The sequence below is a fragment of the Streptomyces sp. NPDC001732 genome (assembly GCF_053596315.1).
The window spans coordinates 1-56,247 of sequence record NZ_JBSFFY010000027.1; the positions used below are offsets into that span (position 1 = coordinate 1).

Sequence of the window (56,247 nt, forward strand, 5' to 3'; positions counted from 1 at the left end):
TCGCGCATGATGTTGCGGTGCAGGCCCTCGTAGGTGCCGGGGATGCCCTTGGCCTTCATGACGGCCAGCGCCTCCTTGATCCAGCCGTCGAGGTTACCGGCGTGGGTGGTGGCGGTCCGGGCGGTGTTCTGGGTGTCGGCGGCCGGGGCGGCGGCGTGCGCGGAGGTGGAGGTGAGGGTGAGGGCCGCGGCCGCCGCGGCGGTGGTGGCGACGGTGGTGGTCAGGGCGCGCAGACGAGTACGGGTGAACATGCTGGTGGGTTCTCCTGAGGTTTGATGCGGTGCCCCGGTCCGGGCACGGGGGTGCCAGGGGCGGGGCGGTGCGAAGGCGGGTCCTGCGGCGCGGTGGTGCGAACGGCCTCGGACGTGTCCGGCCGGTCCGGCGGGTTCCGCGATGACAGCCATGGTTAGCGGCGGTCCGGGTGAGGGTCAACGATGTGACGTACTACCTGAACAAGGAGCAATGTCCGAAATGAGAGCTTTAGTGGCTATTTAGAGCCGTTAATGGGGTTTCGTTTCTACTATCCGTCGCAGTATGTGATCCAGGTCCTATGGGTGGCATCACACCCGCGGGCCCGACGGAGCCCTTCGGGAGGGAGTGGGCGACGGGTGTGCAGGGCATCGGGAACCGCTGTTGCCGGTGCTAGCACAAGCGCGCTAGCGTGGTGCTGTGCCCAAGACTCAGCTGAACGTGAGAGTGGACGAGACCACCGCCGAGGCCGCGCGGCAACGCGCGCTGCAAAGGGGGATGAGCGTGAACCGCTACATAGAGGAGCTCGTGAGGCAGGACGCGGGCGAGGTCGGACACACCTTCGTCGAGGCAGCGGCCGACTTCATGAAGCAGTACGAGTCGGTGTTCGCCGAGGAGTTCGGCCCGGAGCGCAAAGGCACGCGTTGAACCTCCAGATCGACCTGTCCTGGCTGCTCATGGTGGCCGAGCACAAGACCCCCGGCGATCCGCAGGTCGTCGACTGGGGTGCGCTCGTGGCCGCGGTGGCCCGGCACGAGGCCGAGATCTTCGGCAGCCCCATCTACAGCGACCCGCACTCCAGGGCCGCCGCCCTCCTGCAACTGCTGCTCCACGTCCCCGCGCTCGAACACTCCAACGCGATGTTCTCCTCCGCCGTCGCGTACGGCTATCTCGTGGCCTCCGGGCTCAAGGTCGTCACCTCGCCCGAGCAGGTACGCGATCTGGCCAGGCTGGTCAAGGAGGGCAAGGCGGACGTCCGGGCCATCGCCGACGAACTGCGCCAGTGGAGCCTGTGAGCGCCCGCACCCCACCGCGCCGCCCGCACCGCACCGCCCGGTGGACCGGCGTGCCGCACCCGTGAGCGGCACGGTGGGCGACGCATCCGCCCCGCACCCACCGCGCCGGGCCGGGCGGCGCGGGCCGGGACCGGGGCGTCAGACCGGTACGCCCGGCCGCCGCGCCACGCCCAGCACGCATGACGACGTGGGCAGCTGGATCCCCCGCTCCGGCATCCTGACCCTGCGGTAGGACTCCAGCACGAACCCGGCCCGCTCGATGGCGGCCAGGGTGTCGCGCGCCGTGTGGCACCCGCCCGCCACCAGCGGCCAGACCGTACGGTCCAGCGCCCGCTGCGTCAGCGCCATGGCCCGGCCGTCGGCCCGCACGTGCTCGAAGAAGCGCAGCTCACCGCCGGGCCGCAGCACCCTCATGATCTCCGCGAGCGAGCGCTCCACATCCCGTACGGTGCACAGCACCAGCGACGCGACAGCTCCGTCGAACGCCTCGCTCTTGACCGGAAGCGCCTCCGCCGTGCCCGGCACCACGTCCACCGGAATGCCGGCCCGCAGCGCCGCCCGCACCGCCAACTGCCGCAGGCCGCGCTCGGGTTCGATGGCCACCACCTCCGCCACCCCGGGCGGGTAGTGCGCGAAGTTCAGACCGTTGCCGGCGCCCACCTCGACGACCCGGCCGGACAGCCCGGCCAGCAGCTCCGCACGCACCGCGCCCAGCCCCGCCCTGGTCTCCGCGACCACGCTCAGCCGGGCGTAGAACCGGGCGAAGACGGGGTGGTGCACCACGTCCTGGGGGATTCTCGTGCTGCGCAGACGCATGACGGACCTCCTCGGCCGGGCGCACGGGCAAAGAGTGCGGCTCTCCTTGGATTCTTCCCGCTCCGCACCGCAAAATCTCCCCGCCCGCTCCGTTCCGTACGGCAGGTGTCCCCTTCCCCGAGCCGTGCGTCGCGCACGGTGGGTTCCCCTTTCCCGAGCCGCCCGTTTCCCACCGGGGTTCCCGCCCGAGAACTGCACGGTCCGGCCGCTCAGCCAGACGGCCGGTCCCCGCCCAGTTCCGCGGTGAGCCAACTCCCGGCCCGTGCGCGGAAGTCGGCGGGCGCCAGCGCACCCGCTCCGGCCGGCACCGCGCCCAGGAGCGGCGCGCCCGTCACCGCCGGCAGATCCCCCAGATTGCAGCGCGCCGCCAGGTCCGGCTCGGCGGGCATGCTGCCCACCACCAGACCGCGGCACGCGAGCCCCCGGGCCCGCAGCGCCTCCGAGGTCAGCGCCGCGGTGTTGAGCGTGCCCAGTCCGGCGGGCGTCACGACCAGCACCGGGGCGGCCAGCAACCGGGCCGCGTCGGCGAGGGTCGCGCCCTCGTCGTCGAACCGCACCAGCAGACCGCCCGCGCCCTCGATCAGCACGAGATCGTGTTCGGTCGCCAGCTTGTTTGCCGCGTCGGCGATCTCGTACGGCCGCACCGGCGACAGCCCCGCCCTGCGGGCGGCCGTGGCGGGCGCCAACGGTTCGGGGAAACGCGCCAGTTCGACCGCGGTGACATGGTCACCGGCCAGCCGCACCACCTCGGCGGCGTCCCCCGGCTCACCCGGAGCGAGTCCCGTCTGTGCGGGCTTGAGCACCGCGACGGCGCACTCCGGGCGCACCGCCGCCACGGCCGCCGTCACGATCGTCTTGCCGATCTCCGTGCCCGTGCCCGTCACCACCAGAACCGTCATCTCAGCCCTCCCGCGCAGCCGCGCACACGGCGCGGCAGATCCGCGCCACGTCCTCGTCGTCGGTCACGTACGGCGGCATCGTGTAGACGAGGTCGCGGAACGGCCGCAGCCACACGCCCTCCCGCACCGCCGCCCGGGTCGCGGCCGCCATGTCCACCTCGTGGTCCAGCTGTACGACACCGATCGCGCCCAGTACCCGTACGTCCCGTACTCCCGGCAGTTCCGAGGCCGGGGCGAGACCGTCCCGGAGCCCCGTGCCGATCCGCTCCACCTCCCCTCGCCAGTCCCGGCCGAGCAGCAGGTCGACGGAGGCACAGGCCACGGCGGCGGCGAGCGGATTGCCCATGAACGTCGGGCCGTGGGCGAGCACCGGCACCTCGCCGCGCGAGATGCCCTCCGCCACCCGGGAGGTGCACAGCGTCGCCGCCATCGTCAGATAGCCACCGGTCAGGGCCTTGCCCACGCACATGACATCGGGCGAGACCCCCGCGTGCCCGGCGGCGAACAGCTCTCCCGTACGGCCGAAGCCCGTGGCGATCTCGTCGAACACCAGCAGGACGTCATGGGCGTCGCACGCCTCGCGGAGCACCCGCAGATACGCGGGGGAGTGGAATCGCATCCCGCCCGCGCCCTGCACCACCGGTTCCACGATCACCGCGGCCAGCCGGTCGGCGTGCTCGGCGATCAGCTCCCGCAGGTGCCGTGCGTACGCGGCGTCCGGCTCCGCGTCGAAACCGGCCGGCGGCGCGTCGGCGAAGACCTGCCGGGGCAGCACGCCCGACCACAGCTCGTGCATCCCGCCCTCCGGGTCGCACACCGACATCGGCTGCCAGGTGTCCCCGTGGTAGCCGCCCCGCCAGGTCAGCAGCCGCTGCTTGGTCGGCCGCCCGGCCGAGCGCCAGTACTGCAGGCACATCTTCACCGCGACCTCGACGGAGACCGACCCGGAGTCGGCGAGGAACACGTGCCGCAGCGGCTCCGGGGTGACCTCGACCAGCCGGGTGGCCAGCCGCACGGCGGGCTCGTGGGTCAGCCCGCCGAACATCACATGGCTCATCCGGTCCAGCTGGCCCCGGGCCGCCTCGTTGAGCACCGGGTGGTTGTAGCCGTGCACCGCCGACCACCAGGACGACATGCCGTCCACCAACTCGCGCTGCCCGTGGACCGGTTCGGCCAGCCGCAGCCGCACCCCGGACGCGGACTCCACGACCAGCGGCTCCTGCCGCCCCGGCATCGGACCGTAGGGATGCCAGACGTGGGCCCGGTCCAGGGCGCGCAGCTCGGCCGGGGAGATGGCCTCACGCATTGGGGGCGAGATCCGTCCCCGCGCCGCGCCGGCGGACCGCCACCAGATCCGTGCGCGCGGCCGGCGTCCCCGGAGAAGCGGCCGTGCCCGTCGCGGCCGTGTTCTCGTCCTTCGCGGGCACGTCACCGCACGGCGCGCAGCCGCCCCCGTGCGAACCGCAGCCGCCGGACTCCGCACGGTGCGCGGGCAGCGTCGTCGTGTCCGTCCCCTCCACCTCGAAACCGGCGTCCGCGATCATGTCCAGATCCGCCTGGCCCGCCTGCCCCTCGCTGGTGAGGTAGTCGCCCAGGAAGATCGAGTTGACCAGGTGCAGGGCGAGCGGCTGCATCGAGCGCAGATGCACCTCGCGCCCGCCCGCGAGCCGCACCTCCACGTCCGGGCAGACGAACCGGACCATCGACAGAATGCGCAGACAGCGCTGCGGAGTGAGGTTCCACTCCTTGGCCAGCGGAGTCCCCTCGAACGGGATCAGGAAGTTCACCGGCACCGAGTCCGGGTCCAGCTCGCGCAGCGAGAAGACGACATCGACCAGATCGGCGTCGCTCTCGCCCATCCCGGCGATCAGTCCGGAACACGCCGACAGCCCGGCGGCCTGCGCCTGCTGCACGGTCTCCACCCGGTCGGCATAGGTGTGGGTGGTGGTGATCTCCCCGTACGTCCCCTCGGACGTGTTGAGGTTGTGGTTGTACGCGTCGGCGCCCGCCGAGCGCAGCCGCTCGGCCTGCCCGTCGGAGAGCAGCCCGAGACAGGCGCACACCTCGACGCCCTCGTTCTGCTCCTTGATCGCCTCGATGGTCTCCGACACCCGGTCGACGTCACGGTCCGTCGGGCCGCGGCCGCTCGCCACCAGACACACCCGCTTGGCACCCCCGGCCACACCGGCGGCGGCGGCCTTCGACGCCTCGTCAGGTTTCAGCCAGGTGTACTTGAGGATCCCGGCCTTCGAACCGAGCCGCTGCGAGCAGTACGAGCAGTCCTCGGGGCATAGACCGGACTTGAGATTGACCAGGTAGTTCAGCTTCACGCGCCGCCCGAACCACTGGCGGCGCACCTTTCCGGCCGCGGCCACCACTTCGAGCAGATCGTCGTCCGACGTCGCCAGTACGGCGAGTGCTTCTTCGCGGGTCGGCAGCTCGCGCCGCAGCCCCTTGTCCACCAGCGTGTTCAGGAGGTCCATGGCGATGATCCTGGCCTACCGCACGGCCCGCAGCCAAGGAGGAACCGGACAACAGAGCCTGTCGAGGGTGTGTGTATTGCCACATCATGACCTGCGGCACCCGCGGTTAGGGTCTGTGAGCTGCCTACAAAAGGGATCGCTCATGCCCCTCGACCCGTTCGGCTGGATCGACGACGAGGCGCGCCGCCGCGCGGACGCCGGGCTCGTTCGCACGCTCCGCCCCCGGCCCGCCGGCGCCGACGTCCTGGACCTCGCGAGCAACGACTACCTGGGGCTGACGCGGCACCCCGAGGTCACCGCCGCCGCGGCCGAGGCCGCACGCACCTGGGGCGCGGGCGCGACCGGATCGCGGCTCGTCACCGGCTCCACCGCACTGCACGCCGAACTGGAGCGTGAACTGGCCGATTTCTGCGGTTTCGAAGCGGCCCTGGTGCTGTCGTCGGGCTACGCGGCCAACCTCGCGGCCGTCACGGCGCTCACCGGACGCGGCTCGCTGATCGTCTCCGACGCGGGCAACCACGCCTCGATCGTGGACGGTTGCCGACTCTCCCGGGCCGAGACCGCCGTCGTCGCGCACGCCGATCCCGACGCCGTGCGCAAGGCGCTGCGGACGCACGACGGCAGGGCGCTGGCCGTCACCGACTCGGTCTTCTCCGTCGACGGTGACGCGGCACCGCTGCCCCGCCTCGCCGACGTCTGCCGCGGGGAGGGCGCCGCGCTGCTCGTCGACGACGCGCACGGGCTGGGCGTACTGGGAGAAGGCGGCCGCGGCGCGCTCGCCGCCGCAGGGCTCGCGGGCGGCGAGGGGATCGTCGCCACGCTCACCCTCTCCAAGTCCCTCGGCAGCCAGGGCGGAGCCGTCCTCGGCCCCGCCCGGGTCGTCGAGCACCTGGTCAACACGGCCCGTACGTTCATCTTCGACACCGGCCTCGCACCGGCCGCGGCGGGCGCCGCACTGGGCGGTCTGCGACTGCTGCGCCGGGAACCGGAGCGCGCCGGCCGGGCCCGCGAGGTCGCCACCGCCCTGTACGAGCGGCTGACGGCGGCCGGTCTGAGCGCCGTACGCCCCGACGCGGCCGTGGTGTCCGTGCGCGCCCCCTCGGCGGAGGCCGCCGTGCGCTGGGCGGCCGACTGCCGCGCCGCCGGGGTCGCCGTGGGCTGCTTCCGGCCGCCGTCGGTGCCGGACGGGGTGTCCCGGCTGCGACTGACCGCGCGCGCCGACCTGACCGGGGAACAGATCGCCGCGGCCGTGACGACCGTGCGGCGGACCGCTCCCGTCAGCTGAACGGTTCCCGGCGCAGACCGGAGACGAAGGAGGTCCAGGCTGTCGCGGAGAACCGCAGCGGCGGTCCGGACACGTTCTTGGAGTCCCGCACGGCCAGCCGTCGCCCGTCCGCGAACGGAGCGGTCTCCACGCAGTTGTTCATACCTGTGCTGCGGCTGCTGCGCCGCCACCGTAAGTCGTGTGGTGCGGGGCAATCCGGCATGACGTCCTCTCGGGCGGTCCGAAGTCACCGGTCACCGCGGTCGATCGCGGCGATGAGGTCCAACGAGCGCTCGGGCGACAGCGCGTGTGCCTGCATCGTGCGGAAGGCCGAGCTGTACGCCTCAAGGTCTTCTTTCCGCTCCAGATAGAGGCTACTCGTCAAATGGTCGAGAACAATCACGTCGAGATCAGAAGTGTTCGGGAATGAGAAAATAACGAAAGGTCCGGTGAGTCCGGCGTAGCCGCCGACCGAGAACGGCAGCACCTGGAGCCGCACATGGGGGAGGTGGGCCACCCGGGCCAGATGACGCAACTGCTCCCTCATCACCCGGCGCCCGCCGACCTCCCGCCGCAGTACCGCCTCGTCGAGCACCGCGCTCAGCCGCAGCGGCGGATCGGTGCGCAGCACCCCCTGGCGGGCGAGGCGCACCTCCACCAGCGAGTCCAGCCGGGCCGCGGGCAGACCCTCCAGCGATGCCCGGGTCACCGCCCGCGCGTAGTCGGCCGTCTGCAGGAGCCCCGGCACCACCGAGGTCTCCAGGGTGCGCGCGGTCCGCGCCTGGGACTCCAGGCTGATGAAGTCGCGGTACTGGGGCGGGAGCAGGCCGCGATAGGCGTGCCACCATCCGGTGCCGCCCCCGCCGGCCGAGCACGCCAGGGTCGTCAGGAGGGTCCGCAACTGCGCGTCGTCCACGCCGTAGGCGTCCAGCAGCCGGGTCACATCGGCCGGCCGCACCCCGCTGACCCCGGTCTCGATCCGGCTGACCTTCGACTGGTGCCAGCCGAGTGTCCGCGCGGCGTCCCGGCTGGTCAGCCCCGACGCGTGGCGCAGGCTCCGGAGCTCCTCCCCGAGCTTGCGACGCCGTACCGCAGGACCGTGCCGCATCCACGACCTCCCTCGCCCGCCGAGCAGGCAGTTTGTCGCCCACGTACGGTTTTGCGTGGTGGGGTTCACCGCATCGGGCGACAGATATATGCATATCTTGGTGGATCACCGTTACAGAGGGCGGCATCGGTGGCAATCTGGCGCGAAGCACGACCTGGACCGACAGCAGGTCGGTCGGGTGGGAAAGGGGCGGCTTGCCATGGCGGATCATCAGGAAGCAAGCGTCACTCTGCCGAGCGAGCCGGTCTCGGTCGCGGCGGCCCGGAAGTACGTGGCCAGGGTGCTCACCGAATGGGGTCTGGCAGCCGACACCGAATTCGCCGACGGCATCCGGCTCATCGTCTCGGAACTCGCGACCAACGCCGTCCAGCACACCTTCGGGCAGTCGCCCACCTTCACGGTGGCTCTCCGGCTGGACCGGGAGGAACAACTGTCACTGGGGGTGACGGACAGTCATCCGCGTTGGCCCAGGCGGCTGCCCGCGGCCGTCCAGCAGGACAACGGGCGCGGCATGGTCATCATCCGGACCCTGGCCAAGGAGTGCGGGGGCCGACTGACCGTCACCCCCACCGTCGACGGCGGCAAGACGGTCTGGATCGTGCTCCCGTGGCCCGGTCCCGCGCACCACTGAGGACGGGGCCGGACGGGCGGTGGGCGTCACCGCCCGCCCGGAGTGCGGCCCGGGGCCGAGCCCCGGGCCGTCGGGCATGCTTCAGCGGACCCGCCCGTAGTAGACGCTCTTCGTCCAGATCTTCTCCAGCCGTACCACCGCGCCGGTCCGCGGCGAGTGCCAGATCTTTCCCTTCCCGGCGTAGATCCCCACGTGGTAGACGCTGCGGCCGTAGTGGAAGAAGACCAGGTCGCCGCGTTGCCGGTGCGAGGCCGAGATGTGGCGGGTCTTGTTGTACTGCTGCTGGGCCGTGCGGGGCAGCTGCTTGCCCGCCTTCTTGAACGAGTAGAGCGTCAGGCCGGAGCAGTCGAAACGGTTGGGGCCGGTGGCCCCCCAGCGGTAGGGCGAACCCTTCTTCGACGCGGCAATGCTGAGTGCCTTCATCGACCGGGTCGCGGCCTGGGCCTCCGTGGTGGCACCCGGGGCGAGCATGGTGCCGCCGACGGCGGCGAGCGTCAGAACCGAGGCCGTACCGGCCCGTGCGAGCAGAGACGGGACATGAACCTGCGCAGTCATGCGCAACCCTTCGTCAGCCGCCTGTGAAGGATGACCTGTCGGGTTCGGGCTGGCGAAGTTGCCCGGCCGCTTTCGGCGGCTTCACCCCGAGGGACGACCGATGTTCCGGCCGACCCGTTGTGCTCGGGTCCTCCACTCCTGCCGATCCACTTCCGTCGACCAGGCATCCGAGCGGCGGCAGGACTCGGCGTCCGCCCGGACCGCCCCGCCGCGGTGGCGGGGGCTTGTCGTCCCAGGGATCTTGACTCACTCACTGTCGGATTTCCGAGCCGAAACGGGGATATGTGAGGCTCCTCACGACTGACCCGTTCGAGTGGACATGGTGATTCCGACGGCTGTTCGGGACGTTCGGCGCGGTCCCGTACCAGGGGCGGAATGCCTGATTCCGTTCACCGGGTACGCGAAAAACGCAAGTCGGGAAATCCCTCGTGCGAGGGGTCTCCTACGCCGAACGAGCGAGGAATTTCGGTGCGCGCTCCGGGCGTGTCGGGTACGGGAGTTGAGTGACGCCCGCCGTCCGCCGGGGGAGTTGGCGTGCCCCGGCGGACGGGAGGGCCGGGGGCGTCGGTCAACTCGCCGGAGCCGGTGGTACGGTGACGCGCCCGGCCCGCCGCTCCCCGTCCAGTACGCGCAGCGCCCGGGCCAGGGTGGCGGCGTGGATCCGCGCCTCGCCGCGCTCGTGCATCAGTGTCAGCGCGTCCCGCAGGTCGCCGGCCCGTGAGACCAGCGCCTGTGCGGCGCGCAGCGCGCCGTAGGTGTCGCTGCCCCGGGCCGGGTTGATCCGGCCCAGCTGGTCGAGGACTTCGAGGTAGTGGTCGATGAACTCCCCCTCGGCGCGGGTCAGTGCGGGGAGCGGCGGGAAGTCGGGCGGTTGCACCGGGCGTTCACCTCGCGCCGTGCGCAGGGCGCGACGCCTTGCGGCTCTCCGTGATGTGGTCGACCAGGCCGTACGCCTTGGCGCCCGCCGCGTCGAGGACGAGGTCGCGCTCGATGTCGGTGGCGATCCGCCCGGTGTCGCGGCCCGTGTGACGGGCCAGCAGGTCGATGAGCATTCCGCGGACCCGTTCCAGCTCCCGCGCCTCGATCTCCAGGTCGGACGGCCGGCCCCGCACCGGTTCGGGGAGTGCGGGCTGCTGCACCACCACCCGGGCCCCGGGCAGTGCGTGACGGCGGCCGGGGGCGCCCGCGGCGAGCAGCGCCGCCGCGCAGGAACCGGCCTGGCCGAGGCAGTAGGTCTCCACCTCGCAGCTGAGGTACTCCATCGTGTCGTAGATCGCCGACATGGCCCCGAACGAGCCCCCGGGAGAGTTGATGTAGAGCGAGACGGGCCGGTCCGGGGCGTCGTGCTCCAGGTACATGAACTGGGCGATCAGGTCCGAGGCGGCCGCGTCGTCGACCGGGGTGCCGAGGAAGACGATCCGCTCGGCGAGCAGCCTGGAGTACGGGTCGAGAGTGCGGGTCCCGCTGCTGGTGCGCTCGGTGAACTCGGGCAGTACGTGGCGGGCGGTGGGACGGAACAGCATGGCGATGCCTTTCCTTCGGGTCTGCACGGCAGCCTGCACATGTGTCTGTAAAAAATGTACAGGACGTACAGTAGATTATGGTGGGCGTGATCCTGGTGATCCACTGGAAATCCCAGTTCAGAGGCTGTTTCTGCTGTTCGCCGAGGGCAGAGGTCTCACAATCTCCAGACGTCTTGATCATCAGGCTGCTTCGCCCGCACTGAAACCGAGTGGAGGAGTGAGGTGGTCCGAGTCGACGCGGAGGTCCTCGGGGCTCGGGTGGACGTACATCCGCTCGATGAAGGTGGCGTTGGCATGCCCGGCCCATGCGGCGAGGGCGACGTTCGGCCCGCCGTTGACGGAAAGAAACGTGAGGCACGAGGGGCGCGCGTCGTGGAGCCGGACCCCCCCGCAGCTCCGGCTTCCGCTGCAGGGAGCACGCGGCCTCACGCAGGTGGCGAGTCGTGAGAGGCCGGCCGAGGTGGTCGACGGACACATAGCCAGAGCGCTGATAAAGCGCGCCCGCCGCCTGCTGTACGACGACACCATCCGGACCGAAGGCCGCCTGGCCGGCCTGCCGTTGCTCCTTCATGCCCAGGGGCCAGTGGCGATTTCCCGGCTGACCGCCGGTCACATCGAAGAGACGAACGGGACCGTCCGCATCCGTCTCGGCGACATCGCGGTCACCTTGTCCGGGCCCGTCGCCGGGCTGGCCCGGGAGCAAGCCGCCGCCGGGGACTGGGGCGCCTGCGCGGCGGAGGTCAGCCGCCGCCGGCCATGACATCCGATCCAAGGGCAAGGGAGCAACACAGATGCTGCTACGTGATGTGGAGCACGGCGACGTCGACGCCTACGTCCGGATGCGATGCGACCCGATCATGATGGCCGAACTGGGCGGCCCGCTGCCTCGCGAAGGCATGGAGGCGAAGGTCCAACGCGATGTTCAACGGGCGGTGGCGGGCACCGACTGGACAAAGATGATCGTGCCCGATGAGGCCGAGCCGGACGTGGTCGCGGGAACCGTGACCTTGTGGCCCCACGACGCGGACGGCGAGCGCATCTCCGAGATCGGCTGGATGGTACTGCCGGAGTTCCAGGGACGGGGACTCGGCAAGCAGGGCGTCCGCATGCTGCTCGAACTGGCTCGCGACGACAGCCGGTGGGGGCTGGTACACGCATTTCCGGCAACAAGCAACGCCCGGTCCAACGGCATCTGCCGCGCCCTCGGTTTCCGACTCCTGGGCAAGCGTGACGTGCCCTTCGCCGGTCGAGTCCTGGAAGCCAACCACTGGACTGTCGATCCTCGCACCGACCTGATCCGATACCGATCCGCAGCACGCCGGGGCCCACGCGAAGCCCCGGCCGGGGGCATTCAGAGAGTTTCAACACCCGACTCCACCATCACACCCCCAGCCTGATGCCCACAAGGAAATGCTCGGGGCGTGGGAACGCCTGGATGTTCCACTGATCACCGCCGCCTGAGAGCGCCTCCGCCCTGCCTCGCCGGACAGGGCGGAGGCGTTTGTCCGCTCGGTGGGGCACTCGTCGTCAGCCGGTGACGAGCCTCTTCGTGGGTGACCGCTACGGAGACCATCCCCCAGGAGCTCCCGACGAGCCGCTTTGCTACGGATTCGCTTTACCTCGCTCATCCCGGTGTCGGCTTCCCGATCCTTATTCACGACTGCATGACAGACCTGTCGGCCGGGGCGGGTTCCCGGTGGCCGTACATACGCGGCCAGGCCATTGATGACACCTACCTCGCCCGCGTGTGCCGGAGCTCATGCTTGCCCTGATGGAGGGGCGCACCTTCGCCCGACCTCTCGAAGTGTCCGGGTGGGGATACGTGAACCTGTTGCACATGGCCGTGGCCCTGGCGGCCGTTCCTGACTCCACCGAGCAGCTCGGCCGACGGCACGGTCGCGCGCGAACCACATCACTGATCCGGACACCACCAGCGCCCGTACCCGCAGCGAGGGTCTGGATCCGCCTGTGTCGCAGCGGTTGAACTCGGCCCGGAAAGTCTCGTCGTGCAGCGTCCGCTCGTTCGTCACCGACAGCACTGCGGCGGCTCGTACCGTCCAGCCCGGGGTGCGATCCCGCGCGCGCAGGCGTGCAGCGCCTCGTGCGCGGCAGGCCCTCCCGCCAGACGCAGGGAGGCGGCTCTGCCACGCGCGTCGTCGACCGTCCGCGTCAGTGCCGGCAGCCGTTCCCTGTCCTCGGCTGGAGTCTCACGGATCCGGCGGGATACCCGGCTCGGGCGTTCGCAGCCTCCGACCCCAACCCGCCGTTCCCCGCTACCCGGCGGCTGCTCACCTCGTTCCCACGGACACCGGATCTGTAGTGGCAGCGAGGATCCGAGTATCTCCGGGTAATTCGACACTGCCCAACTGATCGCAGGTCGCGGGCACTCGGTCCGAGGCAATGCGAACGGCCTCTCGGTCCACCTCACGCGAAGGTGTGAAACCACCATGCCCAGCAAGAGTCGCCCACCCCCGTGACGACGGGCGAAGAACCGTTCCGCACGTCAACTCCGGCCTTGAACGGCCGCACAATCCCATCCTCCGCGCATGCCATCGTGGCCGCCGGGCGCCACCACGTCCACCCCACCGACCGAAAGTGAGGCACCGTGAAGAAGTCCATCGCCTGCTGGACCGCAGCAGCGGCATGCGCCCTGCTCGCCCTCACCGGAACCGCCGAAGCCTCCGGCACCACCATGGCCAAGCCCAAGACGTGGTACTCCACCGCCGTCTGTGGTGTCGAGAAGATCGGAAGTGGCGACCACGGAGACAAGCAGCTCAAGGGCACCGGAAAGGGAAAGAGCAAGTCGGAGGCCGAGAAGTCCGCCCAGCGAGATGTACAGGCCCAGATCAGCAAGAAGTACGGAAAGGGGTACCGGGCGCACCACTGCACCTTCCGCAGCTCCAGGCGGTAGGTCCCGCGCCCGTGGAAACACGTGAACAACAGAAAGCGTAAGAAGCTGCCGAAGCGGCTTGCCGCGGCTGCCGGTGACGGCCGCGTCGGCCTTCTCCGGCGACTCCTCGCCCAAGGGGCTGATCCCGACGCCCGCGACCCTGACGGAGCCACACCGCTCTATCTCGCCGCCGTCCAAGGCGAAAACCGCTGTGCCGAGCTGCTCCTGGTGGCCGGAGCCTTGCCCAACGCCGAATCCCGGGGGTGGCGCAGCGGACTGCCACTTGCCGCAGCCGCTGCCAAGGCGAACCTGCCCCTCGTCGAGCTGCTGCTGTGTCATGGAGCCGACCCGCACCTGCGGGAGTCGGGGGGCGGCTCGGCGCTCGACTGGGCACAGGGCTGGAGCGACGACACCGAGGAGCGGCAAGCCGTCCTGGCGCGGCTGCGCAACCTCACTGTTTGAGCTGCCCCACCGGGCGGTCGGCACCTCCGGTTTGCCGAGTGCTGCTGGGGTGTCCCTATGTGCTTCGTCGACCCTGGCGGGGCTGTCACGGGGGTTTGTTCTGGGTCGCAAAGCGTGAAGCTCCCGGCGGGTCGGATGCCGTGTGGGCAGACGCGTGGTCGATGGGGCGGAAAGGGTGTTCGAGCAAGGCTGATCCATCCTGGTCGTGACGCTCGAATGACGCTCCGCGTGCGTGGTGATCCTTGAGCCTGCTGAGAAGGGGCGCTGACCTGCTGTTTCTCCGAGGGTGCGCTGTGGGTGTCACGTGCGTTGCCTTGACGCGTATTCGATGCACGAGCGGCATGTTCGACGCACGAACGATGCAGTTTCTGACGGATTGTCATACGCGATTTGCCGACCGCCTGCGGAGCCCTCGGTCGTACGAGGGCGAGCCCCTCGAAGGGACGGGGAGGCCGGCCGTCGAACCGTCGGCCGACCTCGCCCCGCGCCTCTCGGCACTGACGTTCCGTGACACTCGGTTGGGTGTTGGAAGGATGTCGTCTCAGGGGCCGTAGGGGCTCCAGTGTCCGAGAAAGGGCTTCGGGTCGTCGGCTCGTGGTTCGGGGATGCCGGGCAGCCGGGGCGGTGTGCTCAGCGGGTCGAGGCGGCGCTCCAGGGGCCGCTGTCCATCTGATCCGTGCTTCGGCTTCGCTCCGGCCTGCGGCCGGGGCATCATGGAGCCCGCCGTGCCTGCGACGGTGTTCGCCCACCGGCGACAGTTCCACCAGCGACCGGACCGGACCATCGGCGCACAACACCGCGTCCACGAGTTCGACCAGGGCATCCGCCCGCCTGGTCGGACACGCGTAGAACTCACCCCGGAAGCGTGGCAGTCCCGCAAACGGATCCTGCCGGACGACCTGATGCGCACATCTGGCCGCCCCAACCCGATCACGCCATGTGAGGCGTCGATCCCCGCTGAGACCCGCCAGGATTCAGGGTGACCAGAGAACTCTTCGTCTCACACATCTCTCACGAACGAGAGCGCACGGGAGCACGCAAGAGCCTCTGACCTGGATATTCGCTGTCGCCACGGACCGCGGCGGACCATGTGGACATTACATAAGCTAGGGAGCATGGCCTACGAGATTCCGGTGACGCAAGCGAGGGCTGAGCTCGCCGAACTGATCAACCGCGTCGTCTACGGCGGCGAACGCGTGGTCGTGACCCGGCACGGAAAGCCGTTGGTGGCGCTGGTCTCGGCCGCTGACCTGGAGCGACTCGAGAGCGACGAGGCGGCGGCCGAGGAGCGGGCGATCAGCTCGGTCTCCTCGATCGGCTCCGCGCCGTCCGCTCCCGGCGAACAGCAGCGCTTCGGCATCGCGGCGGAGCACCCCCGGCACCGGGAGCCGGGCGGCTGAGGGGAGCGAGGGGGCCTCTCGTGTTCCGGTCCGCGGTCGGTCGGCGCGCGGGTCCACGCCCATGGGGTGGCAAAGAGGCGGTTAACGCGCCGGAAAACTTCGGCTCCAATGTGCAATACCTCGCTGTAAGACACTCGTGCAGCGTTCAACAATCTGTTGAGTGCCGCTGAGGGCTGTCCCGCTGTGCCCGCCCCGAACCCGAGGCGCTCGCCGCGACCCGGCCGCGCGGCGCCCACCGGCCGGTGGTGCTGGGCCTGACCGCCCGGTCGGCCGGTCTCGCACTGCTGGACGCCGCGTACGCGGCGGCGTACGAATCCGTCGGCGGGCCCGCCACCGCCGTCGTCCGGCTGCTCTTCCTCGACCCCTTCGGGTCGCCGCCGTTCTCGCCCGGCTCGCACCCGAGCTCGGCCGGCACGCCGAGGACCCCGCCGCCCTCACCAGCCGCATCACCGTGCACCGGGACGGCCGCCCGCTGCTCGACCAGGAGACGTCGTACGGGCCTGGCGAACCCGGCGGCTGGGAGGGGCCGGCGGTCACCGGGCCGTCGGACAACTCCTCCTGATGGGCCCGGCGTTCACCCAACGACGCCCCGAAGCACAGCTGCTGGGGCCGACGGCCGTACTCGCCCCGTCGGCCGGCCCCGCCGCGCTCGTCACCGCCACCGCCCCCGCTGCGCCGGGTCCTGGCCGAGGCGCTGAACGCATACGACGAGGCACGGGAATCAGCCATGGAAAGCGTGGGCTGAACACCGGTTGGCGGACACCGATGGCCGGTTATCGATTCGATAAAGAAGTGCATGTGCGATCTGTTCTCAGGAACCCCACAGGAGACAGGATCCGCGGGAGATCACGAATGAACCGCGCCGCCACCGGTGGCGCTTCGGATCCGATGGGGGTTCCACTTGAGACGCACCGCAGTGCTCGGTTCGGCCGGCGCTTTGATCGCGGGCACACTCGTGGCCGGCGCGATATCCGCGCCCGCGGCCACTGCCGAAAGCCGTCACGACCGCGGCTCCGAGGCACGTGGCGTCCGGCTCGCCGCGGAACGGGCCGCCAGGGCCGGCATCGACTGGCAGGACTGCCCGGCCGATTGGGGCATCGCCTCGCCCATCCAGTGCGGCTGGGTGACCGTGCCGCTCGACTACGCCAGGCCCGACGGCAAGAAGATCCGAATAGCCGTCGACCGGCACGTCAGCACCGGCACCGAGGGCGAGCGACAGGGCGCGCTGCTCTACAACCCGGGCGGCCCCGGCGGCTCGGGCATGGCGTTCCCCAGGCGTGTCGTCACCAAGAACCCGATCTGGGCGAACGCCGCGAAGGCCTACGACTTCGTGGGCTTCGACCCGCGGGGCGTCGGCCACTCCGCGCCGATCTCCTGCACCGACCCCCAGGAGTACGCCAGCGCCCCCAAGGCCGACCCCGTACCCGACTCCGAGGCCGACAAGCTCGCCCAGCGCAAGCTCGCCGCCGAGTACGCGGCCGGCTGCGCCGAACGCAGCGGCGACATGCTGCCCCACATGACCACCCCCAACACCGCACGCGACATGGACGTCATCCGTGCCGCACTCGGCGAGAAGAAGCTCAACTTCCTGGGCGTCTCCTACGGCACCTACCTGGGCGCGGTCTACGGCACGCTCTTCCCGGACCACGTCCGCCGCATGGTCGTCGACAGCGTCGTCGACCCGGCGAAGGACAACATCTGGTACCAGGCCAACCTCAACCAGAACATCGCCTTCCAGAAGCGCTGGGACGACTGGAAGGCATGGGTCGCCCGGAACGACGCCGCCTTCCACATCGGCGACACCCCCGAGAAGGTCGAGCAGGAGTGGCTGAAGCTGCGCGCCGAGGCCAAGAAGAACCCGATCGGCGGCGTCGTCGGCCCCGCCGAGCTCATCGGTTTCTTCCAGCGGGCGCCCTACTACGACTCCACCTGGGTGTCCACCGCCCGGACCTGGAGCGACTACCGGAGCGGCAACACCCAGGCACTGATCGACGCAGCCGGCCCGGACATGTCGGACATCGCGGGGAACATCACCGCGGAGAACGGCAACGCCGTGTACACCGCGATCGAGTGCGCGGACGCCAAGTGGCCCACCGACTGGCGCACCTGGGACCGTGACAACACCCGGCTGCACAAGGACTACCCGTTCATGACCTGGGCCAACGCCTGGATGAACCTGCCCTGCGCCACCTGGGGGGCCAAGCAGCAGACCCCGCTGAACGTGAAGACCCGCAAGGGCCTGCCGCCGGTGCTGATCGTGCAGTCCGAGCGCGACGCCGCCACTCCGTACCAGGGCGCCGTCGAACTGCACAAGCGCTTCAAGGGCTCGCGGCTCATCACCGAGCGGGACGCCGGTTCGCACGGAGTCACCGGCATCACCAACCCCTGCGTCAACGAGCGGGTGGACGCCTACCTGCTCACGGGCAGCACCGACCGCCACGACGTGACGTGCGCCCCGCACGCCACGCCGAAGCCGTAACGGACGGCGGACCCCGGCGCGGGCGGCCAGGCACCACCGGCCGCCCGCGCCTCGCGCCCACCCCGCACCTCACGCCTTCCGGTCGTACGCCTCCAGCCAGGCGTCCTCCGCCGCGTAGTCGAACAGCTTCCGGCCGTAGGCCCGCAGCATGGCGGGGAACACCTCCGTCCAGTCCCCGGCCGCCAGCCGCGCGGCGAGCCACTCGACCGTCTCCGGCAACGACCGCGCGTAATCCGTCACCGGCCGGTACCCGAGCTCCCGCTCGGCGGCCGCCATGTCGTACACGATGGGGTGGGCACTGCTCCACGGCGTCGACCCGACCCCGTCCTCCCCGGGTGCGCCCGCCATCAGCACGGTCTCGGGGCTCCGGCCGAGCACCGCGTCGACCGCCTCGCCGATCTCCGCGACCGTCGGCGCCTGCGGATCCCCGGCATTGAGCACCCGCGAACCGGGCCGCAGAGCGGCGAGCCGGATCAGCTCCGCCAGGTTGGACACATGGACCGGGTGGAAGCGCGACCGCCCGCCGAAGGCGAGCACCCGCCGCTCGCGGCCGTCCAGCAGCCGCTTCACGAAGTACAGCTCGCGCGGCGACCGGCAATGCGGCCCGTGGATCGCCCCGGCCCGCAACAACGTCACCGGCAGCGCCTCCCCGGCCGCCAGCAGATCCCGCTCCAGCCGCGCCTTCCGCGTCCCGTACGTGGCGTCGCCCGGCGCCACGGTGCGCTGCGACTCCGGGATCGGCACGGGATAGCGCGGAGCGCCGTCGGGTTCGCCCTGGGTGTCGAAGCTGCGGCCCCGGTCGTCCTCGTAGATCGCACCGCTGGAAATCACCACCGCCGAACCGATCCGGTCGGCGAGCCCGGTCAACTGCCGGGCGTGATCCGCGCCGTACGCCACCATGTCGACCAGCACGTCGCAGCCGTCGCCCAGCGCCGCCGCGAGCGCCCCGTCCTCGTCCCGGTCGAGCGCGACCGTGCGCACCGCTCCGTCCCACCGGGCGTCCCTGCCGCCGCCGCGCGAGGCGGCCGTCACCTCCCAGCCGTCCTCGACGAGTGCCCGCACGGCCACTCGCCCGATCTGTCCCGTCGCTCCCAGGACCCACACGTTTCCCTTGGTCATGGCAAGGACGCTAGACCGGGGCCGCGGCCCGGAACAGCGGAGTTCACCGAGCGCGGATCCGCCGACGGCGTCGCAGTTTCGGGAACTTCTCCGCCGACCCGGCCTGTTCGGCCTGCGCGGCCTTCACCTTCGCCGCGTACTCGTCGACGTACTCCTGCCCCGAAAGCCCCAGGATCGCGTACATGATCTCGTCGGTGACCGCCCGGACCGCCGCCTTCTGGTCCTCCAGGCCGGCGTAGCGGGAGAATTCCAGCGGCTCGCCGAAACGGATGGTGACCCGCTTGATGCGCGGGAGGACCTGGCCGGGCGGCTGGATCTCGAAAGTGCCCACCATCGCGCACGGCACCACCGGCACCTGCGCCCTGATCGCCATGACGGCCACCCCCACCTTGCCCTTGTAGAGCCGGCCGTCGTGCGAGCGGGTGCCCTCCGGGTAGATGCCCAGCAGCTCGCCCCGGTCCAGCACCCCGAGCCCTTCCCGGATCGCGGCCCGCCCCGCCTCCTTGCCGGAACGGTCCACCGGAATCTGCCCGATGCTGCGGAAGAAGGCGGCGGTCAGCCGTCCCTTCACACCCGGCCCGGTGAAGTACTCCGCCTTGGCGAGGAAGGTGATGCGCCGTTCGAGGATCGCGGGCATCAGGAAGTGGTCGGAGAACGACAGGTGGTTGCCGGCGACGATGGCCGCACCGTCCCGCGGAACGTGCTCCAGGCCCTCGATCCTGGGGCGGAAGAACAACCGCAGCAGTGGTCCGAGGACGACGTATTTGAGCACGTAGTAGAACACAGGGCGGCTCCTAGGGCCTCTCGTGCGGATCACGCCGGGCTCGCGTGCCCCGGCACTTCCCCGAGCTCTCGGCTTCGCTCGAGCAGGGGAGGCCCATTGCTCGCCGCGTTGTCGTCACTCGCCATGGCTCCGCCATTGTCTCCCTCCTCCGCCTTGCGATCACACGCACCGGACCCCGCTCACTGACCCGCCCCGATCCGAACGAAAGAACCCAGCTCTCCCGGATCGGCTCCAGGGGCTGCATTCTGCCAGGCCGCCGAACGCCGCCCGGACCGGCGGTCCGGTACAACTGCCGCCCCGGACAACCGCATTCGGGTGAAAGGCGGTGCGGGAGCGCCGCCGGGCCCGCGGCCCCCGGAGGGACTGCGCGGAGCCCGGCGGCGACCGGTCGGAGCGCGCGGACGCGTGCCGCTCAGAACACCGGCACGGCGCCGACGCCCTCCGGCACGATCAGGTCCGCCGCCGTGGCGGCCCGGACCTCGTCGACGGTGACGCCGGGAGCCAGCTCGGCCAGGACGAAGCCGTCCGGGGTGACGTCGACGACCGCGAGATCGGTGATCACCCGCTGGACGACGGCCCGGCCGGTGAGCGGCAGGGTGCATTCGGGCACGAGCTTCGGACTGCCGTCCTTGGCGGTGTGCTCCATGAGGACGAGGACCCGGCCCGCGCCGTGCACGAGGTCCATGGCACCGCCCATGCCCTTGACCATCTTGCCGGGGATCATCCAGTTGGCGAGGTCGCCCGAGGAGGAGACCTGCATGGCGCCCAGCACGGCCGCGTCGATGTGACCGCCGCGGATCATGCCGAAGGACAGCGCGGAGTCGAAGAAGGACGCGCCGGGCAGGGTGGTGACGGTCTCCTTGCCGGCGTTGACGAGGTCGGCGTCGAGCTCGTCCTCGGTCGGGTACGGGCCCACGCCCAGGATGCCGTTCTCGGACTGCAGGACCACCTCGATGCCGGGCGGCAGGTGGTTGGGGACGAGCGTGGGCAGGCCGATGCCGAGATTGACGTAGCTGCCGTCGGTCAGCTCCCGGGCGGCTCGGGCCGCCATCTGCTCACGGGTGAGGGCCATGTCAGACGCCGCCTTCCTGCCGGACGGTACGGCGTTCGACGCGCCGCTCGGCCGCGGGGTCGCCGGGATTCACCCGGACCACGCGCTGGACGAAGATGCCGGGGAGGTGGACCTCGTCCGGAGCGAGCTCCCCGGGTTCGACGAGGCGGTCCACCTCGGCGATGGTGATCCGGCCCGCCATGGCGGCCAGCGGATTGAAGTTGCGCGCGGACGAGTGGAACACGAGGTTCCCGTGCCGGTCGCCGACCTCGGCACGGACCAGCGCGAAGTCGGTGGTGATGCCGTGTTCGAGCAGGTACGGGCGCCCGTCGAACTCCCGGGTCTCCTTGGCGGGCGAGGCCACGGCGACCGAGCCGTCGGCGGCGTGGCGCCAGGGCAGCCCGCCCTCGCCGACCTGGGTACCGGTGCCCGCCGGCGTGTAGAAGGCGGGAATGCCCGCGCCACCGGCCCGCAGCCGCTCCGCCAGGGTTCCCTGCGGCACGAGTTCGACCTCCAGCTCCCCGCTCAGGTACTGACGGGCGAATTCCTTGTTCTCCCCGACGTACGAACTCGTCATCCGGGAGATCTGCCCGCCGGAGAGCAGGATGCCGAGGCCCCAGTCGTCGACGCCGCAGTTGTTCGAGACGATGTCGAGTCCGCCCACCTCCCGGTTCCGGAGGGCGTCGATCAGCGTGCCCGGTATGCCGCACAGCCCGAAGCCGCCCACGGCGAGCGAGGCCCCGTCGGGGATGTCGGCCACCGCCGCCGCCGCGCTCGCGACTGTCTTGTCCAGACCCATACGGTCCCTTTCCCTAGGGCAACCGGGATGACCTCGCAGGTCGGAGCCGGTGCCAGTACAACCGACGGGCAGTGAGCCTAGGAAGGCGCGACAGACGCGGCCATGGGTGCCGGACACACTTCCTACGGAAAAGGGGTGTCGATCGCCCACTCCTCGGGGTGTGCGGCGGAGGTGGTGGTTCTGCCCGCGGCCCCGGCGCGGGACCCGGCCGGGGCCGCGGGCGGGGCTCAGACGGGGCAGCCGGAGTCGGCGATCACGTAGTGGCCGGGCGAGGTCTGTTCGAGGGTGTGCGTGACGGACGTGTTCCACAGCCCCATGGGCTGGCCGGAGCCCAGGGCGTAGGTGTACCCGCCGCTCCGGCGGGCGCGCCCGGCGACCGTGTGCGCGTAGTTGCTCGCCGTGTGACACGTGGGCGTGAACCCGGTGGTGGTCGCGGTCACCGCGGAGGAGGCCGTGCCCTTCGTGCCCGAGTGATCGACCGCGACCACGGTGTAGCGGTACGCCGTACCGGTGGCCAGACCGGTGTCGGTGTAATCGGTCGACGCCGTGGTGCCCACCTCCGTGCCGTCGCGGTGGACGGCGTACGAGGCCGCGCCGGCGACCGCGTTCCAGCTCAGGGCGGCGGTGGTGCCGGTGGTCCCGGTGACGGTCAGACCGGTGGGGGCCGGCAGCGTCCCGGGGGTCCCACCGCCGCCGTCCAGCCCCCAGAACCGGGCGGTGCGGTAGCTGGAACAGATGGTGTCGAGGTAGTACGTGGAGGCGGTGCCGCACTGCTCGGCGCCGCTGCCGGGGTCGACCGCGAGCCCGTGGGCCATGCCCGCGATCGAGTAGACCTCGACCGCCGGTTCGCCGGAGGCGTCCTCGTAGACGCTCAGCGTGGTGCCCCCGGGCAGCTCCTCGGTGCGGGAAGGGGACTGCCCGATGCCCCACACGTCGGTCCACTGGTCGCGCAGCTCGGCGGCGTTGGCGGGCCGGACGGTGGTGTCGGCGGTGCCCTGCCAGATCGCCACCCGGGGCCAGGAGGCGGTTCCGGCGGGAGCGGCGGAACGCACGAGGTCCCCCCACTGGCCGGGGGTCCTGTCGGCCGGGCTGTACATGCAGGTGTAGGCCGCGGCCACGGTGCTCGCGCAGCGCGCCGGCAGACCGGAGGCGATGGAGCCCGCCGCGAAGACGTCGGGGTACGCGGCGAGCATGTTGGCGGTCATGCCGCCGCCCGCCGACAGACCGGTGATGTACACCCGACCGGTGTCGCCGCCGTACCGGGCGACGGCCTCGTCGACCATCTGCTTGATCGACAGCGCCTCGCCCTGTCCGCGCGTGCTGTCGCCCGGCTCGAACCAGTTGAAGCAGGAGTTGGCGTTGTTGGCGCTGCTCGTCTGCGGGAGAACCAGCGTGAAGCCGTAGCGGTCGGCGAACTTCGGCCAGCCCGAGTGGGCGTAGTAGTCGTTCGCACTCTGGGTGCAGCCGTGCAGGGCGACCACGACGGGCGCCCCGGTCGGCAGCCCGTCGGGCGCGTACGCGTACATGGAGAGGTTGCCGGGGTTGGTGCCGAAGCCGGTGATCTCGGTGAGGCCGACGGCGGACGCCCGCGGGGCGACGGTCAGCAGACCGGCGGCGAGGGCCAGGGTGCCCGCCGCGGCCGTGAGCCGGCGGCGGACGCCTCCCGGGCGGCGACTCCTCGCGAAGCGGTGTGGGGGGTTCGGCTGTCGCATGTCGACTGCCTCCTGGGGCGACGAGTACGTTCTTCGGGCCGATGCCGGGCGGGACCGCCCGTCGGCGTGGCGCCCATCATCCGGGCGCCCGCGCCGGGGCAGGCATGGGCGCGGCAGCCAGGGTTGCCGGGGCCCCTGTGTGAGGGCCGTCCATGGCCGCGCCCCGGACGGGCGTGTAGGACGGTGGTACGGGGGGCGCGTCCTGCCCCGTTCCGCCCGGCGGAGCGAGGGACGCGTACCCGGTGCCCCGGCCCCTGACGGGGAGTCACCGGCCGTCCTCCTCGGGCATGCCGTACGGGCCGAGGTGGCGGACCGCACCATCGCCGGGCGCCGGACGGTGGTTCGCGGACCCATGGAACCGGGTGAACCGGCGGCATAGCCTCCGCGCGTCCGACCACACGACCCCGGAGGCAGTCCGATGCGCCGCTCCACCAACTCCCCGCCCCGCTTCTGGAAACGGGGTGCCCCGGCCGTCCTCGCCCTGGCCGCCCTCGCGTTCACCCCCTCCGCGGCGACGGCCGACACCGGCCACCGCGGCGGCCACTGCGCGAACGCCGCACAGCTGCGCGTACCCGGCGCCGAGTACCAACAGACCGCCTGTCTCGACGAGTTGACCACGGCCGGGACCGTCGCCTCGGGACACACCGACGAGGCCGACTGGGCCGGGCTGACCCCGAAGGACCTGCCCGTGCCCACCGGGGTCCCCGGCACGCAGATCGACGGGTACTTCCCCGACACCTCCACCACCAACACCAACCACGGCTGGAAGCACGACGCCCAGTTCGTCGTCCGGCTGCCCGACCAGTGGAACGGCGGCCTCGTCGTGGCAGGCACCCCCGGCAACCGCGAGCAGTACGCCAACGACCGGGTCATCGCCGACTGGGTGCTCTCCCGCGGCTACGCCTACGCCGCCACGGACAAGGGCAACACCGGCCTCGCGTTCCACCGGGACGGGAAGGCGCCGGGCGACGCCATCGCCGAGTGGAACGACCGGCTCACCCAGCTCACCCGGGCCGCCCGCGCCACGGTCGCCCAGCGCTACCACCGCCCGCCGTCCCGCACCCTGGTGACCGGTCTGTCGAACGCCGGCTACCTGGTGCGCTGGCAGCTGGAGAACCACCCCGAGCTCTACGACGGGGGAGTCGACTGGGAAGGCACCCTGTGGCGCTCCGACGGGCCCACGCTGCTGGACTTCCTGCCCGAGGCGCTGCGCCACTACCCGGCGTACGCGGCCGGGGGCGAGGGCGCCGGGGCGGCCCGGGACGCCCTGCACGCCGCCGGCTACCCGGCGGGCTCGGAGTTCCTCTGGCCGTACCACCACCAGGTCTACTGGGACCTGACGCAGCGCATCTACCGCGAGGAGATCGACCCGGACTTCGACGGGGCCCTCGAAGCGGGCACCCCGTACTGCGCGCCGGGGACACCGGCCTGCGACGCCGACTACGACTACGCGGCGCGCCCCGACGAGGTGCGCCGGGCCGTGCGGAAGATCGGGCTCACCGGACGCATCGGCAAACCGCTGATCACGGTGCACGGCACCCTCGACGTCCTGCTCCCGATCAGCCGGGACTCGGACGTCTACGCCCGCATGGTGAACGAGGCGGGCCGGGGCTCCCTGCACCGCTACTACCGCATCGAGGGCGGCACTCACACCGACTCCCTGTTCGACGTGTTCCCGGACCGGCTGCGGCCGCTCACGCCCTGCCACCGCTCGGCGTTCACCGCGCTGGAGGGCTGGCTCACCGAGGGGCGGCGGCCTCCCGCCTCCCGGACCGTGCCGGCGCCCGCCGGTGCGGACGCCACGACCCTCGTCAACAGCTGCCCCCTCGCCGAGCGTTCCGCACCCCGGACCTGACCGGCACCACCGCACCGCCACCGTCCCGACCCGGCCGGATCGCCCCTCGCGATCCGGCCGTCGTCGATCCACGGGACAGCAGAATCGAAGAACGACGACTCCGGCGAAAGCATGTTCGGCAGACTTGTGGCGGTGGGAACCACCGGAGACCGTTGCTTTGTGGCTGTTCATCACATGGGACGAACCCGGAGCGCTCCCTACTGTTTCCGGCCATGACGAACACATTTCCCACCCCGGCCCCGCTGCCGCCGCCCGCCGCGGTCGACCTGAACGGACGCACGGCCCTCGTGACCGGCGGCGGCAGCGGCATCGGCCGGGCCTGTGTGCTCGCCCTGGCACAGGCGGGAGCCGCCGTGCACGTGGTCGACCGGGACGCGGCGGCGGCCGAGGCGGTCGCGGAGCTCAGCGGCGGCCGGGTCCACGTGGCCGACCTCGCGGACCGGGACGCCGTCGACCTCCTCCCGGCCGAGGTCGACATCCTGGTCAACAACGCCGGTCTGCAGCACGTGGCCCCGCTCACGGAGTTCCCGACGGAGCGTTTCGAACTGATCCAGAAGGTGATGGTCACCGCCCCGTTCCTGCTCATGCGACGGGTCCTGCCGCACATGTACGGACAGGGCTGGGGCCGGATCGTCAACATCTCCAGCGTCCACGGGCTGCGGGCCAGCGCCTACAAGTCCGCCTACGTCGCGGCCAAGCACGGCCTGGAGGGGCTGAGCAAGGTCGCCGCGATCGAGGGCGCCCCCCACGGCGTCACCAGCAACTGCGTCAACCCCGGATACGTCCGCACCCCGCTCGTCGAGGGCCAGATCCGGGACCAGGCCGCCGCGCACGGCATCAGCGAGGGCGACGTGCTCTCCGACGTCATGCTGGCCCGGTCGCCGGTCAAGCGGCTCCTGGAGTCCGAAGAGGTCGCCGCCGCCGTCCTGTGGCTGTGCGGCCCCCACACCGGCTGCCTCACCGGGGCGTCCCTGCCGCTCGACGGCGGCTGGACCGCCGGCTGAACCACCGCCGCGCCGTCCCGCACCAGAACCCCGCACCACCCCCTTCCGTCCCCACTCGTGAAACCCGGTGAATCCATGTCTGACACCCCCAGGCCGAGAGGCGGCATCGGCCGTATCGTCGCGGCGAGCCTGATCGGCACCACCATCGAGTGGTACGACTTCTTCCTGTACGGCTCGGCCGCCGCGCTGGTCTTCAACACGCTGTTCTTCCCCTCCGCCGACCCGCTGGTGGGCACCCTGATCGCCTTCGTCACCTATGCGATCGGCTTCCTGGCACGGCCGCTGGGCGGCATCGTCTTCGGCCACTTCGGCGACAAGATCGGCCGCAAGAAGCTGCTGGTCATCAGCCTCCTGATGATGGGCGGCTCGACCTTCGCCATGGGTCTGCTGCCCACCTACGAGACCCTCGGCGTCGGGGCGCCGATCCTGCTGACCGTGCTCCGGCTGGTGCAGGGCTTCGCACTGGGCGGCGAGTGGGGCGGCGCGGTGCTGATCGTCTCCGAGCACGGCGGGGACAAGCACCGCGGCTTCTGGGCGTCCTGGCCGCAGGGCGGCGCCCCCGGCGGAAACCTCCTGGCCACCGGAGTCCTGGCGCTGCTGGCCTCCTTCCAGTCGGAAGCCGCCTTCCAGTCCTGGGGCTGGCGCATCCCGTTCCTGCTGTCCGGGCTCCTCGTGATGATCGGGCTGTGGATCCGCGTGTCGGTCTCGGAGTCCCCGGTGTTCCTCGCGGCACAGGCCAAGGCCGAGGCGGACGCCGCCCGGGGCGTCAAGGAACAGGCCCCCGTCGTCCAGGTGTTCCGGCGCAGCTGGCGCGAGGTCCTCTCGGCCATCGGGGTCCGCTTCGGCGAGAACATCTCGTACTACATCCTGACCTCCTTCGTGCTCGTGTACGTCACCACCCACCTGGAACTGCCCAAGAGCACCGCGCTCAACGCCGTCCTGATCGGTTCCGCCGTCCACTTCGTCACCATCCCGGCCTGGGGGGCGCTGTCCGACCGCATCGGGCGCCGCCCGGTCACCCTGATCGGCTCCGTGGGCATGGCCGTCTGGGCGTTCGCCTTCTTCGCCCTCGTCGACTCCGAGTCGTTCGCCGTGATCACCCTGGCCGTGACCACCGGCCTGGTGCTGCACGGCGCGATGTACGGGCCGCAGGCCGCGTTCATCTCCGAGATGTTCGACACCAAGGTCCGCTACTCCGGCGCCTCCATGGGCTCCCAGCTCGCCTCCATCGTCGCCGGGGCCCTCGCCCCGATCATCGCCGTCGAACTCCTCCGGGAATTCGGCTCCTCCACGCCCGTCAGCCTCTACCTCTGCGCGGCGGCCGTGGTCACCACGGTCACCGTGGCGGTCACCCGGGAGACCCTCGGCCGCGACCTCACGCGCAGCCGGGACGAGGAGAAGACGGCACAGCGGCCCCCGGTCGCCGCGGGCGACCCGGCGTGACCCCGTCCCGCCCGTGAACCCCCGGTCCGCCGACGGCAGGAGCCGCCCGGCGGACCGGCCCGCACCCCGCACCGGGCACGGGCCGGACCACCGCCCCCGGCGCGTCTTTGTCACGTCGCCCTTTCCACCCGCAGCCGGACGGGACCCGACAGGCCGCTCACGCACTGCCCGGGGAAGACGAAATGCGTCGGGCTCGTCGCGTCCAGCCGGGGCGCCAGCGTCCCGAACACGGTGATGTCGACGGTATGGGTGCCGGGCCCGGCCAGTCCCGTCAGGTCGAACACGTACGGGGAGCACACCCGCACCCCGGCGGCCACACCCCCGATCCGCACCTCCGCCGTCCCCCGGACCCGCCCGAGGTCGAGCAGGACGCGCCCGTCGGCGGCCCCGGCGGGCACCGTCACCTCACGGCTGTAGCGCACACCACCGCTGTACTCGGCCAGCCCCTGGGCCTCCCAGTCGCCGAGGCGGATCAGCCCGGGGCCGACCACGCACCGCAGCGGACCGGCCAGCGCGGCACCGCCCTCGTGGCCGGGGCGCGTGCGAAGGCGCAGGGCCGCGGTGCGCGGCCCGCGAGGACCGTCGGCCGGCAGCACGACCGTCACGGTACGCACCCCCCGGGCCCCGACGGCGCCCACCTCGGCGGCGCACTCGACACCGTCCACGTACACCGTGGCCCCGCCGTGCACCGGCACCGTCAACCGGGTCGCGCCGGGCGGCAGCCGGCACCACAGCCACTCCACGGCGGCCCGGTGCCCGGGGACCGCGAACCGGACCGGCACCACCGTGCCGTCGTCCGCTTCCGGGTCCAGCCAGGAGGCCCCCGGCAGCGGGTGCGGGCGGCGGCGCAGATGCAGGGCGGCGGGGTCGCCCACCGGCTCGCGGCGCACCTCGACCGGCTCGCGCCCCCGCCCGCCCCCGGTCCACCACGTGCCGTCGCTGTGCAGCGTCGCCACCCGGCCCCCGGCCCCGTCGTCGAGGACCGCGTCCACGAGGACCGCCCGTTCGCCGTCACCGGAGGTCTCCACGGTGATGTCGTTGTCGCCGAGGCGCAGGGCTGCCGTCACGTCGTGCCGCCGCACCCGCGGGACCGCGTGCTCGGCGTACGGGTCGAAGCCGCCCTGCCTGCCCATGAGCCGTCCGTTCACCCACAGCGCGCAGGGCACCCGGGAGGCCAGCTGGACGACGGCCCGGACGGGAAGGACCGGCAGGCGCAGCGTCGTGCCCACCGCCCCGGCGGCGAGGATCCACTCCGGGCGCCGGTAGCGCTCCGGCTCGCGGACGAGTGCCAGATGCGCCCGCAGTACGCAGTCCCGGTCGGGGACCAGGTCGACGGAGAGCAGACGGGGCCCGGCCCCCGCCCGCACCCGGCCCGTCGCGAGATGGCCCCGGTCGTCCAGGGCCACGGGTGCGCCGTCGAGCCGGGCGCGCTTCGCCGCCGCGGCCCCGATCGCGAGGTACCCGTCGAAGTCCTCGTCCAGGTGCAGCGTCGTGCGGAGCCGCACCGCCTCCCCGGCGACCGCGCGGCCCAGGTGCACGAACTCCTCGGGCACGTGCCCCTTCGGCCCCAGCACGGCGCGGTGGACCGGGTCCTTGCGCACGCCCAGCGAGTCGGACCATTCGAGGACCGACGGGCGTCCCCGCCCGGGGGCACCGCGGAGGACGACCGCACGCGGACCGAACGTCGCGTGCACCGTCGCCCGCGCCGATCCGGCCCCGCCCGCCCAGCCGTCCCGTACCCCGTCCTCGCCCGCGGCCTCCACCCGGTGCCCGAAGGTCCGGCATTCGGTGACCACCGGGCCGGCGGACGGCGGACCCGTCGCGGGGCGGGCGAAGTCGCCCCAGGTGTCGTCGAGGGTCGGGACGAGCACCGCCCGCCAGTCCGCGTCCGGGGGGATCTCGACGGTGACCACGTCCTCACCCCTGCCGGCCGCGCCCGGGGCGGGCGGGGACCCTGGCACCGCCGGGGCGCCGTTCCCGGCCGGGAGGACCAGCAGCGCCGCCGGGCCCGTGTCGAAGGGGACCTCGACCTCGACGGCGCGGGCGTCGTCGGCGGCGGACACCACCGGCAGGGTCCGCGGAGCCCCGCCGAACGGGTCCAGCAGCACCGCGGGCCCCGCCACGTCCCGCACCCGCACCCGGGCACTTCGCGCCCAGCGGCCGGGGTCGAAGTCGTAACGGGCGTCCAGCCAGCCCAGCGCGGCGCCCCGCTCGTCGGGCGCGGCGACGCTCGCCCGGGTCGCCCGGGGGCTGCCCGCGGTCAGGAACACCACCGTGGCACCGTCCACCCGGCGCGCGAGCGCGGGAACCGGGGCGCGGACGACCGGGGGCGAGCCGGCCAGGGCGGCGGCCAGGGAACCGTCCGGGGCGTCCGCCGGGAGGTGCACGGCCCGGCCATCCGCGAAACAGGCCCGCAGCTCGGCTGCCGTGACGGCCGGACCCGGGCCGACGAGCCGCTCGGGAAGCGCGCCGAGCGCGATCAGCCGCCCGCCGGCCGAGGCGAATTCGACGAGCCGGTGCGCCGTCTCCCGCTCGATGACGGTGCACGCGGGCAGCACGACGGTGCCGTACGCCTCGTCCGCCACCGCCAGCCGCACCCCGTCGCGGGACCGGGAGAGCCGGGCACGGGCCAGGGAGGCGTCGTCGACGACATCGGCGTCCAGCCCCAGCCGGTCCATGACGCCCGGCCGGGTGCGGAACCAGGACATCTCCCCGACGAGGCCGAGATACACCGACTGGGCGTGCTCCGCCTCGTCCGTGACCCCGTCCAGGGCGGTGCCGGCCTGGGCCGTGGTGGTGGGCAGCAGGATCGCGACGTCGCACAGATGACGGCCCAGGCTCAGGGCCGCGCACAGCCGGGCCACCGCATCGGCGAGGACCCGGTGGTGGCGCCAGTACGGCTGCCGCCAGTCGGTCGCGGGCGGCGCCCACTCCCACCAGCCGCCCTTGGTCGTGTAGTAGACCGCGTGCGGGTTGTAGAGCGTCGCCCCGGCCCGCAGCCACGGCAGCAGCCAGTCGAACGTCTCCTCCAACGTCCCGCCCCAGCCGGTGGAGTGGAACGCCTCGATCCAGGTGCGGGGGCGGCCGTAGAGGTGGGCGAGCGAGGAGTGGACGCGGGCGTCGCCGTGGTGGTCGGAGCCGGGGGCCGAGAACCAGCGGTGGGTGCGGGCGTAGTCGGCGTACAGCCGCACGCCCCCGACGGGGTGCCCGGCACGGGCGGGGTCCTGCTGGTCGCAGCCGACGAGCAGGCCGTGCCGCTCGTGCCAGGCGGCCAGCGGCCGGAAGAACGCCGCCTCGGCCAGTTCCGCACGGGTCCTGTGGTAGTCGCGGCGGATCCGGTGGGCGTCCGGATCCGTGCTGTCCGCGTACAGGGCGTCGAGCCGTTCGGTGACGTCGTACCCGTGGAGGCGCAGGAACGACGCGGCGAAACCGGTGGACCAGGTGGGCAGGGCGGGCAGCTCGTCCTGGAACGAGCCGACGACGACGGTCCCGAGACGGTCCCCGAGCCGGCGCTCGAACTCCCCGTGCACCCGGTCCAGCAGTGCCGCGCACGCCTCCTCTCCGAGGTAGTCGAAGCCGAGCGCGTCGTGGTGATGGAGCGTCAGACGCCAGCGTCCCGGACCGGGCGCCCGCACGACCCCGTCGGTCACCGGGACCCGGACCGCGGGGCCGGTGCCCCGGCCGTCGTCGTCGACCGGTTCGGCACCGCCCGCCAGGGGACGGGCGCCGGGGGGACAGCGCAGCTCCCCGACACGGCCGGCCGAGGACTCGACCACGGCGCGCGTACGGTCGAGCCGGCGCCCGGCGCGGCCGGATCGTTCGTCGACGAGCCGGGCCTGGAGATCTGCGCCGGAGAAGCCGAGCTGGTCGTAGAACCAGAGCCCGGCACCGAGCTCGCGGGCGTCCTCGCACACGCCGTCGAGCAGTGCCCACCAGGCGTCGGAGAGGAAGGGCGGATCGTCGGCGTCGGAGCCGAACAACGGGCCCGACGGCGCCAGGTTGAGCAGGACCAGATGGTGCACCCCGCCCTCGGTGAAACGCTCCAGCTGGGCCCGCAGCCGGGACCGTTCGAGCCGTTCCCCGCTCCACCACCAGATGGCGACGGGGGAGAAGGCGCGCGGCGGGTCGGCGAACGCCGCCGCGAGGTCCGGTGGAAGGGGCCGGTGTCCGGAATGTGCCATGAGATGTCCTCAGCCCTTGAGGCCGCCCGCGAAACCCTTGATCACATAGCGCTGGAGGAGCACGAAGACCACCAGGACCGGCAGGGCGGCGAGTACCAGTCCCGCGAAGACGAGGCCGTAGTCGGAGACGTACTGGCCGACGAAGGCGAAGATGCCCACGGGCACGGTCTCCCTGCCGGAACCGCCCAGGTACAGCAGCGGGGTGAAGAAGTCGTTCCAGATGAAAACGGCGTTCAGGATGATCACGGTGCCGGTGACGGGGCGCAGCAGGGGGAAGACGACCCGGGCGAAGGCCTGCCGGTGGTTGCAGCCGTCGATCAGCGCGGCCTGGGCGTAGTCCTGCGGCAGCGCACGGATGAAACCGGTGTACAGGAAGACGGTGAACGGCATCTGGATGCCGGTGTAGAAGAGCACCATGCCGTGGTACGTGCCGAGCCAGCCCAGGTCGTCGACGAGTCTGTAGAGCGGGATCATGCCGAGCTGGAACGGCAGCACGATGCCCAGCAGGAACAGGACGTACAGCCCGTAGCCGAGGCCGCGGGCCCGGCGCGCCAGGCAGTAGGCCCCCGTGGACCCGAGGACGACCAGGAGCAGCAGGCTGACGGCGGTGATGACCGTGCTGCTGAGCAGGGCGGGACCCAGCGACGCCGAGGACCAGGCGTGGCCGAAGTTGGCGAAGGTGGGCGGCGAGGGCGGGGCCAGGGGCGACTCGGCGATCTGCCGGGGGTCCTTCATCGCCAGGGTGACCAGGGCGTACACCGGGAAGAGGAAGACGACGGCGACGGCGATCATGACCAGTTCGAGGGCGTACCGCCCGAACCGTGGTCTGCGCCCGCCGCCGCGGGGCCGCCGTTCCACCGGACCCCGGGCCGTTGCGACACTCACGCGGTGACCTCCCTCGCGCGCAGGTAGCGGAGCTGCACCAGGGACACCGCGGCCACGAACAGGGCGAGGACCAGGGCCACGGCGGTGCTGTAGCCGAACTTCCCGTAGACGAAGGCCTCCTTGTACAGGACGGTCGACAGCGTCTCGCTGGAGGTGCCGGGCCCGCCGTTCGTGGCGGCGTAGACCTGGTCGAAGAGTTTGAGACCGCCGATGGTCGACAGCATGAGGTTGACCGTCAGCGCCGGGGCCAGGAGGGGCCAGGTGACGTAGCGGAAGCGCTGCCAGGAACCCGCCCCGTCGATGCGCGCCGCCTCGTGGAGCTCGGCCGGCACGCCCTGGAGCCCGGCCAGGAAGACGACCATGGAGTAGCCCGCGTACTGCCACACGACCATCGCGGCGACCGACCACAGGGCGAGCGAGGGATCGCCGAGCCAGTCCTGGCGCAGCCCGCCGAGCCCGATCGCGCCGAGGACCCCGTTGAGCCCGGCGCCGTTGTCGGGGTTGTAGACGTACTTCCACAGGATCGCGACCATGACCGGGCTGACCACCGCGGGCGCGAAGAAGACCAGCCGCAGCACGGAGCGGGACCGGATGCGGGAGTGGACGCCCAGGGCGAGCAGCAGCCCGACGCCGTTCTGGACGACGACCACGGCGACGGTCAGCAGCAGGGTGTTGCCGACCGACTCCAGGGCCCGCTCGTCGTCGAGCAGGGCACGGAAGTTGTCCAGGCCGGTGAAGGAGAAACCGCCGATGCCGGACCAGTCGGTGAAGGCGTACATCACCCCGGCGAGGCTCGGGTAGAGGACGACGACCGCGTAGACGAGGAGCGCGGGGACGACGAAGAGCCGGGGCGGGAGGGTGTGGTCGCGGCGCCGGGCCGGGCGGTCGGGACCGGGGCGCGGCCCGGCCCGGCCCCCGGCGACCGCGCGTTCCTCGAAGGACGTGCTCGTCACGACGCCTTCCCGTAGGCCTCGTCCATCCGCGCCAGCGCGCCGTCGACGTCCGTCTTGTCCGCGAGCAGCTCCTGCACGGCGGCGAAGTGGGCGGGCTGCACCTCGGCGTTGGGCCAGCTCTGATCCATGAAGGGAACGGCCCGGTTGCCGTCGATCGCGGGCAGGAAGGAATCGAGGACCGGATCGATCCTGGTCGAGGAGTCGCGCTTGAACGGGATCGCGGCCACGGACCGCGCCCAGCGGTCGACGTTCTCCTGCTTCCCGAGGAACTCGACGAACGCCTTCGCCCCGGCCGACTTCCCGGACCGTGCGGAGATCCCGAGCCCGACGACGATGCCCGCCGGGATCCACAGCTTCCCGGCGTCGTCACCGCCGGGGAAGGGGAACATGCCGAGGTCGTCCGGGGTCCGGGCGGCCTGGCGGAAGTTGGCGAGCACGGCGGAGACCTGGACGGCCATGGCCGCCCTGCCACCGGCGACCATCGAGGTCTGCTGCTCGTACGTCGTCCCGTTGGGGTTGTCGTTGAAGAATCCCCGGCGCTGCAATTCCTTGTACCTGCCCAGCGCCTCGGCCCATCCGGAGCCGCGGAAATGCGCCTTGCCGGAGGTCATTTCGGCGTCGAATCCGGGATTCTTCGCATGGACGGCGTTGGGGACCAGCGCGTAGGTGATCAGCTGGGTGACCCAGGGGGTCTGGGCGCCGAGCGCGATCGGGATCACGCCCTTCGCCTTCAATTTCGCGCAGACGTCGAGGAGTTCGCTCCAGGTCCGGGGCGGTTCGACCCCGGCGTCGGCGAAGACCTTCTTGTTGTGGATGGCGCCGATGACACTGCTGCCCGCCGAATACAGATAGGTCCTGCCCTCGTGCCGGTAGGCGGGGTGGAAATTCTTCGGAACCTCCTCGGTCCAGCCCTGTTCGCTGAGATCGGCCAGGAGCCCGGCCCTGGCCAGTTCGACCATGGACATGGCGCTGCCGCTGCCGGGGTAGAGCACGTGCACGTCCGGGGCGTTGCCACCGGCGAGCCGGGTGCGCACCACCGTCTGCACCTGGTCCGTGGGTGCGAAGGAGGTGGCGAACGCGGCGTCGGGGTGGGACCTGCGGTACCGCGCGACCATGTCCTCCACCGGCTTCTGCTGGTCGGCGACGCCGACGACGCGCAGCTTTCCGGAGCCGCCGCCCGAATCGGAGCAGGCCGTCAGGGCGGGGGGAAGCGCGGTGAGCGCCGCGGCCCCGCCGCCGATGCGGAGAAAGCCGCGGCGGCCGAACGCGCTCCGGCCCGGCCGGAGATGAGAACGCGTCGTCATGGTGTGTCCTCCTCGTGCTGACGGGCGGGCGAATGGTTTCGCCGCCGGTTCCGACGTACTTCGGCTAGGGAGTCCCGGTGCGGCCGTCCGCCGGGGAGTAGAGGGCGGTGAAGCGGTACGAGCCCGAGGCCACGCGGTGGAGCACATCGCCGGAGGCGGTCGCGACCGGTGTGACATGGCGGTCGCCGGCCCCCGGCGCCACCCCCGACTCGCGGACCGAGCCGGGGTCCGTGGTCGGCACGTACACATCGGCGGTGGCGCCGGGCGGCACCCGTACGCACAGGGTGATCCGGTCGTCGTCCCGCTCCCAGGAGACCGCGACGGTGCCGCGGACCGATTCGTGGCGGGCGCTCGCACGGCGGAGGGGGCCGGGGCGCGGCCGGATCAGCAGGTGCCGGTAGCCCGTGGAGTCGGGTGTCTGGTCCAGGCCCGCGACACCGCGGTAGAGCCATTCGCCGATCGAGCCGAGCGCGTAGTGGTTGAAGGAATTCATCGAGGGGGCGCGGAATCCCGCCCCGGGCGTCCACCCGTCCCAGCGCTCCCAGATCGTGGTGGCGCCGTGCCGCAGGGGGAACCGCCACGAGGGCACCTCGTCGCGCAGCAGGAGGGCGTGGGCGAGAGCGGAGTACCCGTGGGCGTCGAGGACGGGGGCGGCGAGCGCGACCCCGAGGAAACCCGTCAGTAGGGCGGGACCGGCCGACTCGACGAGCCGGGCGAGCCGGCCGGCCGCGGCACCGGTCAGGGAGGCGGGCAGCAACTCGAAGGCGAGCGCGAGGAGATACCCGGTCTGGGTGTCCCCGGCGACGCGCACGCGGGGGCCGCCCGCCCCGGTCCCGTCCACGGTGACGAAACGCTCGGTGAACGCGCGCCGGACCTCGTCGGCCAGCCGGTGGTACCGCCGGGCGGTGTCCTCGTGCCCGAGGACACCGGCGGCCTTCGCGGTGAGGCGGGCGCTGTGCGCGAAGTACGCCGTGGCGACGACGTCGCGCGGGGTGGGGGTGCCGGGGGCGAGCCAGTCGGAGAAGTGCGGACCCACCCGGTGGCGCCAGATCAAATCGGGGTTGTGACGGTGGATCAGATCGACCCAGGCGCACATGCCGTCCAGCGCCCGGGAGAGGAAACGCGGATCGTCGTAGACGCGGTGGAGGTGCCACGGGACGATCACCCCCGCGTCGCCCCAGCCGGGCGCGCCCTCGTCGGCCACCCCCACGAGCCGCGGGGCGACATTGCCGAAGCCACCGTCCGGGGTGCGGGCGTCCTCGATGTCGCGCAGCCACTTGGTGAAGAACGCGGCGACGTCCGCGTTGAGCGCGGCGGTGGGCAGGAACACCTGCGCGTCCGCCAGCCAGCCGAGCCGCTCGTCGCGCTGCGGGCAGTCCGTGGGCACGCTGACGAAGTTCGAGCGCTGCCCCCACGCCACGCAGTCGTGGAGCCGCCGCAGCTCGGCGTCCGAGCAGTCGAACTCCCCGGCCCACGGGGTGTCGCTGTGCAGGACGACGGCGACGACGTCGTCCTTCGACAGCTCCGGAAGACCGCTGATCCCGGCGTACCGGAACCCGTGGTACGTGAACCGCGGCTCGAACACGACGGGCCCGCGCCCGTTCCCGACGAGCACATCGGTCGCGGCGGCGGTGCGCAGATTCGCCGTGTACAGCCCTCCGGACGCGTCCAGGACCTCCGCGTGACGGATCGTCACCCGGGCCCCGGCCGCGAGCCCGGCCACCCGCAGCCGCACCCGGCCCGCGATGTTCTGGCCGAAGTCGACGACATGGGTGCCGGGCGAGACGCGCCGTACCGAGCGGGGGCGCAGTTCCCGCGTCGCCCGCACGGGCTCGTCGACGGACGCCACGAGCAGCCGGTGGTCGGTGTCCGTGACCAGGGCCGGGGACCAGCCGGAGTCGTCGAAACCGGGCAGGTCCCAGCCGTCGGACGCGTGCCGCAGGTCGTGGCACTCGCCCATCAGCAGATCCGCGTGCCGGACGGCCCCGGTGGCGGTGCGCCAGGTTCCGTCGGTGACGACCGAGGTGGAGCCGCCGTCCGAGCCGGTCGTCCGGAGCTCCGCCAGGAACTGGGGGAACGAGCCGTAATGGGCTCCGGCCCGGCGCGGCTCGAAGCCGACGAACCCGCTCCACCAGCCGTCCGCGACGGTGGCCGCCAGCACGTTCTCCCCGTCGCGCAGCAACCCGGTCACGTCGTACGTCTGGTACTGGACGCGGTGGCGGTAGTCCGTCCAGCCGGGCGCCAGTTCGGCGTCGCCGACCCGTACGCCGTTGAGCCGCACCTCGTACAGTCCCCGCGCGCTGACGTACAGCCGGGCCCGGGTGCCGGCCGCCGCGGTGAAGGAACGCCGCAGGACGGGGCACGGAGCGAGCCCGTGGTCGTCCAGGGCGAACTCGCCCTCGGTGGGCGCGTCCATGAGGTCGACCGGGCGCGGGTCGTGGGCGATCCAAGACGCCCGCCACCGGGCGGTGCCGGTGAACGCCGTCTCGAACCAGGACGTGGCCTCGGCGGGGGCGTCCGACCCGGCCCGCCACACGGAGACCCGCCAGTGACAGCGCGTCAGGGGCGGGAGGGCCGGTCCGGCGTACTGGACGGCCGTCGCGCCGGCGTCGGCCACCCGGCCGGTGTCCCACAGGAGCCGAGCGTCCCCGTCCAGGTCCTCGGCGTGTTCGGCGACCCGGACCCGGTGGGCCACGGGATCGTCGCCGCGGTGGTCGGACGCGAGCCGCCAGGACAGCCGGGGCGCGGGCTCGTCGATTCCCAGCGGGGTGGTGCGGTGCTCGCACCGCAGGCCGTGGGGCCGCAGCGTCGTGGTCGTGGCTCCGGGACGGCGGGGCGCCGTCCCCTCGTCGGGGCGGGAGACGGACGGGTCGGCTGCCGGGGAACCGGACACGAGCACGTCCTTCCGTCGCACCGAATTTCCCGATGTGAAATCTAACGTTAATTCTGTGGCGTGGAGACTATGAGTCGCCCCGGGGGGTGTCAAGAGTGTTGTAGAGCTGTCCCCGGTCGCCCCGGAAAAGGGGCGATGTGGTCCCAACTAACCGTCTGTGAACGGTATTGCGACTGTCGGCGGGTGGTCTTGTGGCGTGTGATTCCCTGTGATATTCACCCTGTGATTACCACACGGACGGACGTGAAATCACGTGCCGATCCCGGCTCGTACCGGACGGAATTCCGCCCGACGAAGGGACGAGTTTCATGCAGATGGAGAGTGCGTCAAGTGGTACCGGAACGTTCGGCAGACGCGCGATGTTAGGCGGAACGGTCGGCCTGGCCCTGGCCGCGGCCGGCGCCTCCGCGAGCAGGGCATGGGGTGACACGCCCTTCCGCGAGGACCCGTTCACCCTCGGGGTCGCGTCCGGCGACCCGTGGCCGGACGGGGTCGTGCTGTGGACCCGCCTCGCCCCCCGGCCCCTCGCCCCCGACGGAACCGGGGGCATGCCGCCCCACGCCGTCGACGTGCAGTGGGAGATCGCCCGCGACGAACGCTTCCGGTCCGTCGTGCGCCGGGGACGTACCCGCGCGGTGCCCGAACTCGCCCACTCCGTCCACGTCGAGGTTTCCGGGCTGCAGCCGGGCAGGCACTACTACTACCGCTTCCGGGCCGGCGGCGTGCACAGCCCCGTGGGGCGCACCCGCACCGCACCCCCGCCGCACAGCCGGCCCGAGGAACTCGACTTCGCCTTCGTCTCCTGCCAGGCGTGGTTCGAAGGCTTCTACACCGCCTACCGGCACCTCGCCGAGGAGGACGTCGACCTGGTCCTGCACCTCGGCGACTACATCTACGAGAACCCCATCGACGCCATGGGCGGCGTGCGCAACGTCCCCGTCGCCGCCGAACTGCGGCCCGAGCCGATGAACCTCGTCCAGTACCGCAACCGCCACGCCCTGCACCGCTTCGACCCCGACCTCATCGCCGCCCACCGGGCCCACCCGTTCGCCGTCGTCTGGGACGACCACGAGGTGGAGGACAACTGGGCGCGCGACAGGTCCAAGGCCGACACCGAGCCCGACCAGGACCCGGCGGTCTTCCGCGAGCGGGCGGCGGCGGCCTTCCAGGCGTACTACGAGCACCTGCCGCTGCGGCTGCCGAACCGGCCGAACGGCTTCGAGGCGCGGATGTACCGCAGCCTGCGCTACGGGCGGATGGCCACCTTCCACATCCTGGACACCCGGCTCTTCCGCGACGACCAGCCCTGCGGCGACGGCTCGAAGAGCGGCTGCGGCGAACGGCTGGCCCCCGGCCGCACCATCCTCGGCCCGGAACAGGAACAGTGGCTGTACCGCGGTCTCGGCCGCTCCGACGCGACCTGGAACATGATCTCCCAGCAGATCCCCGTGGCCCAGGTCGACACCGACCCAGGCCCCGGGCAGACGTTCGTGATGGACTTCTGGGACGGCTACGTGGACGCGCGCCGGAGGCTGTTCAAGGAGATCACCGACCGCAGTGTGAACAACCCGGTGGTGCTCACCGGCGACATGCACCGGCACCTCGCCGCCGACCTCAAGCAGGACTTCGACGATCCGGAATCGCCCACGCTCGGCGTCGAGTTCGTCGGCTCGTCCATCTCCACCAGCAAGGACGGCATGGACCTGGACCCCTCGGGAGCCAGGCTGCTCGCCGCCAACGAGCACATAAAGTTCACCAACTTCCAGCGGGGTTACGTGCGTTGCGCGCTGACCCGGGAGACCTGCCGCGCCGACTTCCGGGTCCTGCCGTACGTCACCGCCCCCGGCGCGCCCGTCTCGACCCGGACCTCCTTCGTGACCGAGGCGGGCAGGCCCGGACTCCAGCAGGCCTGAGGAAACGTCGGCCGCCCCCGCCGGGAGGGCGACGGGGGCGGCCGGCACCGGGTGCGACTCCTGCTCCTGGGAGCGCTCCCAAGAAGGTATGGCGATGTTCACCCATCGAGGGCCGGGCGGCAAGTGCTCCCCGGCCCCACCGGGAGCCGGGGACGGGCGCTCCGTCACACGGCCCGCACAACGGCGAACGTCCCCCTTCACCGACGGGTGAAGGGGGACGGACGAACAGGTGTGTCCCGGCCGGGACGGGGGAGAGGGGGCCGGGGCCTCAGGACTCGCGCGTCGCGGCCATCCCCAGGGTGATCAGGCCGAGCACGACCCAGCCGAACCAGAGCCAGCCGCTGCTCCCCAGCGCCACCGTGTACGCGGTGACCACCACCAGGGCTGTCAGCGTGAGCACTCCCATGGCCTTCGTGGATCCGGACATGCCCGCACCCTCCTCGTCGGCCGCACGGCCGTGAATGCCATCGTCACCCCTGAGGCGTGCCCACCGCTACCGTCCGCGCGCCTGCAAAGAGGCGAGATAGGCGTTGTACGCCTCCAGCTCCTGGTCGCCGTTGCGCTCCGCCGCCCGGTCGGAGCGCTTCGCCGTCCGCTGCTCGGAGCGGTACCACTGGAAGACCAGCGCGATCAGCACCAGCACCGACGGGATCTCGCTGAAGGCCCAGGCGATGCCGCCCGCCCAGTTCTGATCGCTCAGCGCGTCGATGCCCAGCGAGGCCGGCGGATGCTTGTACGTCTCCACCATCGGCGTCGACGCCATCATCAGCGCGATGCCGAAGAACGCGTGGAACGGCATCCCGGCGAACAGCTCCAGCATCCGCATGACGTAACCGGGCCGGTGCGGCCCCGGGTCGACACCCATGATCGGCCAGAAGAACACCAGGCCGACCGCGAGGAAGTGCACCATCATCGCGATGTGGCCGGTCTTCGAACCCATCAGGAAGTCGAAGAGCGGGGTGAAGTACAGCGCGTACAGGCTGGCGATGAAGATCGGGATCGTGAAGGCCGGATGTGTGATGACCCTCATGTACCGGCTGTGCAGCAGCATGAGCAGCAGCTCGCGCGGACCGGTGCGGTCGCGCCCGGCGACCGGCAGCGCGCGCAGCGCCAGGGTCACCGGGGCCCCCAGCAGCAGCAGGATCGGCGACAGCATGCTGATCACCATGTGCTGCACCATGTGCACGCTGAACATGACCATGCCGTAGTCGTTCAGTTTGGTGCACATCACCAGGGCGATGCTCAGCACGCCGACGACGAAGAAGACGGTCCGGCCGACGGGCCATTCGTCTCCGCGTCTGCGCAGTCGCAGCACCGCGTACCCGTACAGGGCGAGGCCCAGTACGCAGCCGATGAGGAAGAACGGGTCCGCGGAGAATTGGAGGCCCCGTCCCAGCGTGAACGGCGGCAGGTCCATGTTCATGCCGTGCCCGCTGTGATCCATCTGTTCACTCCCGCTGGGGACATCCCCGTTTCGTGCCGGTTGTCCCGACCAGAGTAGAACCGCCCCCGGTCGCGGCTGCGGCCGGGGGCGGTTCCTGGAGCGGGGTGTCGCTCAGAGCACGCACTCCGCCTCGGCGTACCGCTCCGCCGGAACCGTCTTCAGGGTCTCCACGGCCTCGTTCAGCGGCACCATCACGATGTCCGTGCCGCGCAGCGCCGTCATCATGCCGAACTCCCCGCGGTGCGCGGCCTCCACCGCGTGCCAGCCGAAGCGGGTGGCGAGCACCCGGTCGTACGCGGTCGGCGTGCCGCCGCGCTGCACATGGCCGAGGATCACCGGGCGGGCCTCCTTGCCCAGGCGCTGCTCCAGCTCGGTGGAGAGCCGCGTGGCCATGCCGGCGAAGCGCTCGTGACCGTAGATGTCCTTGTTGCCCTGCTCGACCTCCATGGAGGAGCCCGCGCGCGGCTTCGCGCCCTCGGCGACGACCACGATCGCGAACTTCTTCCCGGCCGAGAAGCGCTTGCCGACCACCTCGGTCAGCTCGTCGATGTCGAAGGGGCGCTCCGGCACCACGATGGCGTGCGCACCGGCCGCCATGCCCGAGTGCAGGGCGATCCAGCCGGTGTGGCGGCCCATGACCTCGACGATGAGCACCCGCTGGTGGGACTCGGCGGTGGTCTTGAGCCGGTCGAGCGCCTCGGTGGCGACACCGACGGCGGTGTCGAAGCCGAAGGTCACATCGGTGGACGCGATGTCGTTGTCGATGGTCTTGGGCACACCGACGATCGGCAGGCCCGCCTCGGACAGCAGATGGGCCGCCTTCAGCGTGCCCTCGCCGCCGATCGGGATGATCGCGTCGAGGCCGAGGTCGGAGACGTGGCCCCGGGCCTGCTCGACGCCGCCGCGCAGATGGGCGGGCTGGACCCGGGAGGAGCCGAGGATCGTGCCGCCGCGGGCGAGGATGCCGCCGACCGCGTCGAGATCGAGCTTGCGGTAGTCGCACTCCAGAAGGCCCTTCCACCCGTCGTGGAAGCCGATGACCTCGTCGCCGTGGTCGACCACCGCGCGATGTACGACGGAACGGATGACGGCATTGAGGCCGGGGCAGTCGCCGCCGGAGGTGAGAACACCAATTCGCATTGCCCGGAGAACCTTTGCAACGTGGGCCGACGACCGGACCACGTCGTCCGGTTGGATCCCCGCCACCCTACCGGCGCAGGGTGGCGGGACCGAACCGGGCGTCCGCCTGCTGGACGCCGCTCAGACGAGCGGAAAACGCCTCATCGGGCGGGCCGTGCGGCGCACCTCGTCAGGCGGGCTGGGTCGCCGCTGCGATGCGCTCGCTGCGCAGCGCCTCGTACCAGCGGTCGTCGGTGGGCGGCAGGGCGTTCACATCGAGGGCCAGCTTCAGCAGCAGGTCCGCGATCTGCGGGTTGCGTGCCATGACGGGGCCGTGCATGTACGTGCCGAAGACGGTGTCGTTGTACGCGCCCTCGGTGCCGTCGCCGGTGCCGTTGCCCCGGCCGAACTTCACCCGGGCGAACGGCCGTGCCGTCGGACCGAGATGGGTGACGCCCTGGTGGTTCTCGAAACCGGTCAGCGGCGGCAGGCCGAGGTTCGGGTCGATGTCGGCCAGTACGTCACCGACGCACCGGGCGCCCTCGCCGCGGGTGGAGACCACGTCGAGCAGCCCGAGACCGGGCTCGCGCTCACCGAGGTCGTTGATGAACTCGTGCCCGAGGATCTGGTAACCGGCGCAGACCGAGAAGATGATCGCGCCGTTGGACGCGGCCCGGCTGAGCCCGCCGTCGCGGCGCAGCCGCTCCGCGGCGAGCCGCTGCGGCCGGTCCTCGCCGCCGCCGATCAGATAGATGTCGCCGGACGTCGGCACCGGCTGGTCGCTGCGCACGTCGACGCGCTGCACGTCGAGACCGCGCTGCCGGGCCCGGCGCTCCACCACCAGCGCGTTGCCCTGGTCGCCGTAGGTGCTGAGGAGGTCGGGGTAGACCCAGACCAGACGCAGACCGTTGTTGCTCATGCTTCGTCCTCTCCGGAGGTGGCCGGGGCCGGGGTCAGTTGCCGACACGACGGCGCAGATCCTGGAAGGCGGTGTAGTTGGCGATGACCTCGATACGGCCGGGCGGGGCCTGCTGCACGGCCTCGTCGAGGGTCTCGCAGACCCGGAAGTCGAGACCGGCCACCTCGAGACGGACGGCGAGGTCCAGCTTGCGGTCGCCGAGCACGAAGATCGGGTGACCGGCGAGCTGGGGGTAGTCCACGTCCCACAGCCAGGAGGTGTCCGTGCCGTCCGCGCCGCGGGCGTTGACGGAGAGGATCACCGGCGTCGGCGGCGGGTCGATCAGGGAGAACGTCTCCAGCCAGCCCGCCGGGTTCTTCGCCAGCAGCAGCCGGAGCTCGCGGCCGAGGAAGTTCACCACGTCGTAGCGGCCGGCAACGGCCTGCACCTGGTACATCCGCTCCAGCGCGACCTGCGGCGGCACGCCGAAGACTGCGGCCACGGCGGCGGAACTGGTGGCGTTGGCCTTGTTGGCGCGGCCGGGCAGCTGGAGGTGGATCGGCCACGCCGAACCGTGCGGGTCCAGCACGTAGTCGCCGTGCAGGACCCAGCTCGGCGCGGGGCGGCGGAATCCGCACTCGCCGCAGAACCAGTCGTCGCCCGGACGCTGCATCACACCGCCGCAGGCGGGGCAGGACCAGGCGTCGTCCTTCCACGCCTGGCCGGCCGCCACCCACACCACGTTGGGGGAGGAGGACGCCGCCCAGACGATCAGCGGGTCGTCGGCGTTGGCGACGATCACGGCCTTGGAGCCGGACAGCCCCTCACGCCACTTCTCCGCCAGCATCCGGGTCTCCGCCGCGCGGTCCAGCTGGTCGCGGGAGAGGTTGAGCAGCGCGATCACCTTGGGCGTCGTGTCCCGGGCGACTCCGGCCAGATACTTCTCGTCGACCTCGATCACGCCGTACTGCGCGTCCGAGCCGCCGGCCAGCGCCGAGGTGATGCCCGCGGGCATGTTGGCGCCGAGCGCGTTCGACACGACCGGACCCGCGGCCCGCAGGGCCTCGGCGATCAGCCGGGTGGTCGTCGTCTTGCCGTTCGTCGCCGACACGAGGATCACGTCCAGGTGCTGCGCCAGTCGCCCCAGCAGGTCGGGGTCGAGCTTGAGCGCCACCCGGCCGCCGATCACCGATCCGCTGCCGCGCCCGGCGGCGCGCGACACCGCCGCCGCGGCCTTTCCCGCCGTCACGGCCAGCTTGGCCCGCGGCGACAGCGGCTCCGTGTTGCCTGCCATCGTCCTAGATCCTCCTTGCATCGGTCCGTGCCCAGCCTATCGATGTCCGGCGCGGCGGCCGCACCCTGGCACCGCCGGAAGGGCTCTGGCCATGCGGAACGTACGATTGCGGCCATGCGAAACCGCCCGATCCCCGGCAGTTCCGGACTGATCCGTGCCATGAGTCTGCTCGGCGATCCGGTGCTGCACGGTGCCTGTGAACCCGTCACGGACTTCGGCCCCTCGCTCGCCCGGCTCGTCGAGGACATGTACGCCACCATGTACGCGGCCGAGGGGGTCGGCCTCGCGGCCAACCAGATCGGCGTTCCGCTGCGGGTCTTCGTCTACGACTGCCCGGACGACGAGGACGTCCGCCACCTCGGACATCTCGTCAACCCGACGCTCGTGGAGGCGGACGGCATCACCGTACGCGGCCCGGAGGGCTGTCTCTCGCTGCCCGGCATCGAGGCCGGCACCCCGCGCTTCGACCGCGCCGTCGTCGAGGGCGTCACGATGGAGGGCGAGCCGGTGCGGGTCACCGGCACCGGTTTCTTCGCGCGCTGCCTCCAGCACGAGTGCGACCATCTCGAAGGCGCCGTCTACACGGACCGGTTGACCGGACTGCGCCGCAGGAGGGCGCTGCGCGCGGCCCGCCGGGCGCCCTGGGCGCGCACCACCGGCTGACCGGCGCGGCGGCCTCAGAATCCGGGGCCGCCGGAACGGTCCTGCGCGGCGGACAGCCTGCCCCACAGCAGGTCCGCCAGGCTGCGCACCAACTGCTCGCGGGAGCAGGGGCGTTCGCCCAGCCACCAGTCGCCGGCGGCGTGCATCATGCCGACGATGCCGTGACCCCAGATGCGGGCCGTGGCCTCGCTGTCCGGGCCGAGGTCCACCCGCTCGGCGATCACCAGGGCGAGTTCCTCGCCGAGCCGGCGCAGCAGCGGCGCCGAGTGCCGTCCGACGTCGAAGCCCTGCTCCGTCGCGGGGGCCGCGTCGTCGGCGGGGTGCATCAGGAAGCGGTAGACCTGCGGGCGGGCCTCGATCGCCGCGAGGTAGGTGTCGAGCGTCGACTCGACGCGCTGCCGGCGCTCGGCGGGGGCGTCGAGCGCGGCCCGCAGGGCGATCAGCAGGGCGTCGGTGTGGCGCTTGGCCAGGGCGCGGTAGAGGCCGCCCTTGTCGCCGAAGTGCCGGTAGAGGATGGGCTTGGTGATCCCGGCCTCCGCCGCGATGGCGTTCATCGAGGCACCGGGGCCGTCCCTGAGCACCACGCGGTCAGCGGCTTCGAGCAACTCGCGGCGGCGACTTTCGGCCGCCGTCCGCTGGCGCTCGGCCTGTCGTGTGCTCTCCATGTTCCTTCTCCCCCGCCCTGCCCGTGCGATTGCGTCCTGCCTGCGCAACGTAACACTCTGCTCAGCGGCGTGCGGATCGGGAGCAGTGTGGTTGACAGAGGCTACTTGTCGGTAACAGACTGCTGTTACCGCAAGTAACGAGTGGTTTTTCACGGCAGTACGTGGAGGGGAACATGGCGGAGTTCACGCTCGAACTCAACGACGACCAGAAGCAGGTCCGTGACTGGCTTCACGGTTTCGCCGCGGATGTGATCCGGCCGGCGGCCTCGGAGTGGGACGAGCGTGAGGAGACTCCCTGGCCCGTCATCCAGGAGGCGGCCAAGGTCGGCATCTACTCCCTCGACTTCTACGCCCAGCAGTTCTTCGACCCCACGGGCCTCGGCATCCCGATGGCGATGGAGGAGCTCTTCTGGGGCGACGCGGGCATCGCCCTGTCGATCGTCGGAACGGGCCTCGCGGCCGTGGGCGTCCTGGCCAACGGCACCGAGGAGCAGATAGGCACCTGGATCCCGCAGATGTACGGGGACGTGGACGACGTCAAGGTCGCCGCCTTCTGCTCCTCCGAGCCGGACGCGGGCTCCGACGTCGCCTCGATGCGCACCCGCGCGGTGTACGACCAGGCCAAGGACGAATGGGTGCTGAACGGCACCAAGACCTGGGCGACCAACGGCGGCATCGCCAACGTCCACGTGGTCGTCGCCGTGGTCGACCCGGAGCTGGGCTCCAAGGGACACGCCTCGTTCATCGTGCCGCCGAACACCCCCGGTCTCTCCCAGGGGCAGAAGTTCAAGAAGCACGGCATCCGCGCCTCGCACACCGCCGAGGTGGTCCTGGAGGACGTCCGCGTCCCCGGCCACTGCCTGCTCGGCGGCAAGGACAAGCTCGACCAGCGCCTGGCACGGGCCCGCGAGCGGGCCGCGTCCGGCGGCGAGCGGGTGAAGAACGCCGCGATGGCCACCTTCGAGGCGTCCCGCCCCGCGGTCGGCGCCATGGCCGTCGGCACCGCCCGCGCGGCGTACGAGGTCGCGCTGGACTACGCGAAGACCCGCACCCAGTTCGGCCGGCCGATCATCGACAACCAGGGCATCGCCTTCCAGCTCGCCGACATGCGGACGCAGATCGACGCGGCCCGGCTGCTGGTCTGGCGCGCCTCGTGGATGGCGACCACCGGAAAGCCGTTCACCTCGGCCGAGGGCTCCATGTCCAAGCTGTACGCGAGCGAGACGGCGAAGAAGGTCACCGCCCAGGCCGTCCAGATCCTCGGCGGCAACGGCTTCACCCGCGAGTACCCGGTGGAGCGGATGCACCGGGACGCGGCGATCTACACGATCTTCGAGGGCACGAGCGAGATCCAGCGCCTGGTCATCGCCCGCACCCTGTCGGGCATGCCGATCCGCTGACACGGGACGACCGACGGCGGGCCCGGCCGGGAGAACCGGCCGGGCCCGCGACGGAACGGGTCAGGCGGGCAACTGGGCCTCGATGGCGGCAACGAGCTCCGGGTCCTCCGGGTCCACGCGCGGGCGCAGCCGCGCGACCGGCTCGCCCGCCGGTGAAATGAGGAACTTCTCGAAGTTCCACTGGACATCGCCCGCCTGGCCGTCCTCGTCCTCGAGAGCGGTCAGCTCGGTGTAGAGCGGGTGGCGTCCCTCGCCGTTCACCTCGATCTTCTCCAACAGCGGGAAGCTGACCCCGTACGTGGTCGAGCAGAAGGTCTGGATCTCCTCCAGGCTTCCCGGCTCCTGGCCGGCGAACTGGTTGCACGGAACGCCGAGCACGGTGAAACCGCGTTCCCCGTACGTTTTCTGGAGCCGCTCCAGGCCCGCGTACTGCGGGGTCAGCCCGCACTTCGAAGCGACGTTCACCAACAGGACGGCCCGGCCGCTGTAGTCGGACAGGGAGGTGGGTTCGCCGGTGAGGGTGCGCAGGGGAATGTTGTGCAACGTCATGAGGGCCTCCTCAATAGGTGGGGCTACCAGCAGCCATTATCGTGTCCCCCGCCGACCGGCAGGAAACCGGTGACGGGCCGTCGGAACCCCGGGCACGCCGCCGGCCAGGGGGATTTCGGCCCCCGTCGGACGGGGCGCGCCCCCGACGGGGGACCCGCGGCCGGACACCGGCCTGGTTGCCGAACTGTCGTGTCCCGACCGCGGGTTCGGTGCGGCTCAGGGGCGTGCGGAACCGATGGCCTTGTAGTAGAGCGTCGTCGGTTTCAGGACCCCGGCCGGGTCGCCCGCGTAGTCCGGGATCGAACCGCACTCCGTCCAGCCCGCCGAACGGCAGAGCCGCTCGGCGGGGCTCCCGCTCTCGGCGTCCAGGACCAGCAGTGTGACGCCCGCGTCGACGGCCGCCCGTTCGGCGGTGCCGAGCAGCGACCGGCCGAGCCCCCGGCCGCGGGCCGACGAACGGACCATCAACGTGGTCACCTTCGCGCGGTGGCGGGCATTGGGCAGCTGGGCCGGGACCAGCGTGACGGTCCCGGCCACCCGCTCCGCGTCGCGGGCGATCCAGACCCGGAGGAGACCGGCGTCCACGGCCTCGGCACGCTCCCGCCACCAGGCGGCGGCCACGCCCCGGTCCAGCGGCGCGAGGAAACCCACCGACGAGCCGCTGTCCACGGCGTCCACCAGCAGTGCGGCCAACTCATCGGCGTAGGTGACCAGTTCGGGCCCGGACACACAGACGATCCCGGTCATGGGCAGAGTCCTTTCACGACTTTCGGGGAATGCCGCGGCTTTCCCGGCCGTCGGGGCCGTCACGGCAGAACGCTCATCAGCGCGTAGCGGACCCGCTCCGGTCCGGGGCAGTGGAAGTGCGAGGGGCCGCGCAGCCGGAAGCGGAGGCAGTCGCCGCTGCGCACCGTGTGCGCGATGCCGTCGACGGTGATCCGGACCGTTCCCTCCAGCACCCAGACGTGCTGTTCCACGCCCGGCACGGGCGCGTCCCCGTGCGCGACGGCGGCCCCCGCGTCGAGGATGCCCTCGACGACCTCCGCGCGCAGACCGCAGTGCGGCGGCGAGACCGAGCGGCGTACGAAGCCCGACGTCTCGTCCCGCCACACCGGTTGCCGCGTGACGGGGACGAACTGCGGGGCTTCCGCCTCCACCTCCAGCAGCAGCCGGGACATCGTCCGTCCGTAGACCGTGCACAACGTGCCGAGCAGGGACGCCGTCGGGCTCAACTCGCCGCGCTCCAGCCGGGACAGCGTGGAGCGGCTCACCCCGCTGCGCCGCGAGAGTTCGTCCAGCGACCAGCCGCGTTCGGCGCGCAGCCCGCCCAGCCGGGCGGCGAGCCGGGCATCGACGGAGTCGGGCTCCATTCCTCCGATTTCTCCCATATTGGAGACAATATCCCGGACTTGAGACGGATCGGGTCGTGGCGGCGCCGAGGGCATCGGCCGTTCTGCCGAACGGGTGGTGGCGTGACAGGCTTGTCCGGGGAGGTCCCGGTGGCCCGACCCGGGCCTGCCGGGCTGCTCTGCTACCCGAGGAGGTCGCAATGGCCGGCACAGGTCACGCACCGAGAGCGGCGCCCGCCGCGAGTTCGCACCACCCCTTCCGGTTCGGCTGGACCGCCTTCGCGGCAGTCCTGATGATCTTCGGCGGGGCGATGGCGATCTTCGAGGGGATCGCCGCCATCGCCAAGGACGAGGTGTTCGTCGCCACACGCAACTACGTGTTCCGGTTCAACCTCACCGGCTGGGGCTGGATCCACCTCGCCCTGGGCGTCGTCATCCTCGTCGCCGGCTGTGCGCTGCTCACCGGTGCCGCCTGGGCACGCATCGTGGGCATCGTGCTCGCGGGACTGGCCGCGCTCGCCAACTTCCTGTGGCTGCCCCACTACCCGTTCTGGGCCATCGTGCTCATCGCCGTCAACGTCCTCATCATCTGGGCGCTGTGCGCGGACCCGTACAAGGAGAGAGCCGGCTAGGGCGTGTTTCGAGGGGCGGCGGGACGGCCGGGCGGGGGGTCTCAGGACGCCGCGGCCGCGGGAAGACGGCCCGCGCGCACCGCGTCGACGAGCGCCCGGTGGTCCCGCTCGTTCCGGTCGGCGTACTTCTCGGCGAAGCACGCCACCGCCCGGTCGAACGCGGGCCCGCGCCCCAGGTACGCGGCGATGGCGATCCGGTCGCCGGAACGCGCGTGGGCCCGCGCCAGTGTGGCGCCGCAGACCTCGCCGAACACCCGCATGCCGGCCGGCACCATCTCCTCCGGCTCGGCGATGCCCTTCCAGTCGCGCAACTGGCGCACGTAGAAGTCGCGGCGCCGGCCGTCGGGGCCCTCCACCCGCTCCCAGCCGAGGAAGATGTCGCTCGCCGCCTGCATCATCCGCTGGCCCGAGACCACGCGCTCGCCCTGGTTGGCGCAGGAGGAGGCGCCGACGTGGGGTGCGAGGACCGAGACGTCGGCCTCCTTGGCCTGGAGGAGCAGCGGGTCGTCGCCGTCCCGGCCGAGCATGAGGATGACCCAGCAGCGCGTGCCGACGCTGCCGACGCCGACCACCTTGCGCGCCATGTCCACGAACCGGAAGTCCGCGAGCAGGGTGCGCCGGTCCGAGGGCAGACTGTGTGCGTAGCGCGTGATCAGCCCGCGGAACAACTGCTGCGTCGCCTCGCGCTCGACGTCCGGGAGCAGATCGGCCACCGGCACCAGCAGCGGCGGGTCGGCCGCGATGCGCGGCCGTCCGTCCACCGTCTCGGTGAGTTTCCCGAACACCTGCAGACTGTCCCGGGTACGGGCCTTCGCCGCGGCCCGGTCCAGCTGCCTGCGACCGTGTTTCGCCAGCTTCCCGGACGCCAGTTCCTTGAGACGGTCGATGTCGATCCGCGCGTACCAGACATCGAGGTTGCGCATACCGGCGAACCGGATCATCGACTCCCGGTACGACCTCAGCGTGGTGAGCACGATGTCCGCGCGCTCCTCGTCCGTGAAGCCGTTCGCACGGCCCGCGATGACGAAGCTGGTCGCCAGGCGTTTGACGTCCCACTCCCAGGGGCCGGGCAGCGTCTCGTCGAAGTCGTTGATGTCGAACAGAAGGTTCCGCTCCGGCGACGCCAGCAGCCGGAAGTTCAGCAGATGGGCGTCCCCGCACAGCTGGGCCCTGATCCCGCTGTCCCGGGTGGTGGCCAGGTCGGAGGCCATGATCGCGGCGGCGCCCCGGTAGAAGCGGAACGGCGACTCGATCATCCGCCCGTACCGGATCGGCACGAGGTCGGGCACCCTGGCGGCCGACTGTGCCTCGAGGATGCCCAGCGGGTCGGGCCGGTTTGCCGGCGGTTCGAATTCGGCATGGCTGGAACGCGGCGTGTCCCGCCGGGCCGCCTTGCCGCGGGCCGTCCGCTGCTCGGGCGTCGCATGCGGTGCGATCCGGAGCACACGGCCCGAATCCTGGAGCATCGAGCCGGAGTCCTGAGGCGTCGAGCCCGAGTCCTGGGGCATGGAAACCCTCCTGCAGCTGTACGGGCGCCGCTCCGTACGGCGCCGGGGCACGCAGTCCGCGGGGGAGACGCCTCCCCGGCCGGTGCCTTTGGGCCCTGGGTCCGATCATCGCGGCTCGGCGGGCTTCCGGCATTCCGGGCTCCCGGAGGCAGCCGCCGGGACGGGGAAACCGAACGGAACGGCAGCGCCGCCGGGGCATACGCCGCCCGTGCCGCCCCGCCGCCCTCGCCCGCCCGGCCGACGCCGTGACCGGGCGGGCGAAGGCGGCCCCGGCTCATTCCCGCTCGTCGTCCCAGGGCGTGCCCAGCTAGCCGTCGAAGGTACGGATCAGCGCCGCCCCCCGGCGCTCGCCGCCGGCCTCGTCGGTCGACTCGACGACATGACCGACGGGCGCGACCGCCCCCGGAGCCGTCGCCCCCGCCCCGTCGCCCTTGCCGGGCCGGGGAATCGGCTTCCTCGTCAGCACGCTGCTCACCAGGGAATTCCTCCGCCGTGTGCTCGGAAACCGCACAGTAGACGGGCGCCCTGGGAAGATCGATCCCGTGGAGTGCGCCGAACCCTTTCCCGAGCCCCCTGCCGACCCCTTTGCCGGGCCCGCGCCCGAGGACGGCCCGGCCGAACCGGCCGCCCGGCGACGGGTGGTGCGTTGCCGCATGTGCGGCCGCCCGCTCACCGGCACGCAGTCGCGCCGCACCGGCCTCGGCCCCGCCTGCGACGCCAAACTGCACCCCGCGCCCCCGGACATCCGCACCCGCCGCCACGAGGTCGAACAGGACCCGCTGCCCGGCGTCTGAGCCGGGGTGGGACCACCCGCTAACCACCCAGACGGCGGAACAGCCCCTCCTGCACCACGGACACCAGCAGATTCCCGCCACGGTCGTAGATCCGGCCGCGCGCGAGCCCCCGCCCGCCCGTGGCGACCGGCGACTCCTGGTCGTACAGGAACCACTCGTCGGCCCGGAACGGCCGGTGAAACCACATGGCATGATCCAGCGACGCCATGTCGAAACCACGCGGCCCCCACAACGGCTCCACCGGGATGCGGACCGCGTCCAGCAGCGTCATGTCGCTCGCGTACGTCAGCGCACAGGTGTGCACCAGTGGGTCGTCGCCCAGCGGACCGACCGCGCGCATCCAGACCGCGCTGCGCGGGTCCGCGCCCCCGACCTCCTCCTTCGTCCAGCGCAGCCGGTCGACGTACCGGATGTCGAACGGCTGTCTGCGCGCCATCCTCTCCAGCGCCTCCGGGAGCGCCCCGAGGTGTTCACGCACCTCGTCGGCGACGCCCGGCAGCTCCTCGGGGCCGGGAACCTCCCGGGCGGGCGGCAGCTGGTGCTCGAACCCCGCCTCCTCGGGCCGGTGGAAGGACGCCGTCAGATTGAAGATCGTCCGGCCCTGCTGGACGGCGGTGACCCGGCGGGTGGTGAACGACCGGCCGTCCCGGACCCGCTCCACCTGGTACACGATCGGCACCCCCGGACGCCCCGGACGCAGGAAGTACGCGTGCAGCGAGTGCACCGGGCGGTCGCCGTCGGTGGTGCGGCCCGCCGCGACCAGTGCCTGCCCGGCGACCTGCCCGCCGAAGACCCGTTGCAGGGACTCCTCGGGGCTGCGCCCACGGAAGATGTTGACCTCGATCCGTTCCAGGTCCAGCAGGTCGACCAGGCGCTCGGCGGGGTTCGTCATGCGGTTCGTCTCCACTCTCGCAGCAGCGCCGTGCCCACGGCGTACGTTCTCACAGCTGACCGACGGAGGTAACGCGGACCACGGCCCGGCCCTCCTCGTCGGACGCGGCCAGGTCGATCTCCGCGCTGATGCCCCAGTCGTGGTCGCCATTGGGGTCGGCGAAGGTCTGCCGGACCCGCCACAGCCCGTGCGCCGCGTCCTCGTCGATCTTCAGCAGCTTGGGACCGCGGGCGTCCGGACCGGTGCCCAGCTCGTCGTACTCGTCCCAGTAGGCGTCCATCGCCTCGCCCCACGCGTCCTCGTCCCAGCCCGCGTCGCCGTCCAGCTCGCCGAGCTCGTCGACCTTGTCCAGCGCGGCCAGCTCCACCCGGCGGAACATCGCGTTGCGCACCAGCACCCGGAAGGCGCGGGCGTTGGCCGTGACCGGCTTCACCTCGTCCGCCCGCTCCTGCGCCTGCTCGGCGGTCTCCACCTCCGGGTTGGCGAGCTGCTCCCACTCGTCCAGCAGACTGGAGTCCACCTGGCGGACCATCTCGCCGAGCCAGGCGATCAGATCCTCCAGGTCCTCGGACTTGAGGTCGTCCGGAATGGTGTGCTCCAGCGCCTTGTACGCGCTCGCCAGATAGCGCAGCACGATGCCCTCGGTGCGGGCCAGCTCGTAGTGGGAGGTGAACTCCGTGAATGTCATGGCGCGTTCGTACATGTCACGGATCACGGACTTCGGCGACACCGGGTGGTCGCCCACCCACGGGTGGCTCCGGCGGTACACGTCGTACGCGTGCCACAGCAGCTCGCTCAGCGGCTTCGGGTACGTGACCTCCTGGAGCAGCTCCATCCGCTCCTCGTACTCGACCCCGTCCGCCTTCATCTGCCCGACCGCCTCGCCGCGCGCCTTGTTCTGCTGCGCCGCGAGGATCTGCCGCGGGTCGTCCAGCGTCGACTCGACGACGGAGACCATGTCCAGCGCGTACGAGGGGGAGTCCGGGTCCAGCAGGTCGAACGCGGCCAGCGCGAAGGTGGACAGCGGCTGGTTGAGCGCGAAGTCCTGCTGGAGGTCGACGGTGAGCCGGACGATGCGGCCCTCCGCGTCCGGCTCGGCGAGCTGCTCCACCACACCGCCGTCCAGCAGCGAGCGGTAGATCGCGATGGCCCGGCGGATGTGCCGCAGCTGCGCCCGGCGCGGCTCGTGGTTGTCCTCCAGCAGGCGCCGCATCGCCTCGAAGGCGTTGCCGGGGCGCGCGATCACGGACAGCAGCATCGTGTGCGTGACCCGGAAACGGGAGGTCAGCGGCTCCGGATCGGACTGGATCAGCTTGTCGAAGGTGGTCTCCGACCAGGCGACGAAGCCCTCGGGGGCCTTCTTGCGGACCACCTTGCGCTTCTTCTTCGGGTCGTCGCCCGCCTTCTTGACGGCCTTCTCGTTCTCGATGACGTGCTCGGGCGCCTGGGCCACCACGAAACCCGCCGTGTCGAAACCGGCCCGGCCCGCCCGGCCCGCGATCTGGTGGAACTCACGGGCGCGCAGCGTCCGCACCCGGGTCCCGTCGTACTTGGTGAGCGCCGTGAACAGCACCGTGCGGATGGGGACGTTGACGCCGACACCGAGCGTGTCCGTACCGCAGATCACCTTCAGCAGACCCGCCTGGGCGAGCTTCTCCACCAGGCGCCGGTACTTCGGCAGCATGCCCGCGTGGTGCACCCCGATGCCGTGCCGCACATAGCGGGAGAGGTTCCGGCCGAACTTGGTGGTGAAGCGGAAGTTGCCGATCAGGTCGGCGATCTTCTCCTTCTCCTCCTTGGTGCACATGTTGATGCTCATCAGCGACTGCGCCCGCTCGACGGCCGCGGCCTGGGTGAAGTGCACGATGTAGACCGGCGACTGCCGGGTGTCCAGGAGCTCGGTGAGGGTCTCGGTGATCGGGGTCAGCCGGTACTCGTAGCTGAGCGGCACCGGCCGGGTCGCCGAGCGGATCACGGAGGTGGGACGGCCGGTGCGGCGGGTCAGGTCCTCCTCGAACATCCGGACGTCGCCGAGCGTGGCCGACATCAGGACGAACTGGGCCTGCGGAAGCTCCAGCAGCGGGATCTGCCAGGCCCAGCCGCGGTCCGGTTCGGCGTAGAAGTGGAACTCGTCCATCACGACCTGGCCGATGTCGGCGTACTTGCCGTCGCGCAGCGCGATGGAGGCCAGCACCTCGGCCGTGCAGCAGATCACCGGGGCGTCGGCGTTGACCGAGGCGTCGCCGGTGAGCATCCCGACGTTCTCCGTGCCGAACAGCTTGCACAGGTCGAAGAACTTCTCCGAGACCAGTGCCTTGATCGGCGCGGTGTAGAAGGTGACCTTGTCCTGGGCCAGCGCGGTGAAGTGCGCCCCCGCCGCGACCAGGCTCTTCCCGGAACCGGTCGGGGTGGACAGGATCACGTTCGCACCGGAGACCACCTCGATCAGCGCCTCCTCCTGGGCCGGATAGAGGGTGATGCCCCGGCTCTCGGTCCATGACGAGAAAGCCTCGAAGAGGGCGTCGGGGTCGTCGGTCGGGGGCAGCTGATCGATAAGGGTCACGCCCCCATCTTGCCTGCCTTCCGCCCGGATGAGGGAACCGGACGACCGTATGAAGATCATGGGCGATACGCTGCCCACTCAACTCGGCCGTGCCACAACGGCGGACGACGGCAGAACGACTTTGGGGGCGGGAAGCACCATGATGGGACCGGCACACTCGCTGTCAGGGGCGGCGGCCTGGCTGGGGGTGGGTGCCGCGGCCGCCGCCACGGGGCACACGATGCCGTGGCCCGTCCTCGTCGTGGGCGCGCTCATCACCGCCGGAGCGGCACTCGCACCGGACCTCGACCACAAGTCCGCGACCATCTCGCGCGCCTTCGGACCGGTCTCGCGAGGGCTCTGCGAGATCGTCGACAAGCTCTCGCACGCCGTTTACAAGGCGACCAAGATGCGCGGCGACTCGCACCGCAACGGCGGCCACCGGACCCTGACGCACACCTGGGCGTGGGCCGTCCTGATCGGCGCCGGGGCCTCCGCCGCCGCGGTCACCGGCGGCCGGTGGGCGGTCCTGGCGATCCTCTTCGTGCACCTGGTCCTGGCGGTCGAAGGACTGCTGTGGCGGGCCGCCCGGATGTCCAGCGACGTCCTGGTCTGGCTGCTCGGCGCCACCAGCGCCTGGATACTGGCGGGCGTCCTGGACGAGCCGGGCAACGGCTCGGACTGGCTGTTCACCGCTCCCGGCCAGGAGTACCTGTGGCTCGGGCTGCCGATCGTGCTCGGCGCCCTCGTCCACGACATCGGTGACGCGCTGACCGTCTCGGGCTGCCCGATCCTGTGGCCCATCCCGATCGGCCGCAAGCGCTGGT

At 71.7% G+C, this 56,247-nt stretch carries 50 protein-coding genes, 3 pseudogenes and 1 riboswitch (1 of these 54 only partly in view); of the genes and pseudogenes, 20 read left to right on the plus strand and 33 right to left on the minus strand.

Going from position 1 to position 56,247, the window contains the following annotated elements:
- Window positions 1-251, minus strand: a pseudogene (locus ACWCXX_RS23805) (transglycosylase SLT domain-containing protein); the annotation flags it as partial.
- A 418-nt stretch (window positions 252-669) separates the two neighbouring features.
- Between ACWCXX_RS23805 and ACWCXX_RS23810 the strand changes: the two are divergent.
- Window positions 670-897 carry an antitoxin gene (locus ACWCXX_RS23810; protein ID WP_385330706.1) on the plus strand — a complete coding sequence of 76 codons (228 nt, stop codon included), beginning with the start codon at window positions 670-672 and terminating at the stop codon, window positions 895-897.
- The gene (locus tag ACWCXX_RS23815; protein WP_451130364.1) at window positions 894-1,265 is read left to right on the plus strand and encodes a fic family toxin-antitoxin system, toxin component; all 372 of its coding nucleotides are present in this window, start codon (window positions 894-896) and stop codon (window positions 1,263-1,265) included. The genes ACWCXX_RS23810 and ACWCXX_RS23815 overlap by 4 nt, the downstream gene beginning before the upstream one ends.
- A 138-nt stretch (window positions 1,266-1,403) precedes the next feature.
- Here ACWCXX_RS23815 and ACWCXX_RS23820 read toward each other — a convergent pair whose 3' ends face one another.
- The 4 genes from ACWCXX_RS23820 to bioB form a co-directional block, all read right to left on the minus strand.
- A complete protein-coding gene (locus ACWCXX_RS23820) occupies window positions 1,404-2,081 on the minus strand; it encodes a class I SAM-dependent methyltransferase (protein ID WP_451130366.1) in 678 nt (225 codons plus the stop codon).
- 209 nt (window positions 2,082-2,290) lie between these two features.
- Window positions 2,291-2,980: a dethiobiotin synthase gene (gene bioD, locus ACWCXX_RS23825; protein WP_451130368.1), complete on the minus strand. Its 690-nt coding sequence runs from the start codon at window positions 2,978-2,980 to the stop codon at window positions 2,291-2,293.
- Window position 2,981: 1 nt separating this feature from the next.
- Window positions 2,982-4,286 carry an adenosylmethionine--8-amino-7-oxononanoate transaminase gene (locus ACWCXX_RS23830; RefSeq protein ID WP_451130370.1) on the minus strand — a complete coding sequence of 435 codons (1,305 nt, stop codon included), beginning with the start codon at window positions 4,284-4,286 and terminating at the stop codon, window positions 2,982-2,984.
- Entirely contained in the window at window positions 4,279-5,463 is a 1,185-nt protein-coding gene (gene bioB, locus ACWCXX_RS23835; RefSeq protein ID WP_451130372.1) for a biotin synthase BioB, read from the minus strand. The genes ACWCXX_RS23830 and bioB overlap by 8 nt, the downstream gene beginning before the upstream one ends.
- A 142-nt stretch (window positions 5,464-5,605) precedes the next feature.
- Here bioB and ACWCXX_RS23840 point away from each other — a divergent pair, with 142 nt between their 5' ends.
- Entirely contained in the window at window positions 5,606-6,748 is a 1,143-nt protein-coding gene (locus ACWCXX_RS23840) for an 8-amino-7-oxononanoate synthase (protein ID WP_451130374.1), read from the plus strand.
- Here ACWCXX_RS23840 and ACWCXX_RS23845 read toward each other — a convergent pair.
- Together ACWCXX_RS23845 and ACWCXX_RS23850 are read right to left on the minus strand one after the other, a co-directional pair.
- Entirely contained in the window at window positions 6,741-6,950 is a 210-nt protein-coding gene (locus tag ACWCXX_RS23845) for a DUF397 domain-containing protein (protein WP_451130376.1), read from the minus strand. The two genes, ACWCXX_RS23840 and ACWCXX_RS23845, sit on opposite strands and share 8 nt — an antisense overlap.
- Before the next feature lie 24 nt (window positions 6,951-6,974).
- Window positions 6,975-7,835, minus strand: a complete 861-nt coding sequence (locus tag ACWCXX_RS23850; protein WP_451130378.1) for a helix-turn-helix domain-containing protein — start codon at window positions 7,833-7,835, stop codon at window positions 6,975-6,977.
- Window positions 7,836-8,034: 199 nt separating this feature from the next.
- Here ACWCXX_RS23850 and ACWCXX_RS23855 point away from each other — a divergent pair, with 199 nt between their 5' ends.
- Window positions 8,035-8,466 carry an ATP-binding protein gene (locus ACWCXX_RS23855; RefSeq protein WP_451130380.1) on the plus strand — a complete coding sequence of 144 codons (432 nt, stop codon included), beginning with the start codon at window positions 8,035-8,037 and terminating at the stop codon, window positions 8,464-8,466.
- A gap of 81 nt (window positions 8,467-8,547) precedes the next feature.
- On the opposite strand, the gene ACWCXX_RS23860 is transcribed toward ACWCXX_RS23855, so the two are convergent.
- From ACWCXX_RS23860 to ACWCXX_RS23870, 3 genes are all read right to left on the minus strand, one after another.
- Window positions 8,548-9,021 (minus strand): C40 family peptidase, encoded by a 474-nt coding sequence (locus ACWCXX_RS23860; RefSeq protein WP_451130382.1) that lies wholly within the window; start codon window positions 9,019-9,021, stop codon window positions 8,548-8,550.
- Between the two features lie 3 nt (window positions 9,022-9,024).
- A riboswitch (cyclic di-AMP (ydaO/yuaA leader) is annotated at window positions 9,025-9,197 on the minus strand.
- 392 nt (window positions 9,198-9,589) lie between these two features.
- On the minus strand, window positions 9,590-9,898 hold the full coding sequence (locus ACWCXX_RS23865; protein ID WP_451130384.1) for a hypothetical protein: 309 nt from the start codon (window positions 9,896-9,898) through the stop codon (window positions 9,590-9,592).
- A 7-nt stretch (window positions 9,899-9,905) separates the two neighbouring features.
- Window positions 9,906-10,541, minus strand: a complete 636-nt coding sequence (locus ACWCXX_RS23870; protein ID WP_451130506.1) for an ATP-dependent Clp protease proteolytic subunit — start codon at window positions 10,539-10,541, stop codon at window positions 9,906-9,908.
- Window positions 10,542-11,004: 463 nt separating this feature from the next.
- Between ACWCXX_RS23870 and ACWCXX_RS23875 the strand changes: the two genes are divergently transcribed.
- The 7 genes and pseudogenes from ACWCXX_RS23875 to ACWCXX_RS23905 all read left to right on the plus strand — a co-directional run bounded on the left by ACWCXX_RS23875 (window position 11,005) and on the right by ACWCXX_RS23905 (window position 17,775).
- A complete protein-coding gene (locus ACWCXX_RS23875) occupies window positions 11,005-11,304 on the plus strand; it encodes a hypothetical protein (RefSeq protein ID WP_451130386.1) in 300 nt (99 codons plus the stop codon).
- 31 nt (window positions 11,305-11,335) lie between these two features.
- A pseudogene (locus ACWCXX_RS23880) lies at window positions 11,336-11,839 on the plus strand (GNAT family N-acetyltransferase); the annotation flags it as partial.
- 1,310 nt (window positions 11,840-13,149) lie between these two features.
- Window positions 13,150-13,455: a hypothetical protein gene (locus ACWCXX_RS23885; RefSeq protein WP_451130388.1), complete on the plus strand. Its 306-nt coding sequence runs from the start codon at window positions 13,150-13,152 to the stop codon at window positions 13,453-13,455.
- Window positions 13,456-13,476: 21 nt separating this feature from the next.
- Window positions 13,477-13,896: an ankyrin repeat domain-containing protein gene (locus ACWCXX_RS23890; RefSeq protein ID WP_451130390.1), complete on the plus strand. Its 420-nt coding sequence runs from the start codon at window positions 13,477-13,479 to the stop codon at window positions 13,894-13,896.
- Window positions 13,897-15,011: 1,115 nt separating this feature from the next.
- Window positions 15,012-15,296, plus strand: coding sequence for a type II toxin-antitoxin system Phd/YefM family antitoxin (locus ACWCXX_RS23895; protein WP_451130392.1), 285 nt, complete (start codon window positions 15,012-15,014; stop codon window positions 15,294-15,296).
- Between the two features lie 173 nt (window positions 15,297-15,469).
- Window positions 15,470-15,726 (plus strand): annotated as a pseudogene (locus ACWCXX_RS23900) (urease accessory UreF family protein); the annotation flags it as partial.
- 471 nt (window positions 15,727-16,197) lie between these two features.
- Window positions 16,198-17,775 carry an alpha/beta hydrolase gene (locus ACWCXX_RS23905; protein ID WP_451130394.1) on the plus strand — a complete coding sequence of 526 codons (1,578 nt, stop codon included), beginning with the start codon at window positions 16,198-16,200 and terminating at the stop codon, window positions 17,773-17,775.
- Window positions 17,776-17,844: 69 nt separating this feature from the next.
- Here the strand turns inward: ACWCXX_RS23905 and ACWCXX_RS23910 are convergent, their stop codons facing one another.
- From ACWCXX_RS23910 to ACWCXX_RS23930, 5 genes are all read right to left on the minus strand, one after another.
- Window positions 17,845-18,894: an NAD-dependent epimerase/dehydratase family protein gene (locus ACWCXX_RS23910; protein ID WP_451130396.1), complete on the minus strand. Its 1,050-nt coding sequence runs from the start codon at window positions 18,892-18,894 to the stop codon at window positions 17,845-17,847.
- A gap of 43 nt (window positions 18,895-18,937) precedes the next feature.
- Window positions 18,938-19,678 carry a lysophospholipid acyltransferase family protein gene (locus ACWCXX_RS23915; protein WP_451130398.1) on the minus strand — a complete coding sequence of 247 codons (741 nt, stop codon included), beginning with the start codon at window positions 19,676-19,678 and terminating at the stop codon, window positions 18,938-18,940.
- A gap of 412 nt (window positions 19,679-20,090) precedes the next feature.
- Entirely contained in the window at window positions 20,091-20,750 is a 660-nt protein-coding gene (locus ACWCXX_RS23920) for a CoA transferase subunit B (RefSeq protein ID WP_451130400.1), read from the minus strand.
- A gap of 1 nt (window position 20,751) precedes the next feature.
- A complete protein-coding gene (locus ACWCXX_RS23925; protein ID WP_451130402.1) occupies window positions 20,752-21,528 on the minus strand; it encodes a CoA transferase subunit A in 777 nt (258 codons plus the stop codon).
- 227 nt (window positions 21,529-21,755) lie between these two features.
- Complete coding sequence (locus ACWCXX_RS23930) at window positions 21,756-23,240, minus strand: extracellular catalytic domain type 1 short-chain-length polyhydroxyalkanoate depolymerase (RefSeq protein WP_451130404.1); 1,485 nt, start codon at window positions 23,238-23,240, stop codon at window positions 21,756-21,758.
- 418 nt (window positions 23,241-23,658) lie between these two features.
- Between ACWCXX_RS23930 and ACWCXX_RS23935 the strand changes: the two genes are divergently transcribed.
- The 3 genes from ACWCXX_RS23935 (at window position 23,659) to ACWCXX_RS23945 (ending at window position 27,542) form a co-directional block, all read left to right on the plus strand.
- Complete coding sequence (locus ACWCXX_RS23935; protein WP_451130406.1) at window positions 23,659-25,095, plus strand: 3-hydroxybutyrate oligomer hydrolase family protein; 1,437 nt, start codon at window positions 23,659-23,661, stop codon at window positions 25,093-25,095.
- A 212-nt stretch (window positions 25,096-25,307) separates the two neighbouring features.
- A complete protein-coding gene (locus ACWCXX_RS23940) occupies window positions 25,308-26,099 on the plus strand; it encodes a 3-hydroxybutyrate dehydrogenase (RefSeq protein WP_451130408.1) in 792 nt (263 codons plus the stop codon).
- 75 nt (window positions 26,100-26,174) lie between these two features.
- The gene (locus tag ACWCXX_RS23945) at window positions 26,175-27,542 is read left to right on the plus strand and encodes an MFS transporter (RefSeq protein ID WP_451130410.1); all 1,368 of its coding nucleotides are present in this window, start codon (window positions 26,175-26,177) and stop codon (window positions 27,540-27,542) included.
- A 110-nt stretch (window positions 27,543-27,652) separates the two neighbouring features.
- Here ACWCXX_RS23945 and ACWCXX_RS23950 read toward each other — a convergent pair whose 3' ends face one another.
- The 5 genes from ACWCXX_RS23950 to ACWCXX_RS23970 form a co-directional block, all read right to left on the minus strand.
- The gene (locus tag ACWCXX_RS23950; protein ID WP_451130412.1) at window positions 27,653-31,723 is read right to left on the minus strand and encodes a hypothetical protein; all 4,071 of its coding nucleotides are present in this window, start codon (window positions 31,721-31,723) and stop codon (window positions 27,653-27,655) included.
- 9 nt (window positions 31,724-31,732) lie between these two features.
- Window positions 31,733-32,608, minus strand: a complete 876-nt coding sequence (locus tag ACWCXX_RS23955) for a carbohydrate ABC transporter permease (RefSeq protein ID WP_451130414.1) — start codon at window positions 32,606-32,608, stop codon at window positions 31,733-31,735.
- Complete coding sequence (locus ACWCXX_RS23960) at window positions 32,605-33,561, minus strand: carbohydrate ABC transporter permease (RefSeq protein ID WP_451130416.1); 957 nt, start codon at window positions 33,559-33,561, stop codon at window positions 32,605-32,607. The genes ACWCXX_RS23955 and ACWCXX_RS23960 overlap by 4 nt, the downstream gene beginning before the upstream one ends.
- Window positions 33,558-34,865, minus strand: a complete 1,308-nt coding sequence (locus ACWCXX_RS23965; protein ID WP_451130418.1) for an extracellular solute-binding protein — start codon at window positions 34,863-34,865, stop codon at window positions 33,558-33,560. Before ACWCXX_RS23965 ends, ACWCXX_RS23960 begins: the two co-directional genes overlap by 4 nt.
- A gap of 64 nt (window positions 34,866-34,929) precedes the next feature.
- Window positions 34,930-37,758, minus strand: a complete 2,829-nt coding sequence (locus ACWCXX_RS23970; RefSeq protein WP_451130420.1) for a family 78 glycoside hydrolase catalytic domain — start codon at window positions 37,756-37,758, stop codon at window positions 34,930-34,932.
- A gap of 359 nt (window positions 37,759-38,117) precedes the next feature.
- On the opposite strand from ACWCXX_RS23970, the gene ACWCXX_RS23975 reads away from it, so the two are divergent.
- The gene (locus ACWCXX_RS23975) at window positions 38,118-39,671 is read left to right on the plus strand and encodes an alkaline phosphatase D family protein (protein ID WP_451130422.1); all 1,554 of its coding nucleotides are present in this window, start codon (window positions 38,118-38,120) and stop codon (window positions 39,669-39,671) included.
- A gap of 268 nt (window positions 39,672-39,939) precedes the next feature.
- On the opposite strand, the gene ACWCXX_RS23980 is transcribed toward ACWCXX_RS23975, so the two are convergent.
- The 5 genes from ACWCXX_RS23980 to ACWCXX_RS24000 all read right to left on the minus strand — a co-directional run bounded on the left by ACWCXX_RS23980 (window position 39,940) and on the right by ACWCXX_RS24000 (window position 44,426).
- A complete protein-coding gene (locus ACWCXX_RS23980; RefSeq protein ID WP_107408259.1) occupies window positions 39,940-40,098 on the minus strand; it encodes a hypothetical protein in 159 nt (52 codons plus the stop codon).
- A gap of 66 nt (window positions 40,099-40,164) precedes the next feature.
- The gene (locus ACWCXX_RS23985) at window positions 40,165-41,115 is read right to left on the minus strand and encodes a cytochrome c oxidase assembly protein (protein WP_451130424.1); all 951 of its coding nucleotides are present in this window, start codon (window positions 41,113-41,115) and stop codon (window positions 40,165-40,167) included.
- 111 nt (window positions 41,116-41,226) lie between these two features.
- On the minus strand, window positions 41,227-42,255 hold the full coding sequence (locus ACWCXX_RS23990; RefSeq protein ID WP_451130426.1) for a 6-phosphofructokinase: 1,029 nt from the start codon (window positions 42,253-42,255) through the stop codon (window positions 41,227-41,229).
- 169 nt (window positions 42,256-42,424) lie between these two features.
- On the minus strand, window positions 42,425-43,153 hold the full coding sequence (locus ACWCXX_RS23995; protein ID WP_451130428.1) for a type 1 glutamine amidotransferase: 729 nt from the start codon (window positions 43,151-43,153) through the stop codon (window positions 42,425-42,427).
- Between the two features lie 34 nt (window positions 43,154-43,187).
- On the minus strand, window positions 43,188-44,426 hold the full coding sequence (locus ACWCXX_RS24000; protein WP_451130430.1) for a MurT ligase domain-containing protein: 1,239 nt from the start codon (window positions 44,424-44,426) through the stop codon (window positions 43,188-43,190).
- A gap of 114 nt (window positions 44,427-44,540) precedes the next feature.
- Here ACWCXX_RS24000 and def point away from each other — a divergent pair, with 114 nt between their 5' ends.
- Window positions 44,541-45,089 (plus strand): peptide deformylase, encoded by a 549-nt coding sequence (gene def / locus ACWCXX_RS24005; protein ID WP_451130432.1) that lies wholly within the window; start codon window positions 44,541-44,543, stop codon window positions 45,087-45,089.
- A gap of 14 nt (window positions 45,090-45,103) precedes the next feature.
- Here the strand turns inward: def and ACWCXX_RS24010 are convergent, their stop codons facing one another.
- Window positions 45,104-45,754 (minus strand): TetR family transcriptional regulator, encoded by a 651-nt coding sequence (locus ACWCXX_RS24010; protein WP_451130434.1) that lies wholly within the window; start codon window positions 45,752-45,754, stop codon window positions 45,104-45,106.
- Between the two features lie 173 nt (window positions 45,755-45,927).
- On the opposite strand from ACWCXX_RS24010, the gene ACWCXX_RS24015 reads away from it, so the two are divergent.
- Window positions 45,928-47,154, plus strand: coding sequence for an acyl-CoA dehydrogenase family protein (locus ACWCXX_RS24015; protein WP_451130436.1), 1,227 nt, complete (start codon window positions 45,928-45,930; stop codon window positions 47,152-47,154).
- A gap of 60 nt (window positions 47,155-47,214) precedes the next feature.
- Here the strand turns inward: ACWCXX_RS24015 and ACWCXX_RS24020 are convergent, their stop codons facing one another.
- The 3 genes from ACWCXX_RS24020 to ACWCXX_RS24030 form a co-directional block, all read right to left on the minus strand.
- A complete protein-coding gene (locus ACWCXX_RS24020) occupies window positions 47,215-47,703 on the minus strand; it encodes a glutathione peroxidase (RefSeq protein WP_451130438.1) in 489 nt (162 codons plus the stop codon).
- Window positions 47,704-47,919: 216 nt separating this feature from the next.
- Entirely contained in the window at window positions 47,920-48,450 is a 531-nt protein-coding gene (locus ACWCXX_RS24025; protein WP_451130440.1) for an N-acetyltransferase family protein, read from the minus strand.
- 59 nt (window positions 48,451-48,509) lie between these two features.
- A complete protein-coding gene (locus ACWCXX_RS24030; RefSeq protein ID WP_451130442.1) occupies window positions 48,510-49,091 on the minus strand; it encodes a helix-turn-helix domain-containing protein in 582 nt (193 codons plus the stop codon).
- 161 nt (window positions 49,092-49,252) lie between these two features.
- On the opposite strand from ACWCXX_RS24030, the gene ACWCXX_RS24035 reads away from it, so the two are divergent.
- On the plus strand, window positions 49,253-49,684 hold the full coding sequence (locus ACWCXX_RS24035; protein WP_451130444.1) for a DUF7144 family membrane protein: 432 nt from the start codon (window positions 49,253-49,255) through the stop codon (window positions 49,682-49,684).
- Between the two features lie 41 nt (window positions 49,685-49,725).
- Here ACWCXX_RS24035 and ACWCXX_RS24040 read toward each other — a convergent pair whose 3' ends face one another.
- Window positions 49,726-51,150, minus strand: coding sequence for a DUF2252 domain-containing protein (locus tag ACWCXX_RS24040; RefSeq protein ID WP_451130508.1), 1,425 nt, complete (start codon window positions 51,148-51,150; stop codon window positions 49,726-49,728).
- Between the two features lie 349 nt (window positions 51,151-51,499).
- On the minus strand, window positions 51,500-51,667 hold the full coding sequence (locus tag ACWCXX_RS24045) for a hypothetical protein (protein ID WP_451130446.1): 168 nt from the start codon (window positions 51,665-51,667) through the stop codon (window positions 51,500-51,502).
- Between the two features lie 67 nt (window positions 51,668-51,734).
- Here ACWCXX_RS24045 and ACWCXX_RS24050 point away from each other — a divergent pair, with 67 nt between their 5' ends.
- A complete protein-coding gene (locus tag ACWCXX_RS24050; protein ID WP_451130448.1) occupies window positions 51,735-51,986 on the plus strand; it encodes a DUF6011 domain-containing protein in 252 nt (83 codons plus the stop codon).
- 19 nt (window positions 51,987-52,005) lie between these two features.
- Here the strand turns inward: ACWCXX_RS24050 and ACWCXX_RS24055 are convergent, their stop codons facing one another.
- Both ACWCXX_RS24055 and ACWCXX_RS24060 read right to left on the minus strand, forming a co-directional pair.
- A complete protein-coding gene (locus ACWCXX_RS24055) occupies window positions 52,006-52,878 on the minus strand; it encodes an acyl-CoA thioesterase (RefSeq protein ID WP_451130450.1) in 873 nt (290 codons plus the stop codon).
- Window positions 52,879-52,927: 49 nt separating this feature from the next.
- On the minus strand, window positions 52,928-55,441 hold the full coding sequence (locus ACWCXX_RS24060; protein WP_451130452.1) for a DEAD/DEAH box helicase: 2,514 nt from the start codon (window positions 55,439-55,441) through the stop codon (window positions 52,928-52,930).
- Window positions 55,442-55,580: 139 nt separating this feature from the next.
- On the opposite strand from ACWCXX_RS24060, the gene ACWCXX_RS24065 reads away from it, so the two are divergent.
- Window positions 55,581-56,247, plus strand: the 5' portion of a protein-coding gene (locus tag ACWCXX_RS24065; RefSeq protein ID WP_451130454.1) for a metal-dependent hydrolase. The gene runs 125 nt beyond the window's last position; only the first 667 of its 792 coding nucleotides appear in the window; its start codon is at window positions 55,581-55,583; the stop codon falls past the right edge of the window.

Excerpts from the sequence above, each read along its gene's own strand:
- ACWCXX_RS23820 (WP_451130366.1), bottom strand. The coding sequence starts at position 2,081 with ATGCGTCTGCGCAGCACGAGAATCCCCCAGGACGTGGTGCACCACCCC.
- bioD (WP_451130368.1), bottom strand. The coding sequence starts at position 2,980 with ATGACGGTTCTGGTGGTGACGGGCACGGGCACGGAGATCGGCAAGACG.
- ACWCXX_RS23830 (WP_451130370.1), bottom strand. The coding sequence starts at position 4,286 with ATGCGTGAGGCCATCTCCCCGGCCGAGCTGCGCGCCCTGGACCGGGCC.
- bioB (WP_451130372.1), bottom strand. The coding sequence starts at position 5,463 with ATGGACCTCCTGAACACGCTGGTGGACAAGGGGCTGCGGCGCGAGCTG.
- ACWCXX_RS23840 (WP_451130374.1), top strand. The coding sequence starts at position 5,606 with ATGCCCCTCGACCCGTTCGGCTGGATCGACGACGAGGCGCGCCGCCGC.
- ACWCXX_RS23845 (WP_451130376.1), bottom strand. The coding sequence starts at position 6,950 with ATGCCGGATTGCCCCGCACCACACGACTTACGGTGGCGGCGCAGCAGC.
- ACWCXX_RS23850 (WP_451130378.1), bottom strand. The coding sequence starts at position 7,835 with ATGCGGCACGGTCCTGCGGTACGGCGTCGCAAGCTCGGGGAGGAGCTC.
- ACWCXX_RS23855 (WP_451130380.1), top strand. The coding sequence starts at position 8,035 with ATGGCGGATCATCAGGAAGCAAGCGTCACTCTGCCGAGCGAGCCGGTC.
- ACWCXX_RS23860 (WP_451130382.1), bottom strand. The coding sequence starts at position 9,021 with ATGACTGCGCAGGTTCATGTCCCGTCTCTGCTCGCACGGGCCGGTACG.
- ACWCXX_RS23895 (WP_451130392.1), top strand. The coding sequence starts at position 15,012 with ATGGCCTACGAGATTCCGGTGACGCAAGCGAGGGCTGAGCTCGCCGAA.
- ACWCXX_RS23910 (WP_451130396.1), bottom strand. The coding sequence starts at position 18,894 with ATGACCAAGGGAAACGTGTGGGTCCTGGGAGCGACGGGACAGATCGGG.
- ACWCXX_RS23920 (WP_451130400.1), bottom strand. The coding sequence starts at position 20,750 with ATGGCCCTCACCCGTGAGCAGATGGCGGCCCGAGCCGCCCGGGAGCTG.
- ACWCXX_RS23925 (WP_451130402.1), bottom strand. The coding sequence starts at position 21,528 with ATGGGTCTGGACAAGACAGTCGCGAGCGCGGCGGCGGCGGTGGCCGAC.
- ACWCXX_RS23930 (WP_451130404.1), bottom strand. The coding sequence starts at position 23,240 with ATGCGACAGCCGAACCCCCCACACCGCTTCGCGAGGAGTCGCCGCCCG.
- ACWCXX_RS23935 (WP_451130406.1), top strand. The coding sequence starts at position 23,659 with ATGCGCCGCTCCACCAACTCCCCGCCCCGCTTCTGGAAACGGGGTGCC.
- ACWCXX_RS23940 (WP_451130408.1), top strand. The coding sequence starts at position 25,308 with ATGACGAACACATTTCCCACCCCGGCCCCGCTGCCGCCGCCCGCCGCG.
- ACWCXX_RS23945 (WP_451130410.1), top strand. The coding sequence starts at position 26,175 with ATGTCTGACACCCCCAGGCCGAGAGGCGGCATCGGCCGTATCGTCGCG.
- ACWCXX_RS23950 (WP_451130412.1), bottom strand. The coding sequence starts at position 31,723 with ATGGCACATTCCGGACACCGGCCCCTTCCACCGGACCTCGCGGCGGCG.
- ACWCXX_RS23965 (WP_451130418.1), bottom strand. The coding sequence starts at position 34,865 with ATGACGACGCGTTCTCATCTCCGGCCGGGCCGGAGCGCGTTCGGCCGC.
- ACWCXX_RS23975 (WP_451130422.1), top strand. The coding sequence starts at position 38,118 with ATGTTAGGCGGAACGGTCGGCCTGGCCCTGGCCGCGGCCGGCGCCTCC.
- ACWCXX_RS23980 (WP_107408259.1), bottom strand. The coding sequence starts at position 40,098 with ATGTCCGGATCCACGAAGGCCATGGGAGTGCTCACGCTGACAGCCCTG.
- ACWCXX_RS23985 (WP_451130424.1), bottom strand. The coding sequence starts at position 41,115 with ATGGATCACAGCGGGCACGGCATGAACATGGACCTGCCGCCGTTCACG.
- ACWCXX_RS23990 (WP_451130426.1), bottom strand. The coding sequence starts at position 42,255 with ATGCGAATTGGTGTTCTCACCTCCGGCGGCGACTGCCCCGGCCTCAAT.
- ACWCXX_RS23995 (WP_451130428.1), bottom strand. The coding sequence starts at position 43,153 with ATGAGCAACAACGGTCTGCGTCTGGTCTGGGTCTACCCCGACCTCCTC.
- ACWCXX_RS24000 (WP_451130430.1), bottom strand. The coding sequence starts at position 44,426 with ATGGCAGGCAACACGGAGCCGCTGTCGCCGCGGGCCAAGCTGGCCGTG.
- def (WP_451130432.1), top strand. The coding sequence starts at position 44,541 with ATGCGAAACCGCCCGATCCCCGGCAGTTCCGGACTGATCCGTGCCATG.
- ACWCXX_RS24010 (WP_451130434.1), bottom strand. The coding sequence starts at position 45,754 with ATGGAGAGCACACGACAGGCCGAGCGCCAGCGGACGGCGGCCGAAAGT.
- ACWCXX_RS24015 (WP_451130436.1), top strand. The coding sequence starts at position 45,928 with ATGGCGGAGTTCACGCTCGAACTCAACGACGACCAGAAGCAGGTCCGT.
- ACWCXX_RS24020 (WP_451130438.1), bottom strand. The coding sequence starts at position 47,703 with ATGACGTTGCACAACATTCCCCTGCGCACCCTCACCGGCGAACCCACC.
- ACWCXX_RS24025 (WP_451130440.1), bottom strand. The coding sequence starts at position 48,450 with ATGACCGGGATCGTCTGTGTGTCCGGGCCCGAACTGGTCACCTACGCC.
- ACWCXX_RS24030 (WP_451130442.1), bottom strand. The coding sequence starts at position 49,091 with ATGGGAGAAATCGGAGGAATGGAGCCCGACTCCGTCGATGCCCGGCTC.
- ACWCXX_RS24035 (WP_451130444.1), top strand. The coding sequence starts at position 49,253 with ATGGCCGGCACAGGTCACGCACCGAGAGCGGCGCCCGCCGCGAGTTCG.
- ACWCXX_RS24040 (WP_451130508.1), bottom strand. The coding sequence starts at position 51,150 with ATGCTCCAGGATTCGGGCCGTGTGCTCCGGATCGCACCGCATGCGACG.
- ACWCXX_RS24055 (WP_451130450.1), bottom strand. The coding sequence starts at position 52,878 with ATGACGAACCCCGCCGAGCGCCTGGTCGACCTGCTGGACCTGGAACGG.